Below are 48,986 nucleotides of genomic sequence, written 5' to 3' on the forward strand. Positions count from 1 at the left end.
CGCGCACCTCGGCCACGCGCGCGCCGCGTTCGCCCGGCCGCAGCGTCGGGCCGGCGGCCACCTTGGGCCAGTCGCCCGCCTCCGCGGCAACGCGGTACTGCTTCAGCGCGAGCTGCAACTGCCGGTACAGGTCCACGTCCGGCGCCTGCGCCTGCACGGCCGCCGCCAGGCCCGGCCCGACGGTCTGGCCGTCGTCCAGCAACTGCGCGAGCCGTCCGGCCTGTTCCACGGCCGTGGCCGGCATCGAGAAATTCCAGTCCCGGTACAGGCGGCGCGGGTCCACCTTGCCGTGGCGCAACTGCTGCGCCAGACGTGCCAGCATGTCGGTGAACAGCAGTTCGCGCTCGGCCACGCGCTCGACCGGCAGGCCCGCCCGCGCCTCCAGCGCTTGGGCACGCAGCGCCTCCAGCGCGAAGTCCGCCGAATCGAGGCCATGGTCGCCCGCCGAAGCCACCGCCTCGAGCAGTCCGTCCAACTGCTCCGCCCGCGTCCATGCAGGGCGGAAGTCCCGCAGCCGGTAGAACAGCAAGGTGGCATCGTCGGCGGTACGCATCGACGTGGCCAGGCGGCTCTCAATCAGGCCCGGCAAGGCGTCCACGACGCCTCCGCCCACCGCGCCCATTCCGCCCTCAGGCTCGGCGCCGAGCGCCAGGGCCAGCGGCGGACAGGCCGCTGCCGCGAGCATCAGGACGGCCCCGGCCGTTACAACTGATTTGCGCAAATCGATCCCGAGTTCAGGTAGGATGCCGCCTTTAAGTGCTTGTATGGGCTGAAGAATATTCATGATCGTGAGCTCCCGCCACCACGCCGCCGCCCGGCGCCGCCTGTTCCTGAAGGGGCTGTCCGCCCTGCCGCTGGCCCTGCCGTTCGCATCCGCTCATGCGGCCACGGACCGCCATCTGGCCTTCCGCCACACGCATACCGACGAGCACCTCGACGCCTTGTACCGCAACCGCCACGGCTACGTCGAACCCTCGCTGCAGCGCCTGAGCTGGCTGCTTCGTGATTTCCGTACCGGCGAGGCCGCCCGCATGGACCCCCGACTCTACGACATCCTGCACGCGCTGACCGTGACCTGCGGCGGGGGCACCTTCGAAATCATCTCGGGTTACCGCTCGCCCAAAACCAACAGCATGCTGCGCCGCACCGGCAGCGGCGGCGTGGCCAAGCGCAGCCTGCACATGGACGGCAAGGCGCTCGACATCCGCCTGGTCGGCTGCGACACGGCACACCTGCGCGATGCGGCCCTGGCGCTGGGCGCCGGCGGTGTCGGCTATTATCCCGAGTCGGACTTCGTGCACATCGACACCGGGCCGGTCCGCAGCTGGGGCCCGAAGTCCGCCTGAGCCTGCGAAGCCGCCTTCAGCATCTACGACCGGGCGCAATGCGCCCGGTTTCATTTCCGGCCCGTCCGCCGGCTCCGCCTTTCAGTCGAACAGCACCAGCCCCCAGACCACGGCGACGTTGATCAGGGCGATCAGCACTGCGGCGCTGCCGATGTCCTTGGCACGCTTGGCCAGCCGGTGCCGCTCCAGCGAAATGCGGTCCACCGTGGCCTCGATGGCGGAGTTCAACAGTTCGACGATCAGCACCAGCAACACGCTGCCGATCATCAGCGCGCGCTCCAGTGCGCCTTCCCCCAGCCAGACCGCCAGCGGAATCATTAGCAGCGCCAGCAGCATTTCCTGGCGGAACGCGTCCTCATGCCGATAGGCTGCGCGCAGCCCATCGAGTGAATAGTGAAAGGCATTCCATACCCTGCGCAGGCCGGTCTTACCTTTGAACGGGCTTTCCATCGATCACGTCCGAATTGAATGGGGAGGGTTGAATTGGAAGGGGAGCGCGATGATTACACGAAAACCGCCTCTTTCCGATTGCGGTGTCCCCGATTGCACAGCATGCTGGACGCCGTCACACGCCTGTAATAACGTGGGGTATTCATATCGGGCCCGCGCAGGCGCCAGGCAGGACGGCAAAGGCCCCTCTCGCACCCGGATCAGCCATGAAAAACCAGATCGAGGACTCCGGCGGCCGGCACGCGCGGGATGGCGATGCGCCAGCCATCGCCCCTCCACCCGCGGACGACGGCGGCGCACTGCGCCACGAGGCGGCCCACCAGACATCGCGCAACGGTGCGCTCGACTTCCTGCTGCGGCGCATGCGCCACCGCCGCGATTTCCCCGCGCTGTCCGAATCGGTGGCGGCGATCAACCGCATCGCCACCGACGAGGCCGAGACGATCGGCACGCTGTCGAACCTGATCCTGCGCGACTTTTCCCTGACCAACAAACTGCTGCGCCTGGTCAACTCGGCCCATTACCGGCCCGCGGCCGGGGGCCAGGTCAGCACCGTATCGCGCGCCGTGATCGTGCTCGGCTTCGATACCGTGCGCGACATGGCGATCACCATGCTGCTGTTCGAGCACCTGCAGAACGGGCCCCAGGCCAGGCAACTGCGCGAGGCGTTCCTGCACACCTACCTCGCCGGCCTGTTCGCGCGGGGGCTCGCCGCCCGGCTGCGCACGCACGACCTCGAGCAGGCTTTCATCTGCGCGACCTTCCACAACCTGGGGCGGCTGCTGTCGCAGTTCTATTTTGCGGAAGAAAGCGAGGACATCCGCCTGGCGATGAAGCAGTTCGACTGCAGCGAGGACGTCGCCGCGCAGCGGGTACTAGGCGTCAGCTTCGAGGATCTCGGCATCGGCATCGCACGCAGCTGGGGCTTTCCCGCGCTCATCCTCGACAGCATGCGCAGGCCGCCCGAAGGCGCGGTGCGCAAGCCGGCCACCGCGGCGGAGCGCCTGCGCGCGCTGTCCGCCTGCGCCAATGCATGCTGCGACGCCATCACCCGCCTGGTACCCGCCGAGCAGGACCAGGCATTGCAGGCGATTGCCGGCCGCTTCGCCGACGCGGTGCCGCTCGATGCCGACACCGTGCGCGAGCTCATGCAGGCAGCGGTCGGCGAGGCCGAGTCCTTTGCCCAGGCGATCAGGCTCGGCGCGGGCGAGACGGGACTCGGCCGCCAGCTCGCCGCCTGGGCGGCCAGGAACGGGCAGCCCGCCGGCGCACAGGCACCCGGCACTCTGCCGGCCAGCGCCCTGCTCGAACAAGGGCTCATCGGCGAATCCGGGCCGGCCGGGCAAAAGCCCGCCGACGCGCAGGCGGTGCTCAGTTCCGGCATCCAGGACATCAGCAACACGCTGGTCGAGGACTTCAAGCTCAACGACGTGCTGCGCATCATCCTCGAGACGATGTATCGCGCGATGGGCTTCAAGCACGTGCTGCTGTGCATACGCGATGCGCACGGCAACACGATGAGCGGCCGCTTCGGCTTCGGCCCCGGCGCCGCCGAACTGGCAAAGAACATCCGCTTCGGCCTCTCCGCGCAGCCCGACGACGTCTTCGGCGTCGCCGCGGCAAAGGGCGTCGACATCCTGATCTCGGACATCGACGACCCCGGGATCGCCGCCCGCGTGCCCGCCTGGTACCGGAAATCGATGCCTTCGCACACTTTCGTGCTGTTTCCGCTGATGATCAACAATCGCGCCGTGGCGCTGATCTACGCCGACAAGGACAACGCCGGCGAGATCGAGATCGGCGGCCAGGAACTGGCCCTGCTGCGCACGCTGCGCAACCAGGCGGTGCTGGCGATCAGGCAGGCGGGCTGAATCCGTCCCGCGCTCAGGCGGGATCCAGGCGCAGCACCCGCCCATCGCTTTCGTCCAGCAGCCACAAGCGGCCATCCGGCCCCTGGCGCACGTCACGGATACGCTTGCCGATGTCCAGGCGCTCTTCATGCACGACCTTGCCGCCTTCCAGCACCAAGCGTGCCAACAGCTGGAACTTCAGCGCGCCGACGAACAGGTTGCCCTTCCACTGCGGAAACGCGTCGCCGGTGTAGAAGGCCATGCCCGACGGTGCGATCGACGGCGTCCATTGCTTGAGCGGCGGCTCGACGTCGGCTCGGGCCGTGCCTTCGCCGATGCGGGTGCCGATCACGTATTCGCGCCCGAAGGTGATCACCGGCCAGCCGTAGTTGCGTCCCGGCAGCACCCGGTTCAGCTCGTCGCCGCCCTGCGGTCCATGCTCGTGCGCCCACAGCTCGCCGGTCAGCGGATCGAGCGCCGCGCCCTGCACGTTGCGGTGGCCGTAGGACCAGATCTCGGGCTGCGCCTTCGCATCGCCGTCCGCCTGCCGGACGAAGGGATTGTCGCCGGGCACGCTGCCGTCCAGGCCAATGCGCACGATCTTGCCCAGGTGGCTGTCCAGCGCCTGCGCACGGTCGCGCGAATGGAAGCGGTCGCCGAGCGTGACGAAGAGCCGCCCCTCACGGTCGAACACCAGCCGCGAACCCCAGTGGTGGTTGCCCGACGGATCTTCGTTCTGGCTGAAGATCACCGTCACGTCGTCCAGCCTCAGCGCCTCGGCATCCAGGCGCGCACGGGCGACCGCGGTACGCGCACCGGAAGCGGTCGGCTGGGCGAACGAAAACACGATCGTCCGGTCTGTTGCAAAATGCGGGCTCAAGGCCACGTCCAGCAAGCCGCCCTGCCCGCGGGCATGCACCTCCGGAACGCCTGCCAGCGGTTCCGAGACCGTGCCGTCCGCGGCCACCAGGCGCATGCGGCCGGGCCGCTCGGTCAGCAGCAGGCGCCCGTCGGGCAGGAAGGCCATGGCCCACGGCGTATCCAGGCCGCGCGCCACCTCGACCAGCCTGGCCTGGCCGGATTCGGTGCGCAGCACCACGTCCGCCGCGGCCGCAGGCCCCCACACCAACACACCGGTAGCCAGCGCCACCAACGACATCAGACCACGCAATCCTCTCATTCCCCAGCCTCCTTCCGCTCGATGCCAACATGCGCCGCAACGCGCTCCATTCGATCCGAACCCCACCGACCTCCGTCCGACTGCCCATGCCCTCATCCGTTCGCACGACTTGCCGTTTCGCCTTCCTCGCCGCGCTCGTCGCCGCCTTCTATCTCGCCCTGATGCCCGAGCCCGACATCGTCAAGGTCGTGTCGTGGCAGGACAAGATCGAGCACGCGGTACTGTTCGCCGCGCTTGCGCTGCTGGCGGTGGCAGGCTGGCCGCGACATCCGCTGCGGATCGCCGCCGGCCTGCTGCTCTATGGCGCGGCGATGGAAATCGCCCAGAGCCAGACCGGCTACCGCGTCGGCGACCCGTGGGACTGGGTGGCCGACGCGGTCGGCCTGTTCGTGCTGATCCCGGCCGCCATGCTCGGGCGCAGGACGGCCCAAAGCGCCTGACCGGGGCCCTGCCGCTGCCATGAAACGTACTTCGCCACACCTTGCCGCTCGTCAGCCTCCTGGCCAGTTGCTATCATCGCGGCCTTTCCAATCAAGCGTTTGCGTGCCCAGCGCCGACGAGCCGCGCCATGAATCCTCGCCATACCCTTGAACTCCTCGCCCCGGCCAAGACCGCCGATTTCGGCATCGAGGCCATCAACCACGGCGCGGACGCGGTGTACATCGGCGGCCCCGCCTTCGGCGCCCGCTCGGCGGCCGACAACACGGTCGAGGACATCGCGCGCCTGGTTGCGCATGCCCACCGCTACCACGCCGAGGTCTTCGTCGCCACCAACACCATCCTGTTCGACGATGAACTGGAACCGGCGCGCAGGCTGATCCGGCAGCTCTACGATGCGGGCGTGGATGCGCTGATCGTGCAGGACATGGGCCTGCTCGAACTCGACCTGCCGCCCATCCAGCTCCACGCCAGCACGCAGACCGACATCCGCGACGCCAGCAAGGCGCGCTTCCTGCAGGACGTCGGCTTCTCGCAGATCGTGCTGGCGCGCGAACTGTCGCTGGCCGAAGTGCGCAAGATCGCCGCCGCCACCTCCTGTCAGCTCGAATACTTCGTGCACGGCGCGCTATGCGTGGCCTTCTCCGGCCAGTGCTACATCAGCCACGCCCACACCGGCCGCAGCGCCAACCGCGGCGAATGCTCGCAGGCCTGCCGCCTGCCCTACGACCTCAAGGACAAGGACGGCAACACCATCGCCAGCCAGCAGCACATGCTGTCGATGAAGGACAACAACCAGAGCGCCAACCTGCGCGCGCTGGCGGCGGCCGGCGTCAGCTCGTTCAAGATCGAGGGGCGCTACAAGGACCTGTCCTACGTCAAGAACATCACCGCGCACTATCGCATGCTGCTCGACGAGATCATCGAGCACCCGGACGCGGACGGCCCGGCCTACCGCCGCGCCTCCAGCGGGCGCACCACCTTCCTGTTCACCCCGCAGGCCGACAAGACCTTCAACCGCGGCTACACCGACTACTTTGCCAACGAACGCCGGCACGGCATCGAGGCCTTCGAGTCGCCCAAGTTCGTCGGCGAGCCGATCGGCCGGGTGACGAAGATCGACACCAAGGGCCGCAGATTCTTCGACATCGAGCGCAGCGCGCCCATCCACAACGCCGATGGCCTGACCTGGTACGGCCCGAAGGGCGAACTGACCGGCCTGCGCGTCAACCGCTCCGAGCCCGACGGCGGCGGCGAAGGCATCGACCGCGTCTTTCCGTCCGAGGCGCTGCCGCCCGAGCTCGTGCCCGGCACCTCGGTGTTCCGCAACCACGACCATGTGTTCGAACGCGCGCTGGAGAAGAAATCGTCCGAGCGCCGCATCCGCATCGACGCGCACCTGGCCCTGGCCAACGGCGGCGGCTTCGCACTGACGCTCACCGACGAGGACGGCATCAGCGCCTGTGCCACGCTCGCCGCCGCCTTCGAGCCAGCGCAACATGCCGAACGCGCCCAGGCCGCGCTGCGCGAGCACATCGGCAAGCTGGGCAACACCCTCTTCACGCTCGATCACCTCGTGCTCGACCTGCCCGCGCCGCCCTTCCTGCCCTCCGGCCAGCTCAACACGCTGCGCCGCAACGCGGTCGAACGGCTGGAGGCGGCGCGGATCGCCGCCCATGCGCGCCCACCGCGCGCCGCGCCGGTCGAACCGCCGGCGCCCTATCCGCAGGACGCGCTGAGCTACCTGGCCAACGTCCTCAACGACAGGGCACGCGCCTTCTATGCCCGCCACGGCGTGCAGCTCATCGACGCGGCCTTCGAGGAAAACCAGCGCACCGACGAGGTTTCGCTGATGATCACCAAGCACTGCCTGCGCTACAGCTTCAACCTGTGCCCGAAGGAGGTGAAAGGCATCCGCCCCGAACCGATGCAACTGGTCAACGGCAACGAGACGCTGACGCTGCGCTTCGACTGCAAACGCTGCGAAATGCACGTGGTCGGCGCGATGAAGCCGCACATCGCCAGAATGCGCGACACCGTGGCGGTGCAGACGCTGAACTTCTTCCCGAACAGGCCGGCCGCCGCCCGGCCCGCACACGAGACCGCGCACGCGACCCCCTGATGTCCACGCTGCTTCCGCTCAAGACCCTCCTCAGCCATCCCCGCCTCGCCGACGGCCCGCTGGTCGTCGTCGCGCTGTGCGCGGAGTGGTGCGGCACCTGCCGCGAATTCCAGCCGCTTCTGGAACGCATCGCCGCTGCCCATCCGGACATGCTGACGGCTTGGGCGGACATCGAGGACGATGCCGAGATCGTCGGCGACATCGATCTCGACAGCTTCCCCACGCTGGCCATCTTCAGGCATGGCGAAGCGCTGCATTTCGGCCCGACGCTGCCGCTGGAGGCGGTGCTGACGCGCCTGATCGAACGCATCTCGCTCGACGGCGGAACAACGCAGCCCATCCCGGCCGAGGTCGCCGCGCTGGGGCGCTGGCTGGCGGGCTGAGGCTACGCTGCCGCTGCAGTCACGGACCGCAGCATGGCCCTCAATGGCCCAGGAAACGCCTCAAGCGCCCCATTTCTCCCTGGATCGTCGGCAATTGCGCGCGCATCACCGCAGATTCGTTGGCCAGCGCGCGGTCGTCCGCACCGCTGACCTGCATCGCCGTGAAGCTACCGCTGGAGAAAGGCAGCACCAGCTTGTAGTCCTCGCCGAGGAAGGCCAGGCGGTCCCAGTCGCCGGCCAGCAGCAGGCGCTTCGGCTGGGGTTCGAACAGGCTGTGGCCGATGGCGTAGTCGGACGGCGGGTTGGCGACGCCGAGCAAGGGCATGATCGTGGGCAGCAGATCTGCATGGCTGGTGCGGGCATCGACGCGCTGGGGCGCCCGGCCCGGCACCCACAGCAGCAGCGGCACACGCAACTGCTCGTCGACGAAAGTCGAGTTGTGGCCCCAGCGGCCCTTTTCCATGAATTCCTCGCCGTGGTCGCCGGTGATGAGCACCAGCGTATCGTCGAGCAGGCCACGGCGTTCGAGATGCGCCATCAGCTTGCCGAGCTGGCTGTCGAGGTGATGCACCGCGTTGACGTAGCGCTTGTGGATGGCGCCGATGTCGCGCTCCAGTTCCATGTCGGCATAGCTGAAATCTTCGAGATAGCCGGTCTCGATCACCGAGTCGGGCGGAAAGTTGTAGTTGGCGTGCGGCGACTCGAAGAACAGGAAGGCCATGAACGGGCGCGCGGGATCGCGCCGGTCGACAAACTCGATCAGGCGCTCGACGTTGCGGCGGTCGCGCATCCAGGTCTCGCCTTCTGCGTCCTCGACCATCTGTTCGCGCGGCACATCGACGAACACGGTCTTGTCGAACTCCGGGTAGGTGAAGCGCGCGCTGGTGAACAGCCGCATCTGGTAGTCCTGCTTGCGCAGGGTCTGGATCAGCGGGCTGCCGACGCGCGCGTCGAGCACCGGAAACCACAGATTGGCCGGCAGGCTGTAGAACTGGCTGAAGACGCCGATGCGGGTGCCGTTGCCGCCGGAGAAATGCCGGGTGAAGTGCTGCGCGCGCCCGGCCAGCGCATGCATCTGCGGCATCACGCGCGCATCGAGCGTGTCAGCGCGCCACGACTCGGCCACCAGCCAGACGACATTCAACGGCTTCGCCGGCGGTTCGATGCGCAGCTTCGCCTGCGGATAGCGCAGCGCGCCTTCGAGCCTGGCGGTGGCCACTTCGAGCCGCTGCGGGCGCTCCCAGCCCAGCTGCTTCTCGAACACCCCGCGCATCGTCAGCGGCTGGTAGAAAGGCACACGCTGGGCGTTCTCGAGCAAGGGCGTGTAGCCGTAGAAATGGCTCACGGCATAGCCCAGGCGTTCGCCGACGGTCACGGCCAGGAACAGCGGCAGCACCCACACCAGCCTTGGCGCGGGCAGCGGCCCGCGCGCCAATGCACGCGCGGCGAAGAAGATCAGCGTCTGCAGGGCGAAGATGCCGGCCGCGAGCAGCGCGACGTCACGCTCGGTCGACGCCGACGAACCGAGCGCGGCGATGCCTCCCGGCGTGGTGAGGATGTTCCACACGAAGCCGTTTAGATGGAAACCGTACAGCCGCCATACCAAGTGGTCGCCGTACAGGGCGATCTGCACGGCGCCCGCCAGCACCACCGCGAGCACCGCCGCGAGGCGAGCCGCCGCCCCCTGCCCCGGGCCGCCAGCCGCGCGCCCGGCGAGCCACGCTACGAACACGACCGGCAACAGGAACAGGAAGGCGTAGCTGCCGACGAGCGCGAGCTGGTAGACGAACAGCCCCGACGGCGCGGCGAAATCGAAAAAACGGCCCAGGTGCAGGGCAAGGACGATCCAGGTCAGGAACCAGTACAGGGCGCGCTGGCGGCGGTCGGAGACGAACACGATGGGGCTTCCTCGGGGCGAAGACGTTGGCGGGGAACACGGACGCGCCAGACTACCCGAGTGATTGTCATGAAAATGTAAAAATCCCGCTCAGCCCTCATCCACCGGCCTTCCCCGGAACATGCCCGCCGTGACACGCCTCACGTACGCCCGGGCAGGGCCGGGCTTAAGATCGGGACCAGGCGGAAAGCACGAAAAAGCGCGCCACGCTTCAAGCATCGAGACAGAGAGGTCATCATGTGCGCCCACCCTCTTACGGTCGTGAAAGGCTCAGGCCACCCATCCCACGACCCCGTGCGCCCGGACGGCGTCGAAGTCGCGGTCTGCCGCGCGATCCACGCGGGCTATCGTGTCGGATGCGAGGTCCTGCTCGGCCATGTGGCCGGCCGTGTCGTCGGCTACAACATCGGCCATTACGGCCGCTTCAGCGGCGCACGCTATCCCCTGCTGGTAAAGACGCGCTTCGGCGTCGCCAAGTGCAGCCTGCAGGAAGTCGCCGCCGCCTGATGTCCGTCAGCGCAGCTTGAGCTGCACGCTGGCCGGCAGCGGCACGGCGGTGACGTTGTTCTGCGGGCTGCCGTCGATGAGCTTGTCGCTGTAGACCAGATACACCAGCGTGTTGCGCTTGGCGTCGGCCATGCGCACGATGCGCACTTTCTTGAACAGGATCGAGGAGCGCTCGGAAAACACCTCCTCCTGCGGCTTGAGCGCCTCGGACAGGCTGATCTCACCCACCTGGCGGCAGGCGACCGACGCGTCGGAGGTATCCTCCGCCAGCCCCAGCGAACCCTTGATGCCCCCCGTGCGGGCGCGCGACACGTAGCACGACACACCTTTCACCCTGGGGTCGTCGAAGGCTTCGACCACGATCTGGTGGTTGCGCCCGATGAGCTTGAAGGCCGTATCGACGGCACCCACGGTTTCGGCGTGGACGCCGGACGGCAGCAGCAGCGCAGCGCCGATGGCGCCCAGGGCGATCTTGTTCAGTTTCATGCTTTCCCGCTTCCTTGGTGATTCGCAGGCGGCAAGTATCGCATCGGCCGCCGCGAATTACCCTGCGTCAAGGCGGCGCCCCCGCGGCCGGAGGAAAATCCGATCCTCCCCGAGCCTCGCGTCCCGCCATGTCATACGCCATCACCGTGCCGGATTCCCCACCCGCCGCAGGCCGCATCCCCGGCAGCAAGGCGATGTGGGTGGGCATCTTCTGCGAAGTCACCGAATTCGCGCTGATGTTCGCCGTGTATTTCATCGCCCGCGCCCACCATCCGGAAATCTTCCGCGCCGGCCCGGAGCGGCTGTCGCTGCTGGCCGGCACCGGCTACACGCTGATGCTGCTGACCAGCGGCTGGTGCGTGGCGCGCGCGGTGCACGCCATGCGCGCCAGCCGGCAAAGCGCCTGCCTGCGCTGGCTGATCGGCGCCTTCGTGTTCGGCCTCGGCTACCCGGTCATCAAGCTGTTCGAAATACGCTGGAACCTCGCCCACGGCCTCGACGGCGACGCGGGCGTGTTCATCGTCACCTACTACTACCTGAGCTTCAACCACCTGATCCACGTGTTCTGGGGCCTGCTCGGCATGATCTGGGTGATGCTGCGCACCGCGACCGGGTCCTATTCGGCCGAAGAATATGCCGGCCTCGAATCCTTCGCGGTGTACTGGCACACCACCGACATCATCTGGCTGATGATCTTCCCGCTGTTCTACGTGCTGCGCTGAATACGGAGACCACGACATGAGCGAAATCCGCAAGCTCGACCTGGCCTGGCTGGGGCTCGTGCTGCTGAGCGTGGGCGGCGCGGCGCTGGGTGGGCGGCCGGACGCCGGCCTGGGCGTCACCGCGCTGGTCGCGCTGGTGATGGGGATCAAGGTTCGCATCGTCTGCGACCACTATCTCGAACTGCCCACCGCCACGCGCCGCATCCGCCGCGCGATGTACGCCTTCTGCTACGGCATGCCGATCGTGGTGATCCTGACCAGCGCCTTCGGCGATACCCTGGCGCGCCTGACCGGCGCGCTGATCTGAGGCCAGGCCTCACCAGTGCGGCGGGATCTCGTCCTCCGGCCGGCCGGGCGCGCCGGGCTGGAGGGTCTTGAGCTGCTGCGCCAGCTGGCGCACCTGCCCGCGCAGCAGGTCGAGCTCCTGCTGCTGCCGCCACACGGTGCGATTCAACTCGTCGAGCTGATCCTCGGCCGACATCATCTTGGTTTCGAGGGATTCGAGGCGGTCTTCCATGGCTGTCCGTCAGGGCTTGATGCGCAATTGCGCGGAAGGCGATTCTAGCCGGCCGGCTGCCTTCCATGCCGCGCGAGCGCCCAGACGACGTGCTCGCGCACGAGGGCCGAAGGGTGGTCTGCGCGGGACTGCAGCGCGGCCAGCACCTCCGCCGTCGTCGGCGCGTTGCCCAGGGCCACGGCGATGTTGCGCAGCCAGCGCTCGTGGCCGATGCGGTGGATGGCGCTGCCCGCGGTGCGTTCGGCGAAATCCACCTCGCTCCAGGCGAACAGCGCTGCCAGGCCGGCGCTGTCCAGCCCGTGGCGCGGCGCGAAGTCCGGCTCTTTCGTCAGCCGGGCGAAACGGTTCCACGGGCACACGAGCTGGCAATCGTCGCAACCGTAGATACGGTTGCCCAGCATCGGCCGCAACGCCTCGGGAATCGCGTCCTTCAGCTCGATCGTCAGGTAGGAGATGCAGCGCCGTGCATCGACGCTGTAGGGCGCGACGATGGCGCCGGTCGGACAGGCGTCGATACAGGCGGTGCAGCGGCCGCAATGCGCATCGACCGGCGCATCGAGCGGCAAGGGCAGGTCGGTGAAGATCTCGCCGAGGAAAAAGTACGACCCCGCGCCGCGATCGAGCAGCAAGGTGTGCTTGCCGCGCCAGCCCAGGCCGTTGCGGCTGGCCAGCTCGACCTCCAGTACCGGCGCGGAGTCGGTGAACACGCGAAAGGCGTGGGGAGTCTCGGCCGCGATGCGCTCGGCCAGCTTCTGCAGGCGGTTGCGCAGCACCTTGTGGTAATCGCGCCCCAGGGCGTAGCGCGACACGTAGGCGCGCGCGCCATCGGCCAGGTTGGCCTCGGCGCCGGCCGCGTCGGGCCAGTAGTCGAGCCGTGCGCTGATCACGCGCAAGGTGCCCGGCACCAGTTCCGCCGGCCGCGCGCGCTTCATGCCGTGGCGCAACATATAATCCATCTCGCCGTGAAAACCGGCCTCCAGCCAGGCGGCGAGCCCGGGCTCGGCGCCGCCGAGGTCGACGCCGGCAACACCGATGGCCCCGAAGCCCAGCTCGGCAGCCCACTGGCGAATGCGCGCGAGCAGCGCCGCCCCATCGACGAGGGCATCCGCCTCGCCCGCCAAGCCGTTTGCCATCATCAACATGCCGCCATCAACGAGAGGATTCCATGATCGAGTTGCTCAACGCCGCCGATGATAACGGCGCCCGCCTGCGTGCGCACTTGCCGTCCGAAGCGGACACCGAAGCCATCGGCGCTGCCCTGGCCGGCGCCCTGCGTCCGGGGCTGAAGATCTGGCTGCAGGGCAACCTCGGCATGGGCAAGACCACGCTGACCCGCGGGCTGCTGCGTGCGCTCGGTCACGAAGGCAAGGTGAAAAGCCCCACTTACACCTTGATTGAACCTTACGTCGTTTCTAGATTAAACTTATATCACTTTGATTTTTATCGCTTCAATTCGCCTGAAGAGTACCTCGACGCGGGGCTGGACGAATACTTCGCCAATCAGGGCGTGTGCATCGTGGAATGGCCGGACAAGGCCCTTCCCTATTTGCCGTTGCCCGATGTCGAAATCCGGCTCGATGCGAGGGACACAGGGCGGTTTGCAGAGATCGACGGAACGACGGATGCGGGGCGGACATGCGTGATCGAACTGGTAAGAGCATTGCGGGGCGCGCACCCGGCGCCGAACCCGGACTGAACGCGGGCGGCATCGGCCGCCGCGGCCTGCTGAAGTTCGCCGGCGCCACCCTGGCGCTGATGGTCAGCCCGGTCGGTTTCGCGGCACAGGCGAGCCTGCTCGCGGTGCGCGTCTGGCCCTCGCAGGAATACACCCGCATCACCCTCGAAGGCTCCGGCACCCTGCGCTACAACCACATGCTGGTACAAGGCCCGGACCGCCTCGTCGTCGACCTCGAAGGCGTGCAGTTGAACAGCGTGCTGCAGTCCCTGCCCTCCAAGGTGCTGGACTCCGACCCCTACATCCGCCTGATCCGCGCCGGGCAGAACCGCCCCGGCGTGGTGCGCGTGGTGGTCGAACTCAAGGCGCCGATCAACCCGCAGGTATTCACGCTGGCGCCGGTCGGCGACTACGGCCACCGCCTGGTGCTCGACCTGCACCCCACCGAAGAGCACGACCCGCTGCTGGCGCTGATCATGAAGGATTCGCCGCTGGACGCCGCCGCTGGCGACACCGCGCAAAGCAGCGCCCAGGCCAGCACCGCCAACACCCGCCCGGCCCCCGAGGAACGCAGCACGGCCCGCCGCGCCGAGCCGAACGTCAAGCGCCTGTTCACGGTCGTGCTCGACCCCGGCCACGGCGGCGAAGACCCCGGCGCTATCGGCCGCGCAGGCAGCTACGAGAAGAACGTCACCCTGTCCATCGCGCGCCGCCTCAAGCGCAAGATCGACGCCGAGTCCAACATGCGCGCCGTGCTCACCCGCGACGGCGACTATTTCGTCCCGCTCGGGCAGCGCGTCACGCGTGCGCGCCGCGTGCGCGCCGACCTGTTCGTGTCCATCCACGCCGACGCCTTCGTCAAGCCCGAGGCCAACGGCAGCTCGGTGTACGTGCTGTCCGAACGCGGTGCCACCAGCACCGCGGCGCGCTGGCTGGCACAAAAGGAAAACGATGCCGACCTGGTCGGCGGCGTGAACCTCGCGCGCCAGGACGGCCACATCGCCCGCACCCTGCTCGATCTGTCGCAGACCGCGACGATCAACGACAGCCTCAAGCTCGGCCGCGCCATGCTCGGCGAGATCGGCGGCATCAATCGCCTGCACAAGTCCGACGTCGAACAGGCCGGCTTCGCGGTGCTGAAAGCACCCGACATTCCCTCCGTGCTCGTCGAGACCGCCTTCATCAGCAACCCGCAGGAAGAGCGCCGGCTCAACGACGAGGCCTACCAGGACAAGATGGCCAACGCCTTGCTGCGCGGCATCAAGCGCTATTTCGAGGCCAATCCGCCCGCCGGCCCGGCCCGCGTCGCGCAACTGGGCTGAGCACCGCCGCGCCGGCAGGGCCGAGGCGGGGCACGGCCCGCCGCCCGCAAGGCCACCCTTTGCCGTTATAATTGCGGCTTTTTTCAGGCGCTTATGCGGGTTTTTCGCGGAATTCCCGAGCATGCCGATGCCGCCACGGTGCTCACCATCGGCAACTTCGATGGCGTCCATCTCGGCCACCAGGCTCTGCTCAAGCTGCTCACCGGCAAGGCGCGTTCGCTCGGCCTGCCGGCGGTCGTGCTCACCTTCGAACCGCATCCGCGCGAATATTTCAGCCCCGCCGACGCCCCCGCGCGCCTTGCCTCGCTGCGTGAAAAGCTGCTGCTGCTCGACGCCGCCGGCGTCGACCGCACCCACGTCTGCCGCTTCGACGCCCGCTTCGCCACCCAGCCGGCCCAGGCCTTCATCGACGACACGCTGGTGCGCGGACTGAACGTGCGCCACCTGTTCATCGGCGACGACTTCTGCTTCGGCGCCCGCCGCCAGGGCGACTTCGCCATGCTGCAGGCAGCGGGCACGCAGCATGGCTTCACCGTCGAATCCATGCCCACCCTCAGCGTGGCGGGCGAACGCGTGTCCAGTTCGGCGGTGCGCGATGCCCTCGCCGCGGACGACCTGGCGCACGCCGCGCGCCTGCTGGGCCGCCCCTACAGCATCGCCGGGCGCGTCAGCCACGGCGACAAGATCGGCCGCCAGATCGGCTTCCCGACCGCGAACATCCAGATGAAGCACCGCCACCCGGCGCTCACCGGCGTCTATGCGGTCAGCGTCGAAGGGCTGGCGGCGCAGCGCATCGCGGGCGTGGCCAACATCGGCGTGCGCCCGACCGCCACGTCGAACGGCCGCGCACGGCTGGAAGCCCACCTCTTCGACTGGACGCAGAGCTGCTACGGCGCCCACATCCGCGTTCATTTCCTGCACAAGCTGCGCGCCGAACGGAAGTTCGAATCCTTCGACGCACTGCGCGCCCAGATCGCGCTCGACGCCGACACCGCGCGCCAATGGTTTGCCGACAACCCCGACCGTCTCCAAGCCTGAGCCGCAGCCCCCCAAAAGACCCCACGAGACCGACGTTTCCACCATGGCCGACTACCGCAAGACGCTCAACCTGCCCGACACTCCCTTCCCGATGCGTGGCGACCTGCCCAAGCGCGAGCCCGGCTGGATTGCCGACTGGCAACAGCGCAAGCTCTACCAGCGCATCCGCAAGGCCAGTGCCGGCCGGCCAAAGTTCGTGCTGCACGACGGTCCGCCCTACGCCAACGGCAACCTGCACATCGGCCACGCGCTGAACAAGATCCTCAAGGACATCATCGTGCGCTCGAAGACGCTCGCCGGCTTCGACGCGCCCTATGTGCCGGGCTGGGACTGTCACGGCCTGCCGATCGAGCACAAGATCGAAGTCACCCACGGCAAGAACCTGCCCGCCGGCAAGGTGCGCGAACTGTGCCGCGCCTACGCCGCCGAGCAAGTCGAGATCCAGAAGAAGGAATTCATCCGCCTCGGCGTGCTGGGCGACTGGGACGATCCCTACCTGACGATGAACTTCGCCAACGAAGCCAACGAGATCCGCGCGCTGGCCGAGATGACGAAGAACGGCTACGTGTTCAAGGGCCTCAAGCCGGTCAACTGGTGCTTCGACTGCGGTTCGGCGCTGGCCGAGGCCGAAGTCGAATACGCCGACAAGCAATCGCCCGCCATCGACGTCGCCTTTCCGGCGGCCGATGCCGGCAGGCTGGCTGCCGCCTTCGGCCTGGCGAAGCTCGACAAGCCCGCCGCGGCGGTGATCTGGACCACCACGCCGTGGACCATTCCCGCCAACCAGGCGCTCAACGCCCATCCCGAACTCGACTACGTCCTCGTCGACGTCGGCGACCGCCTGCTGGTGCTCGCGAAGGACCTGGCCGAATCCGCCCTCCAGCGCTACCAGCGCGAAGGCGCCGTGATCGCCACCGCCAAGGGCGCGGCGCTCGACCGCATCGAGTTCCGCCACCCCTTCTACGACCGCGTCTCGCCGGTGTATCTGGCCGACTACGTCGGCGTCGATGCCGGCACCGGCATCGTGCATTCGGCGCCCGCCCATGGCGTGGACGACTTCAACGCCTGGCGCGCCTACGGCCGCAGCAACGAGGACATCCTGTCCATCGTCATGGGCGGCGGCGAGTACGTGCCCGACCTGCCCTTCTTCGGCGGCATGAACATCTGGAAGGCCGGCGCCGCCATCATCGACAAGCTGTCCGAGGCCGACGCGCTGCTGGCCAACGGCAAGATCACGCACAGCTACATGCACTGCTGGCGCCACAAGACGCCGCTGGTCTACCGCGCCACCGCGCAATGGTTCGTCGGCATGGACCGGGCCGCGACCGACGGCTCCACGCTGCGCGAGCGCGCGCTGCGCGCCGTCGAGGCCACCAAGTTCTACCCCGGCTGGGGCCAGGCCCGCCTGCACGCGATGATCGCCAACCGGCCCGACTGGTGCATCTCGCGCCAGCGCAACTGGGGCGTGCCGATTCCCTTCTTCCTGCACAAGGAAACCGGCGAACTGCACCCGCGCACCATCGAACTGATGGAAGAGGTCGCCAGGCGCGTGGAACAGGAAGGCATCGAAGCCTGGTTCAGGCTCGACGCGTCCGAACTGCTCGGCGCCGAGGCCGCCCAGTACGACAAGATCAGCGACACGCTCGACGTCTGGTTCGACTCCGGCACCACGCACAAGCACGTGCTGCGCGGCTCGCACGACGACGGCCACCCCGAAGGCCCGCGCGCCGACATGTATCTCGAAGGCTCGGACCAGCACCGCGGCTGGTTCCACTCCTCGCTGCTGACCGGCTGCGCCATCGACGGCCACGCGCCCTATCGCAGCCTGCTGACTCACGGCTTCGCGGTCGACGGCCAGGGCCGCAAGATGAGCAAGTCGCTGGGCAACGTCGTCGTGCCGCAGGAAGTCACCGGCAAGCTCGGCGCCGAAGTCCTGCGCCTGTGGGTGGCCTCGACCGACTATTCCGGCGAACTGTCGATCTCCAAGGAAATCCTCGACCGCGTCATCGAAGTCTATCGCCGCATCCGGAACACGCTGCGCTTCCTGCTCGCCAACACCGCCGACTTCGACATCGCCACCCAGGCCGTTCCGCTCGACGAGTGGATGGACATCGACCGCTACGCGCTCGCCTTCACCCGCCGCCTCGCGCAGCAGGCCGAGGCCGACTACGCGAAGATGGAATTCCACCGCATCGTGCAGGCGCTGCAGGTGTTCTGCGCCGAAGACCTCGGCGCCTTCTACCTCGACATCCTCAAGGACCGCCTGTACACCACCGCCGTGGACAGCCTGCCGCGCCGCGCCGCGCAGACCGCGCTGTGGCATGTCACGCAGACCCTGCTGAAGCTCATGGCGCCGATCCTGTCCTTCACCGCCGAAGAAGCCTGGGCCATCCTCAACCCGCCCAAGAACGGCGAAGACGCCGACAGCGTCATGCTGCACACCTTCCACGCCCTGCCCGCGCAGGAAGGCGAAGCCGGCCTGGTCGCCCGCTGGGAAACGATCCGCGCGGTGCGCGCCGACAGCCTCAAGGTCATCGAGGCACTGCGCACCGAAGGCAAGGTCGGTTCGTCGCTGCAGGCCGAACTCGCCCTGGCGCTGACCGCCGACAAGTTTGCCGCCATGGCCAGCCTCGGCGACGACCTGCGCTTCGTCACCATGACCTCGGCCGCCACGCTGGGCGAAGCCGCCACCGTCGAGGATGAACGCATCGTCGCCACGCCGAGCGCGGCGCAGAAGTGCGAACGCTGCTGGCATTACGTGGAATCGGTCGGCAGCCACGCCGAGCACCCCACGTTGTGCACGCGCTGCATCGGCAACCTGTTCGGCGACGGCGAAACCCGCAGCCATGCCTGACATCCTGCCCGCCATGCCGAAGACCTCTCCTCGCCCGGGGCTTGCCGCCATGCTGCCCTGGGTCGCGCTGGCCGCTGCCGTCGCCGTGCTCGATCAGTTCAGCAAGCAATGGGTGCTGGGCAGCCTGCACCACGGCCAGATCGTCCCGGTCACCGGCTTCTTCGACCTGGTGCTGGTGTTCAACCCCGGCGCGGCCTTCAGTTTTCTGGCCGACCACGGCGGCTGGCAGCGCTGGTTCTTCACCGGGCTGGCCACGGTCATCTGCGGCTGGCTGCTGGCGGAGACCTGGCGCCACCGCCACGAACGCCTGCTGCCCACCGCCTTCACGATGATCATTGGCGGCGCCGTCGGCAACGTCTACGATCGCCTCGTGCACGGTGCCGTCGTGGACTTCCTGCATTTCCACTACGCGGGCTATAGTTGGCCCGCGTTCAACCTGGCCGACTCGGCCATTACCGTCGGCGTGGTGCTGATGCTGTGGGGGCAATACCGCCACGGCCGCCAGCCGACCCCGGAGAAGCCATCTTGAACCAGATCGTCGAAGCCAACAGCCTGGTCACGCTGCACTACCGCATCTCGCTGCCCGGCGGCCAGCCGCTGATCAGCACCTTCAACGCCACGCCGGCCACGCTGCAGCTCGGCGCCGGCGAAATGCTGCCGGCGATGGAGCAACTGATGGTCGGCCTCGTGCCCGGCACCCGCCACGTGTTCGAACTCGAAGCCGAACAAGCCTTTGGCCCCCATCGCACCGAACTGATCGAACGCGTCAAGCGCGAACACATGCCCGACGAAGAGATCGAAGCCATGAGCATCATGGAATTCACCGCGCCCGACGGCTCGCGCTATTCCGGCCTGGTGCGCGAAATCGACGAACAGTCCGCGCTGATCGACTTCAACCATCCGCTCGCCGGCAAATCCATCCACTTCGAGGTGGAAGTGATCGGCGTGTCGTAGTACTGCCCCTCCCCCGACAGAGACGAAACATGAGCGACAAGGAAATCCTGCTGGCCAACCCGCGCGGCTTCTGTGCCGGGGTCGAACGCGCGATCGAGATCGTCGAACGCGCGCTGCAGCGCTACGGCGCCCCGATCTACGTGCGCCACGAAGTGGTGCACAACAAGTTCGTGGTCGACGACCTGCGCAACAAGGGTGCCGTTTTCGTCGAGGAACTGGACGAAGTCCCCACCGGCAACACCGTCATCTTTTCGGCCCACGGCGTATCGCAGGCGGTGCGCCAGGAAGCGGAACAGCGCGGCCTGCGCGTGTTCGACGCCACCTGCCCGCTGGTCACCAAGGTCCACATCGAAGTCGGCCGCATGCGCGAGCAAGGCCGCGAAATCATCATGATCGGCCACAAGGGCCACCCCGAGGTCGAAGGCACCATGGGCCAGGTCCAGACCGGCATCCACCTCGTCGAAACCCCCGCCGACGTCGCCACCCTGCAGGTGGCCGACCCCGACCTGCTGGCCTATGTCACGCAGACCACGCTGTCGGTGGATGACGCCGCCGCCATCGTCACCGCGCTGCGCGAGCGTTTCCCGAACATCGTCGGCCCGAAGAAGGACGACATCTGCTATGCCACGCAAAACCGCCAGGACGCCGTCAAGTTCATGACGCCGCACGCGGACGTGGTCTTCGTCGTCGGCTCGAAGAACAGTTCCAACTCCAACCGCCTGCGCGAAGTCGCCCAACTGCGCGGCGTACCGGCCTATCTCATCGACAACGCGGCCAGCATCGACCCCGCCTGGGTCGAAGGCAAGCGCCGCATCGGCGTCACCGCCGGCGCCTCTGCCCCCGAAGTGCTCGTCGCCGAAGTCATCGCGCGGCTGAAGGAACTGAGCGGCAGCCAGGTGCGCAATCTCGACGGCGTACCCGAAAAAGTCACCTTCCCGCTGCCCAGGGAACTGCAGAACCGGGAAACGGCCGAACCCAGGCAGTAAACCCTCGCCTTCAGAAACTCATCCCAGGCAATTTCAGGCCGGGCTCCTCGCCAAGCACAGCCTGCGCTTGACGCAACATTTCTGCGCTGAAATAGCGCAGTTGAGCCGGATCGAACTCCAGTGCCGGCAACCAGGACTGGATCATCTGCGCGATCAGCACCGCCTGGGCACGGTCACGGACCTTCTTGACCGGCTCCCGGTCAGGCCGCTCCGAAAGCCATGCCTTGTGCAAAGCAAAGGCGCGCGGATCTGGCACGCGCATCATTACCGGCCGGCCATCGGCCGCCACCGCGATGACATCGTGCTTGGGCGCATTGACCAACCAATGCAGATTCGGCACTTCCACGGCAACAAGATCTTCCTGACCGAAGCTTACCTGCTCCGTTTCCCGGATATCGCGCTCGGGGATCACCAGATCGACCATGAACCCCTTGTCGTTAGCCGCCCGGAAGGGCGTATCGCGCAAAGGCGCAAAGCTCGGATCCACCTTTCTGAGCAAGCCGAGCAGGCCATGCCCGTCCAGCTTGCGGGCAACGAGGGAAAGCTGCCGGCGGGGATCGTACAGCAGGTCAACATCGCCTGAAGCCAGCAGCTCCATACGGCAATGGACTCCGGCCATCGCCTCAAAGCCATGGATTGCATGCGTGCCGACGACACAAAAATCGTGCGCCGTCCGCGCCGCAGCCAGCCCAAGCAGGATATCGCCCACGACGTTCGGCAAGCGCCCCAGCCGCAGCGCCCGGTTGAGTCGTGCCTGTTCCTTCATCCGAGCGGCAAGCGATGCCAGACGTGCTTCGGCCCTCACTTTGCCTTCCTGAAACGCAGCAAACCTTGCTTCGGTTTCGGCATTGCGCAGGCCAAGCGATTTGCCATTACCAAACGCATCGTGAAGACGCACCAGATACTGCCGCCCCTTGGATGAAATCCAACGCATCCCATAGCGGTAGGCCCGTGCATGATGCAGTGCATCCAGCCACGCACGATAGATCTGATCCGACTCGACCATGAAAAGACGCTGCTGATGGTCCAGAGCCTGCATGGTAGTTTTCCTGTAAAAACAAGAAAGTTAAATCTAACAGGAAAACCCTTTTTATATCAATTACAAAATGAATCCCATCATCCTCGGACACTGAACCAAATGCTTCCTCGGAACACGCGCACAAAGCCCCCTACATGGCTCATCTCTCAGAGCTGAAGCCGATCAGCGCCCCGCCGTCTCATCCAGCGTAGCCAGCACCAGTTGGCGCGCGATCGCATCGAGCGCGGCATCCAGTTCAGCGGGAGACAGAGGCGGCCGCGACGGGTCGTACAGGAAGGGCATCATCCGCCGCGCCGTTGGGTGGCCGCGATTGGCGGCGCGGGCAATGCAATCGATGCCGTGCTTTTCGTCCACCGTCGCCCCCTGCCCTGCGATCAGGCAGCGCCCGAGCCGGAGCAGCGGGCTGCTTGTCGGCCGGAGCTGTCTTTCTCCTCCGCGCCCCCCGGATTGGCGATGAGTCACGCCACAAGAATGGCACCACTTGGCCACATGCCACCCGCTGGCGAACTTCTCCAACTCATTGCTGCCCCTCCGATCACCGATTCGCCCCTCACCTCACCCGCAGCCACCGCGTGGGCAGCGTGGCGAGCAGCATGCCCAGCACGGCCACGCCCAGCGCAAGCATCTGCATGCCGTTGAGCGTTTCATCCAGCACCAGCACGCCGACCGCAGCGGCAGAAATCGGCAGCATCACGGTGAATACCCCGCCCTGCGCGGCGGGGATGACCTTCAGGCCGGTCATCCACAGCCATACCGTCCACATGCAGGCGGCCAGTGCGTAGAACAGCAGCAGCACCCACACGCCGGGGCTGACCGCGCCGAAGTCGAAACGCAGCGCAAAGTAGAGGCCGAACGGGGTGGATAGTGCGAAGCCCCACAGATTGATCAGCGCGGTGATGCGCTTGGCACTCAGCTTGCCGGTGAGCTTCTTGCCGATCACCGAATAGGCGGCTTCGCAGACCACGGCCGCCAGTAGCAGGGCCTTGCCCAGCAGGGCGCGGCCGCCGCTTCCGTCATCGGCGCCGCCCGCGACGCTGGCGCTACCCTCGCCGCCGTGGCCGGCCATCGCCAGCAGGGCGATGCCCAGCACTGCGCAGCCAATGGCGCCCCAGGTGCGCGGGCTGATGCGCTCGTGCAGAAAGCCCCAGCTCAGCAGCGCGATCACGGCGGGGATGGCGGCCATCACTACCCCGGCGGTCAGGGCGTTGGTGAGGCTGACGCCGGTGATCATGCAAAGGGTGAACAGAAAGTTGCCGAGAAAGGATTCCAGGAACAGCAGGCGGCGGGTCTGCCCGCTCATCACTTCCTCTTCCGGCGGGCGCTTCAGCCAGCCCAGCATGGCGACCCCGCCGATGCCAAAGCGCAGCCAGGCCAGCAGCAGTACCGGAAAGGTGGCCGCCAGCGGCTTGCTCAGCGCCACATAGGAGCCGACGAGCGCCATGCTGGATGCCAGGCAGAGCATGGCGACGGGGCGAGAGATGGTGATCGAGGACATGGGGATGAAGCCGGCGGCACCGCCACGGCGCGCACCGGGATGGCGCACGCCGGGCAGGCAAAGGCTGCATTCTGCCATCGCGGCCGGGTTCGATGAGAGCCGCCGCGACAGCGCCGCGGGCTTGCCCGCCTTTCGTCCGTCGGCCGTTGTGGCGCATCATGGCGGGCGGAAAGTCTTGGCGGGAACGAGGTCTTCGATGGCAGGCAGACAGGATGTGGCGCGCTTCACCGCCAATTACCGCGACGAAACCGACAGCGCGGCCTTGTACCGGGCGATGGCGGAGGCGGAACCCCAGGCGGAAATCGCCGAGGTCTATCGGCGGCTGGCGCGGGTCGAGGAAACCCATGCGGAATTCTGGCGGCGGCGCATCGAACAGGCCGGCGGCCGGGCGCCGCAGGGCATCGGCTGGCGCACCCGGGTGCTGATCTGGGCGAGCCGGCGTTTCGGCGCGCAGAGCGTGCTGCCGCTGGTGGCCGACGACGAGGCGCGCAACCGCACGATGTACGACAGGCAGCAGGAGGCCGCCGGCACCTCGCTGCCGGCGCAGGAGCGCTCCCACGCGCGCATGCTGTCGCTGCTGGCCAGCCGCTCGAGCCGGGGCTGGAACGGCGCCGTCTACTCGCGCCTGGAAGGCCGCCACGGCGCGGGCGCCGCCAACAACCTGCGCGCCATGGTGCTCGGCGCCAACGACGGGCTGGTGTCGACCTTCTGCCTGGTGATGGGCGTGGCCGGTTCCGCCGCCAGCGCGCAGACCCTGCTCACCGCCGCGCTGGCCGGCATGCTGGCGGGTGCCTGCTCGATGGCGATGGGTGAATGGATCTCGGTGCAGAGCGCGCGCGAACTGCAGGAAAGGCAGATCGCCAGCGAGGCCGAGGAACTGGCCGAAGTGCCCGCCGAAGAGCAGGAAGAGCTGACGCTGATCTACCAGGCCAAGGGTTTCAGCACCGAGGAAGCGCGCCAGATCGCCGCACGGGTGATCGGCGACAAGGATTCGGCGCTCGACACCCTGGTGCGCGAGGAACTGGGCATCAACCCGGACGACCTCGGCGGCTCGCCGAGCGCCGCTGCGATCTCGTCCTTTGCAGTGTTTATCGTCGGCGCGCTGATCCCGGCGCTGCCGATGTTCCTGGTGGCCAACGACAAGCTCGTGCTCGCCAGCCTGCTGGCCTCGGCCACCGGCCTGTTCGCGCTGGGCGCGGCCATCGCGGTGTTCACCGGCAAGCACCCGTTGTTCTCCGGCCTGCGCCAGTTGGCGATCGGCCTGGGCGCAGCCGGCGTCACCTACGGCATCGGGCACCTGTTCGGCGTCGCGGTGGGCGGCTGAGCGCGGCGCCGCGCCAGCACCTCGGCACCGGCGCATGGACGCGCCACGGCCTCACCTCGGCTGGAACATGATGATGCTCATGCCCGCCAGCGCGACCAGCACGCCCGCCACGTCCCAATACGTCGGCCGCACGCCATCCACGGCCCACAGCCAGGCGATGGCGACGCCGATATACACGCCGCCATAGGCCGCATAGACACGCCCCGCGGCAGTCTCATGCAAGGTAAGAAGCCAGGCGAAGGCGGCCAGGCTCAGCGCGGCGGGCAGCAGCAGCCAGGCCGGCTTTCCGCCCTTCAGCCACAGGTAGGGCAAGTAGCAGCCGATGATCTCGGCCAGCGCGGTTGCGACGTACAACGCGAATGTTTTCACCGTGGCATGTTCCTGTTTGCGGGGCACCGGAGGGTAAAGCCGGGCTGCGCATCCGGCAAGCCCGGGCCGGGCGCCCGCAGCGCTCAGAAGTAGTAGCCGATATTGGCGTAGAAGACCTTCTTCCAGCGATCGTCGCCGCCGGCCGCGGCGCCGTTGGTGTAGTCGCCGGTATAAGGGTCGTTCTTGCCCCAGCGCATCTCCGTATAGATGTACAGCGGACCGGCGCTGAAATGCGCGCCCGCGATCACGCGCTGCGAATCCTTGAAGCCGGACTTGTCCTTGGTAAACACGCTGTAGTTCAGGTAGGGCGTGATGCCGCTGACCGGGCCGTAGCTGCCGGGCAAGGCGTAGCTGACTTCGCCCGAGTAGAAGTTGCCTTTCGCCGCGACATTGAACGAGCCGTCGTAGGCGCCGAAGGTGATGGTGTCGTTGCCGGTCGCCGACGGGTTGCGCGGCGTCATCTTCTGCCGGCCCGCTTCGGCCAGCACGCGCAAGGCGCCGTAGCTGCCGCCATAGTGCAGTGCATAGGCCTTGCGGCGGCCGTCACGGCCGGTGTCGTAGTTGTGCAGCGTCGAGTGCAAGGCCGAAATGCCCAGCTCCGAGTTCGCCTCCTCGCCATGCTGCAGCGTGTAGGCCAGCCGGCCGACCACCATGTTGCGTTCGTCGTTGCTGCTGCCGCCTGTCACCGAGTAGTCGGCGCGCACCACGTTGACCGAGTAGCGGTTGGCGTCCCGCGAGGTGCCGCTCCAGTTGCCGCCGTCGGTGGGGTAGAAGCCCAGTTGCACGCCCAGCGGGCCGGCGGTGTGCTGCAGCTTGATGCCGAGGTTGTGCACGTCTTCCAGGCCGATGGCGTTGACCATGGTCTGGTAGAAGGTGCTGCTGACGTAGGGCAGCACGCCGAAGGGGATCTGGTTGATGCCGGCGACGGCGCGGGTGTCGTCGCCGAGCTTGTAGCCAACCCAGGCCCATTCGGGGAAGTTGATGCGCCCGATCCTGCTGGTGTAGTCGTAGGGATAGGCGCTGCCGTAGAAGCGGTACTGCGCCGAACCGTAGAAGGTGGGCGAGTCGTAGTTGAGGGTGATGCGGAAGGTGTCGAAGCTGAGCTTGCTGATGTCGTCCTCGTAGTCGAAGCTGTAGTCGTAGCGGGCGCGCAGCGCGCCGCCGATCGAGAACTTGCCTTCGGCCGCCGTGGTCTCGTCGGCCGCCTGCGCCGAAACTCCGGCCGCCGCGAGCAGGACGCCCGCAAATGCCGCGGCACCGATGGCCGACAGGCGGGCCGGCGCACGCGCCGTCCTCATTGCAGTCTTTTCGTTCATGGTTTCTCCTCCTTGTGTGTCGATCGACAGGGTTGATGCAACTGCCATTCCGGCGCGCAGGAGTCCCCCGCCCGGCCCCGCATGGGGCCGGGCGCTGCGGTGCAGACGGCCGGAATGCTTGTGAAATGGATGTGCCGGGCCGGGAGCCGGGCCAGGAATTAGCCCCGGGCCGGCAGCTTCGGGCGCTAGGCGCTTTCTCCCGCCTTCTCGGCAAGCGCTGCCGGAGTCTTGCTGCGCGTTGCCAGCCAGCACAGGATCGAGCCCGCGCAGACCATCGATGCGCCCTGCCAGAACGCGATCGAAAGCGGCGCACTCAGCAGCACGGCGGCCAGCGCGGCGGAAAGGACCGGGATGAAATAGGACGCGCCGGCAAGAATCGTGACGTTGCCGTGCAGGATGCCGACGTTCCAGGCGGCGTAGCCGAAGCCCATCGCCGAGGCGGCCAGCACGAGGTAGATGATCGAGCGCAGGTTGAATTCCATCTCCCCGCCGCCGATGAGCAGGTATTTGGCCCACAGCACCACCGCGACGAGGATGAAGAACAGCGTCACGCAGTTGTGCCCTTGCGCGATGCGGGCGGTCACGGTGCAGTAGGCGGCCCAGATCACCGCGCCCGAGAACGCCAGCCCGTAGCTCAGCGGGTTGTCCTGGACGTTGGCAATCATGCTGGCGATGTCCAGCCCCTGGTCTCCCCCCAATACCCAGCAGATTCCCGCCATCGACAGCACGAAGCCCGGCACGACCAGGAAGTTCGCCTTCTGCTTGTTGAACAGGATCGCCGACATCAGCGTGAAGGTCGGCCACAGGTAGTTGACCATGCCGACTTCGATGGCCTGCCGGCCGGTGTTCGCATAGCCGATGGACAGCGCGAGGCACAGCTCATAGGAAACGAACAGCAGGCTTCCCCACAGCAGATATTTCGGCGGCACCTTGCTCAGCCGGTTGAAACCGACGCTGAAGACCAGGAACACCGAAGCGACGGTATAGATCAGCGCCGCGCCGCCGGTCGCGCCGAAGCTTTCGCTGACGCCGCGGATCAGGCCCACGATCGAGGCCCACAACAGAATCGCGATGAAGCCGATGAGCGTTGCCTTGTTCTTGTTCATGCTGCCTTGTCCATGATCGGGAGTGTGACGAATTCGGCCCGGTGAAAACCACGGCCCTCGGGCCCTCAGGCCGCCGGAGCGTCGGAGCGTAAAAAAGCTGGGGATTATGAAGCAGACTGCCCCGCCCGGACGCGGCCGGCCGACGCCTACCATCGCCGGCCATCGCTGGGCGGGGCACGACCGGCGTCAGCCGGCGCCTGGCACGTCGATCCAGATGGTCTTCAGCTCGGTGTATTGATCATGCGCCCACACCGACTTGTCGCGACCGCCGAAACCCGACTCCTTGTAACCGCCGAACGGCGTGGTGATGTCACCTTCGCCGAAGCAGTTCACGGTCACCACGCCCGCGCGGATCGCGCGCGAGATGCGGATCGCGTTGTTCAGGCTGCTGGTGTAGACCGAGGCCGCCAGACCATAGACCGAGTCGTTGGCCAGCGCGATCGCCTCATCGACGTCGCGGAAGGTCGTGACCGACAGGATCGGGCCGAAGATTTCCTCGACGAACAGCAGGCTGTCCGGCCCGACGCCGTCCACCACCGTCGGCTCGACGAAGTTGCCCTCGCGGGTGCTGCCGCCGAAGACCACGCGCAGCTTCTCTGCCGCCGCCTGGTCGAGGTAGAAACAGACCTTGTCGAAGTGCGATTTGCTGACGAGCGAACCCAGCCGGTGCTCCGGATCGAGCGGGTTGCCCATCTTCCACTCCTTGACCGCGACCGCCATGCGTTCGAGCAGCGCGTCCTTGATGTCGGCATGGACGATCAGGCGCGACGATGCCGAGCAGTTCTCGCCCATGTTCCAGAACGCGCCGGCGACCACCTGCTGCGCGACCACATCGAGATCCTCGACGTCCTTCAGCACCACGGCAGGGTTCTTGCCGCCGCACTCCAGCACCACGCGCTTCAGGTTCGACTCGGCCGCGTACTGCAGGAACAGCCGGCCGGTATCGGTCGAGCCGGTGAAGCTGACCATGGTGACGTCGTTGTGCTTGCCCAGCGGCTCGCCGACTTCGCGGCCGCCGCCCGGCAGCACGTTGAACACACCTGCGGGCACGCCCGCCTGGTGGGCAAGCTCGGCCACGCGCAGCGCGGTCAAGGTGGTTTCCTTGGCCGGCTTGACCACGATCGAGCAGCCGGCGGCCAGCGACGGGCCGATCTTCCACGCCAGCATCAGCAGCGGAAAGTTCCACGGCAGCACCAGACCGACCACGCCGATGGGCTCGCGCACCACCAGCGCAAGCGTGTTCGAACCCACGGGCGCAGTGTTGTCGTAGATCTTGTCGATCAGCTCGGCGTGCCAGCGGATGGTGTAGATCGCTTCCGGCACGTCGGCAGTCTGGCATTCCCGCACCGGCTTGCCGCTGTCCAGGCTCTCCATCACCGCCAGTTCGTGGGCATGCTCCTCCAGCAGGTCGGCGAAGCGCACCAGCACCGACTTGCGCCGGGACGGCGACAGGTGCTGCCAGCGCCCGTCGTCGAAAGCGGCCTTGGCGTTGGCCACCGCGAAATCGACGTCCTGCGCATTGCAGGCGGTGATTTCGGCCAGGACTTCGCCGGTGGCCGGGTTGGTGGTGATGAAGGTCTTGCCCGACTGCGAGTCGCGGAAGCTTCCATCGATGAAGGCCTGCGTCGGGAAGCGGATGCGCTTGGCGATCGCGGCGTATTCGGTGGCAGTCAGCAGATCGGCCATCAGACTTTCCCTCCGACGATGTCGGCAACTTCGCGCTTCAGTTCGGCGACGACCGCCTTCAGCGCCTGCTTCTCGTTGTCGTCGAGGCCTTGCAGCGGCGCACGCACGCCGCCCGGGCGCAGGCCGGCCAGTTCGCAACCGTACTTGATCGACTGCACGAACTTGCCGAGTTCGAGGAAATCCATCAGCGGCAGCATCGCCGACATGATGCGGCGGCCCTTGTCGAAGTTCTTCTCGACCACGCATGCCTCGTAGAGGGCGACGTGCTCGCGCGGCACGAAGTTGGAACCGGCACACACCCAGCTGCGCGCGCCCCAGGCGAAGAATTCCAGCGCCTGGTCGTCCCAGCCGCAAGAAATGTCGATGCTGGGGAATTCGCGCGCCAGCATGTGCAGCTGGCCGGCCTGGCCCGAGCTTTCCTTGATCGCGACGAAGTTCTTCGACGCCGCCGTGACGGTGCGGAAATACTCGCGGCCCATCGAAACGCCCATGCGGCCCGGGTAGTTGTAGAGCATGATCGGCAGGCCCGCGGCCTTGTCGATCGCCAGCGCATGCGCGGCATTCTCCGCCTCGGTGGGCAGCGCGTAGGGGGGCGAGCCGACCAGGATCGCATCGGCGCCGATTTCCTTCGCCGACGCAGCGTAGCCGACCGACTCCTCGGTGCGCACCGCGCCGGTGCCGATGATCAGCGGCACGCGCGTGCCGATCACTTGCTTGGCGTAGGTGGCGAGGTCGATGCGCTCCTGCACCGAGTGCGCATAGTACTCACCGGTCGAGCCGCCGATGATGATGCCGTGCACGCCACCTTCGATCAGCGATTCCAGCACCTCGGCGAACGCGGTCTTGTCGATCTGGCCGTCTGCCGTCAGCGGGGTGATGGCCGGGGTGTAGATACCTTCGAATTTCATGATGGTTCTCCATTGGTGTGGGAAGGGTGTTCCCGGTGAAAAGCGTGCCGCCGCTCCGGCAGCGACACGCGAATGAGGTTGAAAGGGGTTCAGGGAAAATCCGGGATTCAGCGCTTCAGCGAAGCGGCGTCTTCCAGGCTCATGCCGCGGGTTTCCGGCGCCAGCCACACCGACACGGCCAGGCCGACGACGGACACCGCGGCGGCGGCGTACATGGTGTTGCCGATGCCGATGCTCACCAGCGAGATCGGGACCAGCCAGGTGCCGATGGCCGCACCGATACGCGAGATCGACGCGCCGATGCCCACGCCGGCAGCCCGGATGTCGGTCGGGAAGATCTCGTTCGGATACACCAGTTGCAGCACCTGCGCGCCGCCGATGAACAAGGCGTAGAGGCCGAAGAAGCTCAGCACCACCCATTCCGCGCTGTTCGAGAAGCTGCCCAGTCCCAGCAGCGCCAGCGCCGACAGCAGGAAGCTCCAGATCAGCAGCGGGCGGCGGCCGATGATGTTCACCAGCGGCGTGGCGACGATGCAACCCACCACAAACAGCAGCGTGATCGCGATCGAACCATAGGCCGCCCAGTCGCCGGTCAGGTTCAGCGCTGCCAGCACCTTCGGCACGAAGGCATACACGGCGAACACCGGAATCACCGAGCAGGCCCAGAACACGCCGACGAACAGCAGGCGCTTGCCGTAGCCGGACTGGATCAGCGTACCGAGCGAGACCTTCTTGTCGGCAGGCGCTTCCGGCATGTTGGCCAGCGAGAACGTCGGGCCGTAGACCTTCTTGATGACACGATCGGCCTCGACGCTGCGCCCCTTGCTGAGCAGCCAGCGTGCCGACTCCGGCGTCCCCAGGCGCACCAGGAACAGCATCACGCCGAGCACCGCCGGGCTGGCCAGCACCCAGTGCCAGGCTTCCGGACCTGCCGCACTCAGGATGGCGTTGCCGACGATGTAGGCCAGCGCCGCACCGGCGAACCAGAGAATCGTCAGCGCCGCCAGCCGGGGGCCACGGTTCTTGCTGGGCAGGAACTCCACCAGCAGCGAACTGGCCACCGGGTATTCGATGCCCACGCCGACGCCGATGAGGAAGCGCAGCATGAAGATGGCGACGGCGGAATCCACCCACAGATGCGCCAGCGAGCACAGCGTAAACAGGATGGGCGGGACGAAATACAGTTTCTGCCGTCCCAGCTTGTCGGTGAGCCAGCCGCCGAAGAAGCCCGCGAAGAAAATGCCGATCAGTGCCGAGGCCGCGATCATGCCTTCCCAGAAACTGTCCAGGCTCAATTCGGCCGACAACTGCATCAGGGCGACACCGATGATGCTGAGGATGTAGCCGTCCATCACCCAGCCGCCGCCCGAACGAACGGTCAGTAATTGGTGGAAACCATTGATGGGAACATCCTCGATGGAAACGGCGCGGCCTGTTCCCTTTGAATAAGCTTGATTCATCTTGCCTCCTGCATCCTTGTTTGGGTATCAATCAAATCCGGCGGTTCATTTCCTTTTCCGGACGATCGCCTGACGTCCCATTCGGGGAAATTGCCCTGCGGATGGACGAGCGCCACCCGGCGCCATCTGCAGGCCGCCAATCGAGCGCCGCGCCATCGGTAATGGCGCGCGCGGATCACTTCAGGCGATTACATTTCCTTGCCGGCTTTCATCTGCCCCCACCAGAGGGTGGCATTCACGCCGATCGACAGGAATGGTTCGGGGGGCACCTTGTTCGGCCCGGAGGTGTCCAGCAGGAAATCGATCTGTTCATTGCGCTGGCCGGCGATCCAGTCGGCCAGCAGCGTTCCGGTCACGGTGCCGCGGGTGACGCCCAGGCCGTTGCAGCACAGCACGCCATACACATTGGGCGCAAGCTGGCCGAAAAAGCCCTTGTGGTTCTGCGACAGCGCCAGCGAGCCGCTCCAGGTGTATTCGAAATCGACGTCCGGCAGCATCGGGAAGCGCCGCTCGAAAGAAAGGCGATGATTGCGGACGAAACGCTCCAGGCAATGCAGCTTCGGCTGCTGATTCGGGTTGAAGCTGAAGCTGTTGCGCATCAGGATGCGGTTGTCGGGCGTGCGGCGCACCGTGCTGCCGAACGGATCGGCGGGAATCACGCCCCAGAACGGCTTGCCGCCCAATTGCGCCTGCTCGGCCGCGGTCAGCGGCCGGGTCAGGCTGGCGTACAGGAACATCGGCAGCATCGTCCGCTGCAGGAAGCCGAAGCGCATGCCGAAGGCGTTGTTGGCCAGCACCAGCTTGTCTGCCGTGATGCGGCCGTTGCGATGCCCCAGCACCACCTTGTCGCCGTATTCGAAATCGGTGATGGGGGTATTCTCGTACAGCGTGACATTGGACGGCAGGCTGTCGGCCAGCCCTTTCACCAGCGCCGAGGGCTGGATCAGGATCGTACCGGGCGTGAATAGCGCCTTGCGGTAGAACGAGGTGCCGATGTGATCCGGCAGATCCTTGCCTTCAATCACTTCGTAGGGCTGGCCGAGCTTGTCCAGCCCGCTGCGATAGGCATCGAGCACGGCCACGCCGCGATCCTCGATGGCGCCCTGGTATTTCCCGCAGGCGTGCATCTGGCAATCGATGCCGTGCTGCTCCACCAGCGAGCGCAGAATGGACTGCCCCAGCAGATTGAGCTTGAGCGTGCTCTGTGCAATATTGATGTCGCCGATGTAATCCTTGGCGCCGATGTCGTGCGGCAAGTCGATCGCGAATCCGGCATTTCGTCCCGAAGTGCCGAAACCCACTTCCTGGGCCTCGATCAGCACGACTTCCTCATCCGGGAAATTCAAGGCCAATTGCCGCGCCGCCGCCAGGCCGGTGAATCCGGCACCGATCACCGCCCAGCGGGTCTTCTTTTCACCGGAATGACTTTCCTTTGCCCGGCGAGGCGCGCTGGTGTGATACCAACCGCAGGCGGCATCGTCTGCAGGAAGCGTGGTCACTCTTGTCATTTCATGGTCTCCGCCTTATCTTCCGATCAATTTATTTTTTGCAGAGTCTAGAGACGCAGCCATTTCTGGACAAACGACCTTTTTTCCGGACTATCGATAACCTCATGTTATGAACAAACGCACAGCGCCCGGCCAGTTGCTGCTCAAGATGCCCTCCCTGCGGGCAGTCAGATGTTTCGTCGTCGCAGCCCGCCACCAGAGCTTCACCCGCGCCGCCGAAACGCTGTGCGTCACCCAGGCCGCGATCAGCCGCCAGATCAAAGAACTCGAAGAACATCTGGGTACGGCGCTGTTCACGCGCACCGGGCGTTCGGTCGAACTGACCGCGGCCGGCTCCACCTTCTTCGATGCCGCGCAACTGTCCTTCATCAACATCGCCCAGGCCGCGATACGCATCCGGCAAGGCCACGGCAGCAGCACCCGGCGCACCCTGAGCATGTGCTGCTCAACGGCCTTCTCGGCGCTGTGGATGGCGCACCGGCTGCCCAACTTCTTCAGCGCCAATCCGGACATCGACCTCGACTTGGTGTCGACCCAGAACTTCCTGTCCATGGCCCCCGGCATCCAGCCGGACGTTTTCATCACCAAGCTTTCATCGATACGGGACGGCTACATCAGCAAGCCGCTGTTCCACGACCGGATCTATCCGGTCTGCGCGCCCGCCTACCTGGAGGCGCATCCGGAAATACGGACCATCGAGGAATTGATGCAGGGCGTCTTGCTCGACCTGACTCCCTATGAGCGCACGGGGATCTCCGAGCACGTCGACTGGGGCGTATGGCTGGCCATCCACCACCTGGACATCGAAGACCGCCTCCGCAGCGGCCGGCACTACTTCAGCGCCAACGACTACAACCTGCTGATCCAGATGGCGCTCAACGGCCAAGGCATCTCCCTGGGCTGGGACCACCTAGTGGCGCCCCTGATCCAGCAGGGCCGGCTGGTCCGGCCGGTCGAACACGAAGTGGAACTGGAAGAGACACGCCATTACCTCGCCTACCGCGAGGACAAGGCCGACGACGAGGCATTGGGCCGCTTCCGCGACTGGTTCCTGGGCGAATGCGGCCCGGCGGCGGGATGATTCCTGGAGACTGAATCTGGAAAGAAAGGGCTTCGGGGCTGTCGGCCCCGGCGAACGCGGGGTCAGATTTGACATGGAAGGCAAGCAAGCTGATCAACGGTCCGTATCGTAGGCACGGACAATATGCGCCAGATGAATATTTCCGATTTATGCACTTTGCGCATAAAAACGGGATATGCGCTTCAAGAATAAAGTCAGAATCCCCGGGCGAAATAGGCTCTCGGCAACATCCAGCGTCCCGGCTGGCCAGGAAGTTCTACAAAGCCGAAGTGCCGGTAGAACGCCGCCGCCGCGGGCGACTTGGCATCGACGATGATGACCGCCACCGCGAGCGTCTGGCTGGCGGCGACGACGCGCTTGCATGCATCGACCAGCAGGATGGAACCCAGGCCCTTCCCCTGCGCCGCTTCACTCACCGCAAGCCGGCCGAGCAGGGCCGCAGGAACGGGATAACGCGGCAGCTTTTTTCGCAGGGAATCGGGCAACTGTTCGGCAGCGACACTGGCAGCGCTGAGGGAGTAGAACCCTGCGACCTCACTGGCCTGGTCGGCCGGCGTTGCCACAAACACCCGCCCCACCCCACGCTTGATGTCCTGCCTGGCATGACGATGGAGATATTGATCCAGCGCCGCCTCCCCACACCGGAAACTGGCGGTGTCGGCCTCGTTGTCCAGCGGACGAATGCGGTACTCCACTCAGCGCACCTGGTTCGCGTGGCGGGCAAACGCCCGCTGCAAGGCCGGAGCGGGCTGAGCCGGGGCATCCAGGGCGGCCAGGAAGGCCGCAAAATCCTTCTGCGACAGGGTAATGGCTTCGTGCCGCTGCACCGCAGAGCGGGCTTGGTCGACGGCGTGCCGGAGCACGAACTCCGACACGCTCATGTTCTCGTAGGCCGCTGCCTTGTCGAGCAGGTGACGGACCTCCTGATCGCAGCGGATGTGCAGACGTGTGTCCTTGGTAAGGGAGCTCATGGGACTCTCCTCAGAAATAACGCACTCATTGTGCGCCATTTGTACGCACCGCTCAAACTTGGGCAGATATCGTGGGGCAAGGGCCTGGACGACGGTCGGGCGTCTGCCGCATTCGGCCCCGTCGAACGCGGGGCCAGATCGGATTCTGGCGGAGGCGGTGAGATTCGAACTCACGAGGGGCGTAAACCCCTGACGGTTTTCAAGACCGTTGCATTCAACCGCTCTGCCACGCCTCCGCAAGAGGGCGCGATTATAGCACCGGGCAGCCGTTCCGTCGGGCAGGCCCGGGGTCGCTGCAGAAGCGCCGGCATCGAAGGCCGACGGGCCGGCGCTGGCCCCGGGCCGCTGCCGCCCGTCGCCCCGGCATCCCGCGCGCTCTTCGGGCGGCCGGGCGGCGGTTTCACGCGGCGTTCTGCCCCTCGATGCGCATGTCGAGCCGCTCGAGCAGGCTGCGGTCGCGGCCGGTGCCGGGGTTGGGGGTGGTCAACAGGTGGTCGCCGTAGAAGATCGAGTTGGCGCCGGCCATCAGGCACATCGCCTGCAGCGCCTCGTCCATTTCCTCGCGCCCGGCCGACAGGCGGACGTAGCTGCGCGGCATGGTGATGCGCGCCACGGCGATGGTGCGGACGAACTCGAAAGGGTCGATCGGCTCGACGTCGGCCAGCGGCGTGCCGGGGATGGGCACCAGGTTGTTGATCGGCACCGATTCGGGCGGCGGTTCGAGGTTGGCGAGCTGGGCGATGAGGGCCGCGCGGTGGGCGCGCGTCTCGCCCATGCCGACGATGCCGCCGCTGCACACGTTGATGCCGGCCCCGCGCACGTTGCCGAGAGTGTCGAGGCGGTCCTGGTAGGTGCGGGTGCCGATCACCTTGCCGTAGTATTCCGGCGCGGTGTCGAGGTTGTGGTTGTAGTAGTCGAGGCCGGCATCCTTCAGCGAATGGGCCTGGTCCGCGTTCAGCATGCCCAGCGTCATGCAGGTTTCCATCCCGAGCGCCTTCACTTCGCGCACCATCGTGGTCACCCGCTCCATGTCGCGCGCCTTGGGCGAGCGCCACGCGGCGCCCATGCAGAAGCGGCTGGCGCCCTGGGCCTTGGCGGCGCGCGCGGCCTCGATCACCTCGTCGACCGGCATCAGCTTTTCGGCCTTCAGGCCGGTATCGAAGTGGGCCGACTGCGAGCAGTAGCCGCAGTCCTCGGCGCAGCCGCCGGTCTTGATCGACAGCAGGGTCGAAAGCTGGATCTCGCTCGGATCGAAATGCTGGCGATGAACCTGCTGGGCGCGGAACACCAGTTCCATGAAAGGCAGCGCGAACAGGGCTTCGATCTCTTCGACGCGCCAGGCGCCGGTGGCCGCCGGGGCGGGCTGGGGCGCGGTACGGCGCAGGGCGTCGGGCGACACGGTGGCGACAGTGTTCATGGGTTCTCCTTGAGGACGGAATCGGAATCGAACAATCGGTGCAACGCAGGCACGTTCAGGTAGGGTGCGATGGCTTCGGGCGACGGTGCCGGCAGGCGCGGCACCAGGCCCAGGCAAGGCGCACTGCCCAGGCCGACGGCCAGCGCATCGAGCGTGGCGGAAGCCTGGGCCATCGCCGGATCGATGGTGTTGGCCACCCAGCCGCACAAGCGCAGCCCACGCGCGCGGATGGCTTCGGCGGTCAGCAGCGCATGGTTGATCGCGCCCAGGCGCAGGCCGACCACCATCAGCACCGGCAAATCCAGGTCGCGCGCCAGGTCGGCGCTGTCCCAGCCTCCGGCGTCGTCGAAGGGCACGCGAAAACCGCCCACGCCTTCGACCACCACCCTGTCGCAACGCGCCGCCGCAGCCCGGATGGCCGCCAGTATACGGCCACGGTCGATGCTGCGGCCTTCAAGCGCGGCGGCGACGTGCGGCGCGCAGGCGGCCTCGAACTGGAACGGTGCGATCTCGTCGGCGCTCAGCGCCACGTTGCTCGCGGCACGCAGCGCATGGACGTCTTCGTTGATGCGTTCGCCGTCGATCACGCTGATGCCGGCGGCGACCGGCTTCAGCCCGGCGACGCGCAGCCCGGTCTTGCCCAGCAGGCCGACGACGGCGGCGGCGATGGTGGTCTTGCCGATCTCGGTGTCGGTGCCGGTGATGAAACAGGCATGGGCCATTACGGCTCCTCCGGTAATTCGATGAAAGCGCTGCAGTCCGGACGATGGCGCCGGGCCTGGCTCATGGCCTTTTCCATCCAGCCTTTCAGCGCGCTCATCGGCTCTTGCACAGCACTGCGTAGACCACCTGGTAGGTGGCCGGCAGGCCCTCGGCCGTGCGCAAACCCTCGTAGGCGGCGGCCAGGGCGCGGATGCGCGCCGGACCGGTGAGCCCGCCTGGACGGCCGGGGTTGAGGTTGTGCGCGCCGAGCTCCTTGAGCGAACGGGTCAGCGCGCGCAGGTCGGGAAAATGCAAGGTCTGCGCCCGGCGTTCGAGCGCCAGCACTTGCAGGCCGCTGCCCGCGCACAAGGCCTCGTAGTCGCCGAAGGCGCGGAAGCGGTTGACGTGGGTGAAGCCGTCCACTGCCTGCCAGCTGCTGCGCAGTTCTCCCAGAGTGCCAGCGCACAGGCTGCTGAAGGCCAGTACCCCGCCCGGCTGCAGCACCCGCTGCGCTTCGCCCAGCACGGCGGCGAAGTCGCCGCACCACTGCACCGCGAGGTTGGAATAGATCAGGTCGAGACTGCCGTCGCGCAGCGGCAGGGCTTCGGCATCGCCGGCGATGAAATGCCGCGCTCCGCCCCGGGGCCGGGCATGGCGCAGCATGCCTTCGGCCAGGTCCAGGGCCATGCCGGCACCGAAGCGCTCCGCCAGCAGCCGGGTGAAGTGCCCGGTGCCGCAGCCCAGATCGAGCCAGCGGGCGGACGCCAGGGACGGCAGGCGCACCAGCAACCGCGCACCGACTTCGCGCTGCAGCGAGGCGACGGCGTCGTAGCTGCCTGCCGCACGGGAGAAGGAAGCGGCCACCTGGCGCTTGTCCGGGGTAGCGGGCGCGTGCTCAGGCATTGCCGGCCTCGCCGATGAACGCCAGGATCGCCGCCACCACCTCGCGGGGCCGCTCCAGCGGGAAGGCGTGGCTTGCGTCCTCGATCAGCCCGACCTCGATGCCCGGCTGTAATGCCAGCAGCTCGCCGGCCACCTCGGCCGGCACCAGGGCATCGGCACCGCCAAGCAGATGCAGTTGCGGCCCGGCGAAAGCCTGCAGTGCGCCGCGCCCATCGCAATTGCCAAGCACCGCCAGCCCGGCCAGCAGCACCTGCGGCGCGGTGCAAGGCAGCGCGGCCTGCAGTTGCCGCGCCAAGCCGCGGGCCTCGGCCGAACCCTGGCTGCAGAGCAGACTGAAACGCTTGAGGGTGGCGGCAGGATCGGCGCGGCAGCCATCGACGAAGGCATCGAAGCTCGCCTCGTCCATGCCGTGTGGCCAGCCGGCGCCCGCCACGAAGCGGGGATTGCTGGCCAGGGTCAGCAGGCCACGGCAGCGTTCGCCGCGCAGCGCCGCCAGTTCGCCGGCAAGCAGGCCGCCGAGCGACCAGCCGCCCAGCCAGGCCTGCGGCGGCAGGCGCGCGTCCAGTTCCAGCAGCCAGCCGCGCACATCGCCGCTGGCCAGTTCAGGCAGCGGCGCGATGTCCACCCGCAGCATCGGATCGAGCCCGCGCAGCGCTTCGGCCAATCCCTCCAGCGGCAGGCTGCCCAGGCCCCAGCCCGGCAGCAGGATCAGATGCTCACGCATGGCGGTCCACCTCGGGCCGGCATGCGGCCAGTGCGTCGCACAAGCGCTCGACGTCGCTCAGCGTATGTGCCGCGCTCAGCGTGATGCGCAGCCGCGCGGTATTGGCCGGCACGGTGGGCGGGCGGATGGCCGGCACCCACAGGCCTGCCGCGTCGAGCGCCGCGGCCAGCGCCAGCGCGGCGGCGTTGTCGCCGACGATCAGCGGCTGGATGGGCGTGGCGGAGTCGGCCAGTCGCCAGCCGCAGCCGGGCCTGCGCGCGATGACATCGGACAGCCGGGCGCGCAGCGCGGCGGTCAGCGCGGCCAGCTTTTCGCGCCGCGCCGCGCCCTCCCCGCCGCTGATCAGCGCCAGGCTGACGCCCAGCGCATGCGCCAGCGCGGGCGGCATCGCCGTGGTGTAGATGTAGCTGCGCCCGCCCTGCAGCAGCGCGTCGACGACCAGCGGATGGGCAGCGACGAAGGCCCCTGCCACACCCGCGGCCTTGCCCAGCGTGCCCATGTAGATCAGGCGCTCGCTGCGCAGGCCGCAATGCGCCAGCGCGCCCTCGCCGTTCGCGCCGAGCACGCCGAAGCCATGGGCGTCGTCGACGATCAGCCAGGCGTCGTGGCGCTCGGCCAGCGCCAGCAGTTCGGCCAGCGGCGCGATGTCGCCGTCCATGCTGAACACCGCGTCGGTGACGATGAGCCGGATCGGCTGCTCGCAGTCGCGCAGCATGGCGTCGAGCAGGTCGAGGCGGCCGTGCGGATAGCGCCGCATGCGGGCGGCGGCGAGCAGGCTGCCGTCGACCAGCGAGGCGTGGTTGAGCTTGTCGGCGAAGATCGCCGCCTGCTCGGCGCCGAGCGTGGTCAGCAAGGCCAGGTTGGCCATGAAGCCGCTGCAGAACAGCAGCGCCCCCGCATCCGGCACCCAGGGCGACAGCAGCCGCGCCAGTTCGCCTTCGAGCAAGGCATGGGCCTGGCTGTGCCCGGTGACGAGGTGCGACGCCCCGCTGCCCGCGCCCCAGCGCCGCGCGCCGTCGGCCAGCGCGGCTGCGATGTCCGGATGGCTGGCAAGGCCGAGGTAGTCGTTGCTGCCGAAGTTCAGCAGCTCGCGCACGCCGCCCCGGCCGTCGTCGACGGTCTGCAGCGGCGCGCAGGGCGATGCGGCGACGCGGCGGCGGCGCAGCAGGGCCGCGGCCTCGCGCTCAAGCCGTCGCCGGGTCAGATGCGCCAGCAGCATCGCTACTCCGGGTGGGGATGCTCTCAGCCAATACATCTGCCAGCACCTCGTCGAGCGTCGCCCGCACGCGCGCCGCCAGCCATGCGGCCAGTTCGTCGTCGAGCACATAGGGCGGCATCAGGTAAACGGTGCGGCCGATCGGGCGGATCAGCAGTTCGTGGCGGCGTCCGGCGAGGTGGAAGCGTTCGGCGAAGCGCTCGCCGGCCAGTTCTTCGCGCACGTCGAAGGCCCAGATCATGCCGCGCTGGCGCAGGTGCTCGATGCGCTCGTCACCGGCCAGCGGCGCCAGCGCAGCAGTGAGCGCGGCAGCACTGGCCCGGTTACGTGCCAGTACGTCGTCCTGCGCGAAGCGGTCGAGCACCGCCAGCGCCGCGCGGCAGGCGAGCGCATTGCCGGTGTAGGAATGCGAATGCAGGAAGCCGCGCGCCACCTCGTCGTCGAGGAAGGCCTCGTAGATGTCGTCGCGGCTCAAGACCAGCGACAGCGGCAGATAGCCGCCGCTGATGCCTTTCGACAGGCAGATGAAGTCCGGCCACAGCGGCGCTTCGCCCTCGGCCGCCTGCTCGAAGGCGAAGAAGCTGCCGCTGCGGCCGCAGCCAACAGCAATTTCGTCGACGATCAGATGGATGCCGTAGCGGTCGCACAGCGCGTGCAGGCCGCGCAGGTAGGCCGGGTCGTGCATCGCCATGCCGGCGGCGCACTGCACCAGCGGTTCGACAATGAAGGCGGCGATGTGCTCGTGGCGGGCCTCGAACAGCGCGCGCACTTCGTCCAGCGCACGCGCGGCCACGTCCGCCGCGGTTTCGCCCGGAGCGGCCTGGCGGGCGTCGGGCGAGGCAACGATGTGGGCCTGCCGCAGCAGCGGTGCATAGGCGTCGCGAAACACCGCGACGTCGGTCACCGCCAGCGCGCCGATGGTCTCGCCGTGGTAGCCGTGGCGCACGCAGACGAATTCCCGCTTGGCTTCGCGGCCCCGGTTGCGCCAGCAATGAAAGCTCATCTTCAGCGCGATCTCGACCGCCGAAGCGCCGTCGCTGGCGTAGAAGGCGTGGCCGAGCACGCCGCCGGTCAGCGCCGACAGGCGCTCGGCCAGTTCCACCGCCGGCGCATGGGTGCAGCCGGCCAGCATCACGTGCGGCAAGGTGTCGAGCTGTTCGCGCAGCGCCGCGTTGATGCGCGCGTCGGCATGGCCGAAGAGGTTCACCCACCACGAGCTGTTGGCGTCGAAGTAGCGCCCGCCGGCGTAGTCGTACAGCCACGGCCCCTGGCCCCGGGCAATCGGCAGCGGCGGCACGGCCTGCATGCGCTGCATCTGGGTGCAGGGATGCCACACTTGCGCGATGCTGCGCCGCTGCCAGGCGGCCTGCTCGCCGCGCGCGGAATCAGTACTGCCGGAAGAGCCGGGTAAAGGAGGCGCCATGCCTTCAGTGTCCATAATTATGAATCACGGAGCGCGATTGTTTCAGTTGCGCGCCGAAATGAAAAGCCTTCAGACGCACTCGAACAAGGCCACCGACTCCACGTGCGAGGTCTGCGGGAACATGTTGGCGATACCCGCGCCGCGCAATACGTAGCCTTTCTCATGCACCAGCACCGCCGCGTCCCGCGCCAGCGTGGCCGGGTTGCACGACACATAGACGATGCGCGGCGGCCGCTGCAGCGGGCTGATCGCCTTGACCACGGCGATCGCGCCTTCGCGCGGCGGATCGATCAGCAGCTTGTCGAGCGGCCCGAGCGCGGCCAGGCTGTCTTCGGTGGCTTCGAACAGGTTCGCGGCGTGGAATTCGCAGCGCGCCGCCAGGCCGTTGGCGGCCGCATTGGCCAGGGCGCGCTCGACCAGCGCCTCGCTGCCTTCGACGCCCACCATGCTTGCGCCGCGCCGCGCGATCGGCAGGCTGAAGTTGCCCAGGCCGCAGAACAGGTCGGCGATGCGTTCGCCGGGCCGGGGTTCGAGCAATTGCATGGCGCGTCGGATCAGCAGCCGGTTGATATGCACGTTGACCTGGGTGAAGTCGGTGGGCCGAAAATCCATCCGCACATCGAACTCGGGCAAGGTATAGGCCAGACCGGGGCCGCCCTGCGGATGCAGCGGCGCGGCAGTGTCCGGACCGCCGGGCTGCGTCCAGGCCTGGATGCCGTGGGCGTCGGCGAAAGCGGCCAGCGCACGCCGGTCGCCTACGCTGAACGGCAGCAGGTGGCGGAACACGAAGGCAGTCGCGGTATCGCTGACGGCGATCTCGATCTGCGGCACGCGGTCTGCGATCGACAGCCCGGCGATCAGCCCGTGCAGTTCCGGCACTAGCGCGGATATCGCCGGCGGCAGCACCGGACAGGCGTGCATGTCGGCGATGTAGCTCGAGCGCTTCTGGTGGAAGCCGATCAGCACCCCGCCCTTGCTCGGCACCACGCGCACGCTCAGGCGCGCGCGGTAGCGGTAGCCCCAGGCCGGGCCGTGGATGGCCGGATGGATGATCTGCGGCTCGACCTTGCCGATGTGCCACAGCGCGTCCTCGAGGATGCGCTGCTTGGCCGCGGCCTGCGCCGACGAGTCGAGATGCTGCATCGAACAGCCGCCACAGGTGCCGAAATGCGCGCAGCGCGGTGCGACCCGCTGCGCGCTCGCCTTCAGCACCCGCGCCGTCTCCGCCTGGGCGTAGCGCGGCCGCTCGCGCAGCACGGTGTACTCCACCCGCTCGCCCGGCAGCGCGCCTTCGATGAAGACGGCTTTGCCGTCGACATGGGCGATGCCGCGGCCTTCGTGATCCAGCGATTCGATGACTGCTGCCGACATGGGGATTCCGCCGAGAAAAGTGGCGCGATTCTACCGCGTCCGTCCACCTGCTTCTTGCGTCTTCTCTGCGCCCTGTCGCGGCCACCTTCCACCGGCGCCAGCGTCCGGCTCCGCTCGGGCCTATAATCCGCGCCATGAATTCACCCGCTCATCCGCCCACTCGCCTGCCTTCCCTCGAAACCCTGCTCGGCGGCCTGTCGGCGCGCGAGTTCCTCGCCGAATACTGGCAGAAGAAGCCCCTGCTGATCCGCCAGGCCGTCCCCGGTTTCAAGGGCGTGCTGGAGCGCGACGAACTGTTCGAGCTCGCCTGCGACCCCGACGTCGAATCGCGCTACATCCGCCTGCCCGCCGACGGGCTCGAAGGCGAATGGACGCTGGAGCACGGCCCGCAGAGCCGCGGCCGCCTGCGCGGCAAGAAGCAGCCCTGGACGGTGCTGGTGCAGGGCCTGAACCTGTGGGTGCCCAACGGCGACCGCCTGCTGCACTGCTTCGATTTCATCCCGCAGGCGCGGCTCGACGACCTGATGGTGAGCTACGCCGTCGATGGCGGCGGCGTCGGCCCGCACTTCGACAACTACGACGTGTTCCTGCTGCAGGGCACGGGCAAGCGCCGCTGGCAGATTTCCGACCAGGCCGACCGCACGCTGGTCGACGGCGCGCCGCTGCGCATCCTGAAGCACTTCCAGCCAACCGAGGATTGGGTGCTGGAACCCGGCGACATGCTCTACCTGCCGCCACACTGGGCGCACAACGGCATTGCCGTCGGCGAATGCACGACCTACTCCATCGGCTTCCGCTCGCCCACCGCGCAGGAACTCGGCACCGAATTCCTCGGCTGGCTGCAGGAGCGCATCGGGCTCGACGGCCTCTACGCCGACCCGGACCTCGAACTGCAGGCGAACTCGGCCGAAATCGGCAGCCGCATGGTCGACCAGATCGAACGCATGCTGTCGGGCATCCGCTGGAGCCGGGCGGACATCGAAGCCTTCGTCGGCGACTACCTGACCGAACCGAAGGCACACGTGTTCTTCGAACCGCCCGCGGAGAGCCTGGGCCGCAAGGCCTTCGAACGCGCGCTGCGCAAGCACGGCTTCGCGCTGGACGCCCGCAGCCTGCTGCTGTTCTCGGCGGCGGGCTTCCACCTGAACGGCGAGCCGCTCGAACTCGCCCCAGGACTGCACGACATCGCCGCCCGCCTCGCACACCACCGGGCCCTGCCGGCCGGTGATTTTGCCGATTGCCCGGCCGGGTTGCTGGACATGCTGCATGACTGGTACGAGAGCGGCTTCGGGGGGCCCGCGGCGGGCTGAAGCCGAAAAATACGCTCACATTTTGCGGCGCACCATCCGCGCAGGTTTTCCGCTGTGTGCATGCTAGACTTGACGCGCTTCAAGTTCCAACAGCCGTACTCGTGCCACTCGCCGCCAGACGTCCGGTGGCACTCAACTCGAAAAAGGAAAAAGCAATGAAACAATCCCTTCTCGTCGCCGCCCTCGTTGCCCTCGCCGTGTCCGCTTGCAGCAAGCAGGAAGAAGCTCCGGCTCCGGCGCCCGCCTCTGTGCAGGAACAAGCCCAGGAAGCGGCTCAGCAGGCCGTGGAAGCAGCGAAGGAGAGCGCAGAAGCCGCCAAGGAAAGCGCTGCCGAAGCCGTCGAAGCCACGAAGGAAGGCGCCTCTGCCGCCGTCGAGGCCGCCAAGGAAAACGCCGCAGCCGCGGTTGAAGCCGCTAAGGAAGGCGCGGAAGCCGTCAAGGAAGGTGCATCCGACGCCGTCGATGCCGCCAAGGCTGCTGCCGAAGCCGCCGTCGAAAGCGCCAAGGAAGCAAACAAGGAATAAGCCTGCCGCCTTGGCAGGTCGCAACCGGGCCCGCGCACACTCTGCCGCCACGCGCATACCCCCCCGGGGGCGCGTGGCACCCGCAGGGGGCCCGACAGCAAAAAAGCCGGCATCACAGCCGGCTTTTTTCATGAAGCCGCGCGCCGCGGTACGTCCGCGGCACGCAGGATGCATCAACGCAGTTCGTTATGCAGCAGGCCGAGGATGCGCTTGGCGGTCTCGGAGGTGTCCGCGCCGCCCTCGCGGGTCAGCACCGTGACCTGCGAATCGCTGCCCTGCCCCTGCACGTGCAGCCGGTATTCGCTGCCGCCCTGTGCCGGCTTGTCGTCGCTGCGCCAGAAGGCCAGCTTCGACATGAAGCCCTTTTCCGGCGTCTTGTTGTCGGCCTCAGGGTCGACATAGCGCACGAAGTACAGCCCCTGGGCGCGGTCACGGTCTTCGACGGTGAAGCCGATGCGATCGAGCGCAAGCCCGACACGGCGCCACGCGCGGTCGAAGGATTCTTCCATGACCAGGCGAGCCTGCCCATCGGTGCCGGCCGTGATGCGCGCGCGTTCCGCAGTCGGCGCGGCGGCCAGCGCGGCTTCGGCGCGTGTTTCTTCGACGCCGAGGTGAACCATCAGGCGGCGCAGCATTTCCGCTTCGAGCTCGGGGTCTGCAGGGCGCGGCTGCCAGACCGTCGAGTCCTTGGCCTCGTTCGGATAGATTTCCATCATGCCGCGGTGGCTGATGTAGATCTCGACCGTGCCGTCATCCTTGCCCTGCTCCAGGCGGGTGCGGAACTTGTCGCGCTCGGGCGTGGAGAACAGGCCGTCGAGCACCTTGCCGATCGCGGAGCGCAGGAAATCCTGCGGGATTTTGGCGCGGTCCTCGGCCCAGTCGGTTTCCATGACGCCGATGTCCGGGCTGTCGATGTTGAGGATGAATCCGAGCTCGAGCCAGAAATCCTTGATCTGCGGCCAGAGATCGTCCGGTTTCCCGGCGACGACCAGCCAGCGCTGGCTGCCGGCGCGCTCGATGTGCATGGTATCCGGCGCCGCGAGGACTTCCGGGCCGCTCGCCGCGACCGGTTGGCTGCCGCGGTCTGCAGAGTACGCGGAATAGGTCGCCACGCCGCGCGGCGTGACGTCGGGCACGGCGAAGCGGTCGTCGCGCGTGGGCACGGTGAGGTCCGGCGGAATCTCGAGCGGCCGCTGCATCTGCTTCGCGCCCTTGTAGTCGATGCGCTTGGATTCGAGCAGCGAGGTCGAGCAGCCGGCAAGTACGACGGACAGCGCGATGAGGGAGGCGGAGGTGCGCATGGAGCGATTCATGAAGTTCCTGCAGAGAAAGGTTCGGATCAGACCTGGATGCCGGCCTTGCGCATCGCCTTCAGCACGCGCTCGTGGCTGGATTCGGACAACTGGGTGAGCGGCAGACGGATACCGTAGCCGATCAGCCCCATGCGGGCCACGGCCCACTTGACCGGAATCGGATTGGCTTCGCAGAACAGGTCGCGGTGGAGACCGGTCAGCAAGGCATTCGTTTCGCGCAGCTTGCGCATGTCGCCCGCGGCCGCGGCCGCGCACAGTTCGTGCATCGCGCGCGGCGCGACGTTGGCCGTCACGGAGATGACGCCGTGCCCGCCGAGCATCAGGAAGGCCACCGACGACATGTCGTCGCCGCTGTACAGGGCGAAGCCCTCGGGCGCGCGCTCGACCAGGTCGCAGGCGCGGTCCAGGCTGCCGGTCGCATCCTTGATGCCGACGATGTTCGGTACTTCGGCCAGGCGCAGCGTGGTGTCGTTGGCGAGGTCGGCGACCGTGCGGCCGGGCACGTTGTAGAGGATCAGCGGCAGTTCGACCGACTCCGCGATGGTGCGGAAATGCCGGTAGAGGCCTTCCTGGGTCGGACGGTTGTAATACGGCACGACCGACAGGTGGGCCGCCGCGCCCGCCTGCTTGGCGAACTGGGCGAGCTCGACCGCCTCGACGGTGGAGTTGGCCCCGGTGCCGGCGATGACGGGCACGCGGCCGGCCGCGTGCTCGACGGAGGCGCGGATGAGCTCGCAGTGCTCCTCGACATCGACGGTGGGCGACTCGCCGGTGGTGCCGACGACGACGATGCCGTCGGTGCCCTCGGCGATATGCCAGTCGATGAGGCTGCGCAGACGGGGATAATCGAGGCTCCCGTCGTCGAGCATGGGCGTGACGATTGCGACAAGCGATCCGGTAATCATGGCCTTGGGCAGAACGTTAAAAGCCGGATTCTAACCGATCGTCGCCCCGCGGCTAGCACGGCACGCATTTTCGCGCGCACGCTCGGCAGGCGAGAATGTTTGCGGATATTGCAGGCTCACAGATCGGCCAGCGACTTGATGTGCGCGACGACCGAGCGCGCCAGCGACGAAAGCGAGTATCCGCCTTCGAGCAGGGACACGATGCGCTTGTGGCCGCAGTCGTTGGCCACCGCCTTGATCTGCTCGGTCGCCCAGACGTAGTCGGCCTCGAGCAGCCCCATCGACCCCATGTCGTCCTCGTAGTGCGCGTCGAAACCAGCGGAGATGAAGATCATCTGAGGATTGTGCGCGCGCAGCGCGGGGATGACGACGTCGCCGAATACCTGGCGGAAACCGTCTCCACGGGTGCCGGCGGGCAGCGGCACGTTGCACATGTGGGCGGGCGGATCGTCGGCGCCGCAATATGGATAGAAGGGGTGCTGGAAGATGCCCGCCATCATCACGCGCGGATCGTCGCGGAAGATGTCCTCGGTGCCATTGCCGTGATGGACGTCGAAGTCCACGATCGCGACCCGCTCCAGCCCGTGGGCGTCGAGCGCGTGGCGCGCGGCAATGGCAACGTTGTTCATGAAACAAAAGCCCATCGCCTTGGCGCGCTCCGCATGGTGGCCGGGCGGGCGCACGGCACAGAATGCGTTCTCGATCTCGCCCGCCATCACCAGGTCGGTCGCCATCACGCCCGCGCCGGCGGAGCGCAGCGCGGCCTTCATCGTGCCGGGGCTCATCGCGGTGTCGGGGTCGAGGTGGCGGATGCCGTGTTCGGGCACGCTGTCGAGCAGTTCGTCGAGGTAGTTCTCCGGATGGGCGCGGATGATCTGCTCGCGGGTGGCGACAGGCGCATCATAAAAGGAGATATACATGTCCAGCCCGGCCGCGATCAGACGGTCGTTGATCGCGGAGAGGCGGTCGGGGCATTCGGGGTGCATCGACCCCATGTCGTGCAGCCAGCAGTCGCGATGCGTGATGAATGCCGTGGTCGTCATACTCTCCCCTCTCTCCTGCATTGAATATTCGAAGCGGCCGGCCCTCGGTCGGGGGCCGCTTCCATTTTTCGTCGAATCAGCACGGCACGACTGCGCTGGACGATGCTCTTTGTCGCCTATTATCACCGCTTCGCAGCCAATTTCACAGTGCCTCCGACATGCCCGCAGAGACGCCAGACACCGCTATCAAGCGCCTGCTCGAAGCAGCGAACCAGATCATTCTCGGCAAGGAACACGAGCTCCGCCTCGCCCTCGCCTGCCTGGTCGCACGCGGTCATCTGCTGATCGAGGACATGCCCGGAGTGGGGAAAACCACGCTCGCCCACACCCTCGCCCAGCTGATGGGCCTGCAGCTCCAACGCATCCAGTTCACCAGCGACCTGCTGCCGGCCGACATCCTTGGCGCATCCGTATTCGAGCGCGAGTCCAACGCCTTCCGCTTCCACCCCGGCCCCGTGTTCGCGCAAGTGGTGCTGGCCGACGAGATCAACCGCGCCACGCCCAAGACGCAGAGCGCGCTGCTGGAGGCGATGGAAGAACGCCAGGTCACCGCCGATGGCCACACCTTCGACCTGCCGGAACCCTTCTTCGTCATCGCCACCCAGAACCCCACGCACCAGATCGGCACCTTTCCGCTGCCCGAAAGCCAGCTCGACCGCTTCCTGCTGCGGATCAGGCTCGGCTATCCGGACCCGATGGCGGAGCGCGCCCTGCTGATGGGCGAGGACCGGCGCAGCGTGCTCGAACGGCGTGCGCCGGTGATCGGACCGGACGATCTGGCCGGACTCCAGCGCCGTGCGCAAGGCCTGCACGTCGCCGACCGCCTGATCGACTACGTGCAGGCCTTGCTCTCCGCCACCCGCCACGATGCCGAACTCGCCGCCGGACTCAGCCCGCGCGCCGGCCTCGGGCTGCTGTCGGCCGCGCGCGCCTGGGCGCTGATCCACGGCCGCGACCATGTGTTGCCGGAGGATGTGCAGGCCCTCTTCCCGCACGTCGCCGCGCACCGCCTGCACCTCGCCGGTGACGCACGCCCCGTCCCGGCCGCCACGCTGACGCGCCTGGTCCACGCGGTGGAGCTGGCCTGAACATGAACGCGCCCGCGGCTGCGCCGGCACGTCGCCCGCCGTTCCACCCGCCACGCC

49 protein-coding genes and 1 tRNA gene are annotated in these 48,986 nt (G+C 67.3%); 20 read left to right on the top strand and 30 right to left on the bottom strand.

Going from position 1 to position 48,986, the window contains the following annotated elements:
* A partial coding sequence (locus C666_RS07770; protein WP_004336336.1) for a L,D-transpeptidase scaffold domain-containing protein occupies nt 1-685 on the bottom strand: 685 nt, incomplete at its 3' end.
* A gap of 97 nt (nt 686-782) precedes the next feature.
* Between C666_RS07770 and mepK the strand changes: the two genes are divergently transcribed.
* Nucleotides 783-1,346, top strand: coding sequence for a peptidoglycan L,D-endopeptidase MepK (gene mepK / locus C666_RS07775; protein ID WP_004336338.1), 564 nt, complete (start codon nt 783-785; stop codon nt 1,344-1,346).
* An 81-nt stretch (nt 1,347-1,427) separates the two neighbouring features.
* Here the strand turns inward: mepK and C666_RS07780 are convergent, their stop codons facing one another.
* Nucleotides 1,428-1,796 (bottom strand): diacylglycerol kinase, encoded by a 369-nt coding sequence (locus C666_RS07780; protein WP_004336340.1) that lies wholly within the window; start codon nt 1,794-1,796, stop codon nt 1,428-1,430.
* Between the two features lie 206 nt (nt 1,797-2,002).
* Between C666_RS07780 and C666_RS07785 the strand changes: the two genes are divergently transcribed.
* Nucleotides 2,003-3,667 (top strand): HDOD domain-containing protein, encoded by a 1,665-nt coding sequence (locus tag C666_RS07785; RefSeq protein WP_004336342.1) that lies wholly within the window; start codon nt 2,003-2,005, stop codon nt 3,665-3,667.
* 13 nt (nt 3,668-3,680) lie between these two features.
* Here the strand turns inward: C666_RS07785 and C666_RS07790 are convergent, their stop codons facing one another.
* On the bottom strand, nt 3,681-4,805 hold the full coding sequence (locus C666_RS07790) for a PQQ-dependent sugar dehydrogenase (RefSeq protein WP_004336344.1): 1,125 nt from the start codon (nt 4,803-4,805) through the stop codon (nt 3,681-3,683).
* 107 nt (nt 4,806-4,912) lie between these two features.
* Here C666_RS07790 and C666_RS07795 point away from each other — a divergent pair, with 107 nt between their 5' ends.
* The 3 genes from C666_RS07795 to C666_RS07805 all read left to right on the top strand — a co-directional run bounded on the left by C666_RS07795 (nt 4,913) and on the right by C666_RS07805 (nt 7,769).
* Entirely contained in the window at nt 4,913-5,266 is a 354-nt protein-coding gene (locus C666_RS07795; protein ID WP_004336346.1) for a VanZ family protein, read from the top strand.
* Nucleotides 5,267-5,394: 128 nt separating this feature from the next.
* The gene (locus C666_RS07800) at nt 5,395-7,386 is read left to right on the top strand and encodes a peptidase U32 family protein (protein WP_004336348.1); all 1,992 of its coding nucleotides are present in this window, start codon (nt 5,395-5,397) and stop codon (nt 7,384-7,386) included.
* On the top strand, nt 7,386-7,769 hold the full coding sequence (locus C666_RS07805; RefSeq protein ID WP_004336350.1) for a thioredoxin family protein: 384 nt from the start codon (nt 7,386-7,388) through the stop codon (nt 7,767-7,769). Before C666_RS07800 ends, C666_RS07805 begins: the two co-directional genes overlap by 1 nt.
* 40 nt (nt 7,770-7,809) lie before the next feature.
* Here C666_RS07805 and C666_RS07810 read toward each other — a convergent pair whose 3' ends face one another.
* Nucleotides 7,810-9,666 (bottom strand): sulfatase-like hydrolase/transferase, encoded by a 1,857-nt coding sequence (locus tag C666_RS07810; RefSeq protein ID WP_004336352.1) that lies wholly within the window; start codon nt 9,664-9,666, stop codon nt 7,810-7,812.
* Between the two features lie 237 nt (nt 9,667-9,903).
* Here C666_RS07810 and C666_RS07815 point away from each other — a divergent pair, with 237 nt between their 5' ends.
* Nucleotides 9,904-10,173 (top strand): hypothetical protein, encoded by a 270-nt coding sequence (locus tag C666_RS07815; RefSeq protein WP_028791978.1) that lies wholly within the window; start codon nt 9,904-9,906, stop codon nt 10,171-10,173.
* A 6-nt stretch (nt 10,174-10,179) separates the two neighbouring features.
* On the opposite strand, the gene C666_RS07820 is transcribed toward C666_RS07815, so the two are convergent.
* Entirely contained in the window at nt 10,180-10,659 is a 480-nt protein-coding gene (locus tag C666_RS07820; protein WP_004336356.1) for a CreA family protein, read from the bottom strand.
* Between the two features lie 194 nt (nt 10,660-10,853).
* On the opposite strand from C666_RS07820, the gene C666_RS07825 reads away from it, so the two are divergent.
* Both C666_RS07825 and C666_RS07830 read left to right on the top strand, forming a co-directional pair.
* The gene (locus C666_RS07825) at nt 10,854-11,381 is read left to right on the top strand and encodes a cytochrome c oxidase subunit 3 family protein (RefSeq protein ID WP_038000164.1); all 528 of its coding nucleotides are present in this window, start codon (nt 10,854-10,856) and stop codon (nt 11,379-11,381) included.
* Nucleotides 11,382-11,397: 16 nt separating this feature from the next.
* A complete protein-coding gene (locus tag C666_RS07830) occupies nt 11,398-11,688 on the top strand; it encodes a hypothetical protein (protein WP_004336359.1) in 291 nt (96 codons plus the stop codon).
* 9 nt (nt 11,689-11,697) lie between these two features.
* Here C666_RS07830 and C666_RS07835 read toward each other — a convergent pair whose 3' ends face one another.
* Together C666_RS07835 and queG are read right to left on the bottom strand one after the other, a co-directional pair.
* Nucleotides 11,698-11,898, bottom strand: coding sequence for a SlyX family protein (locus C666_RS07835; protein ID WP_004336361.1), 201 nt, complete (start codon nt 11,896-11,898; stop codon nt 11,698-11,700).
* A 44-nt stretch (nt 11,899-11,942) separates the two neighbouring features.
* Nucleotides 11,943-13,040, bottom strand: a complete 1,098-nt coding sequence (gene queG, locus C666_RS07840) for a tRNA epoxyqueuosine(34) reductase QueG (RefSeq protein WP_004336363.1) — start codon at nt 13,038-13,040, stop codon at nt 11,943-11,945.
* 23 nt (nt 13,041-13,063) lie between these two features.
* Between queG and tsaE the strand changes: the two genes are divergently transcribed.
* The 7 genes from tsaE (at nt 13,064) to ispH (ending at nt 20,727) form a co-directional block, all read left to right on the top strand.
* Entirely contained in the window at nt 13,064-13,594 is a 531-nt protein-coding gene (gene tsaE / locus C666_RS07845; protein WP_004336365.1) for a tRNA (adenosine(37)-N6)-threonylcarbamoyltransferase complex ATPase subunit type 1 TsaE, read from the top strand.
* The gene (locus C666_RS07850) at nt 13,534-14,895 is read left to right on the top strand and encodes an N-acetylmuramoyl-L-alanine amidase (RefSeq protein WP_028791979.1); all 1,362 of its coding nucleotides are present in this window, start codon (nt 13,534-13,536) and stop codon (nt 14,893-14,895) included. The genes tsaE and C666_RS07850 overlap by 61 nt, the downstream gene beginning before the upstream one ends.
* A 93-nt stretch (nt 14,896-14,988) precedes the next feature.
* Nucleotides 14,989-15,933 carry a bifunctional riboflavin kinase/FAD synthetase gene (locus C666_RS07855; protein ID WP_004336369.1) on the top strand — a complete coding sequence of 315 codons (945 nt, stop codon included), beginning with the start codon at nt 14,989-14,991 and terminating at the stop codon, nt 15,931-15,933.
* A 43-nt stretch (nt 15,934-15,976) separates the two neighbouring features.
* Nucleotides 15,977-18,787, top strand: coding sequence for an isoleucine--tRNA ligase (ileS, locus tag C666_RS07860; RefSeq protein ID WP_004336371.1), 2,811 nt, complete (start codon nt 15,977-15,979; stop codon nt 18,785-18,787).
* Nucleotides 18,780-19,316: a signal peptidase II gene (lspA, locus tag C666_RS07865; protein ID WP_004336374.1), complete on the top strand. Its 537-nt coding sequence runs from the start codon at nt 18,780-18,782 to the stop codon at nt 19,314-19,316. The genes ileS and lspA overlap by 8 nt, the downstream gene beginning before the upstream one ends.
* On the top strand, nt 19,313-19,741 hold the full coding sequence (locus tag C666_RS07870) for an FKBP-type peptidyl-prolyl cis-trans isomerase (protein ID WP_004336375.1): 429 nt from the start codon (nt 19,313-19,315) through the stop codon (nt 19,739-19,741). Before lspA ends, C666_RS07870 begins: the two co-directional genes overlap by 4 nt.
* A gap of 29 nt (nt 19,742-19,770) precedes the next feature.
* Nucleotides 19,771-20,727 (top strand): 4-hydroxy-3-methylbut-2-enyl diphosphate reductase, encoded by a 957-nt coding sequence (ispH, locus tag C666_RS07875; protein WP_004336376.1) that lies wholly within the window; start codon nt 19,771-19,773, stop codon nt 20,725-20,727.
* Between the two features lie 10 nt (nt 20,728-20,737).
* On the opposite strand, the gene C666_RS07880 is transcribed toward ispH, so the two are convergent.
* The 3 genes from C666_RS07880 to C666_RS07890 form a co-directional block, all read right to left on the bottom strand.
* A complete protein-coding gene (locus C666_RS07880) occupies nt 20,738-21,766 on the bottom strand; it encodes a GSU2403 family nucleotidyltransferase fold protein (protein WP_004336377.1) in 1,029 nt (342 codons plus the stop codon).
* Between the two features lie 162 nt (nt 21,767-21,928).
* Nucleotides 21,929-22,120, bottom strand: a complete 192-nt coding sequence (locus C666_RS07885; RefSeq protein WP_004336378.1) for a hypothetical protein — start codon at nt 22,118-22,120, stop codon at nt 21,929-21,931.
* Between the two features lie 196 nt (nt 22,121-22,316).
* A complete protein-coding gene (locus C666_RS07890) occupies nt 22,317-23,261 on the bottom strand; it encodes a DMT family transporter (RefSeq protein ID WP_028791980.1) in 945 nt (314 codons plus the stop codon).
* A gap of 196 nt (nt 23,262-23,457) precedes the next feature.
* Between C666_RS07890 and C666_RS07895 the strand changes: the two genes are divergently transcribed.
* Entirely contained in the window at nt 23,458-24,585 is a 1,128-nt protein-coding gene (locus C666_RS07895) for a VIT1/CCC1 transporter family protein (protein ID WP_004336380.1), read from the top strand.
* Nucleotides 24,586-24,636: 51 nt separating this feature from the next.
* Here the strand turns inward: C666_RS07895 and C666_RS07900 are convergent, their stop codons facing one another.
* The 7 genes from C666_RS07900 to C666_RS07930 form a co-directional block, all read right to left on the bottom strand.
* Nucleotides 24,637-24,954: a YnfA family protein gene (locus C666_RS07900; protein ID WP_004336381.1), complete on the bottom strand. Its 318-nt coding sequence runs from the start codon at nt 24,952-24,954 to the stop codon at nt 24,637-24,639.
* Between the two features lie 83 nt (nt 24,955-25,037).
* Nucleotides 25,038-26,270 carry a putative porin gene (locus C666_RS07905; protein ID WP_004336382.1) on the bottom strand — a complete coding sequence of 411 codons (1,233 nt, stop codon included), beginning with the start codon at nt 26,268-26,270 and terminating at the stop codon, nt 25,038-25,040.
* A gap of 185 nt (nt 26,271-26,455) precedes the next feature.
* A complete protein-coding gene (gene yddG, locus C666_RS07910; RefSeq protein WP_004336383.1) occupies nt 26,456-27,376 on the bottom strand; it encodes an aromatic amino acid DMT transporter YddG in 921 nt (306 codons plus the stop codon).
* A gap of 186 nt (nt 27,377-27,562) precedes the next feature.
* Nucleotides 27,563-29,062 carry an aldehyde dehydrogenase gene (locus C666_RS07915; protein ID WP_004336384.1) on the bottom strand — a complete coding sequence of 500 codons (1,500 nt, stop codon included), beginning with the start codon at nt 29,060-29,062 and terminating at the stop codon, nt 27,563-27,565.
* A complete protein-coding gene (locus tag C666_RS07920; protein WP_004336385.1) occupies nt 29,062-29,970 on the bottom strand; it encodes a dihydrodipicolinate synthase family protein in 909 nt (302 codons plus the stop codon). The genes C666_RS07915 and C666_RS07920 overlap by 1 nt, the downstream gene beginning before the upstream one ends.
* A gap of 107 nt (nt 29,971-30,077) precedes the next feature.
* Nucleotides 30,078-31,430: an MFS transporter gene (locus C666_RS07925; protein WP_051019886.1), complete on the bottom strand. Its 1,353-nt coding sequence runs from the start codon at nt 31,428-31,430 to the stop codon at nt 30,078-30,080.
* Nucleotides 31,431-31,618: 188 nt separating this feature from the next.
* Nucleotides 31,619-32,938: an NAD(P)/FAD-dependent oxidoreductase gene (locus C666_RS07930; RefSeq protein ID WP_004336389.1), complete on the bottom strand. Its 1,320-nt coding sequence runs from the start codon at nt 32,936-32,938 to the stop codon at nt 31,619-31,621.
* A 109-nt stretch (nt 32,939-33,047) separates the two neighbouring features.
* On the opposite strand from C666_RS07930, the gene C666_RS07935 reads away from it, so the two are divergent.
* Nucleotides 33,048-34,019, top strand: coding sequence for a LysR substrate-binding domain-containing protein (locus C666_RS07935; protein ID WP_004336390.1), 972 nt, complete (start codon nt 33,048-33,050; stop codon nt 34,017-34,019).
* Nucleotides 34,020-34,213: 194 nt separating this feature from the next.
* Here the strand turns inward: C666_RS07935 and C666_RS07940 are convergent, their stop codons facing one another.
* From C666_RS07940 to rlmD, 10 genes are all read right to left on the bottom strand, one after another.
* Nucleotides 34,214-34,714 (bottom strand): GNAT family N-acetyltransferase, encoded by a 501-nt coding sequence (locus tag C666_RS07940; RefSeq protein WP_004336391.1) that lies wholly within the window; start codon nt 34,712-34,714, stop codon nt 34,214-34,216.
* Entirely contained in the window at nt 34,715-34,990 is a 276-nt protein-coding gene (locus C666_RS07945) for a type II toxin-antitoxin system TacA family antitoxin (protein ID WP_004336392.1), read from the bottom strand.
* Between the two features lie 146 nt (nt 34,991-35,136).
* A tRNA-Ser gene (locus C666_RS07950) sits at nt 35,137-35,226 on the bottom strand.
* A 164-nt stretch (nt 35,227-35,390) separates the two neighbouring features.
* The gene (bioB, locus tag C666_RS07955; protein WP_004336393.1) at nt 35,391-36,407 is read right to left on the bottom strand and encodes a biotin synthase BioB; all 1,017 of its coding nucleotides are present in this window, start codon (nt 36,405-36,407) and stop codon (nt 35,391-35,393) included.
* Nucleotides 36,404-37,129, bottom strand: coding sequence for a dethiobiotin synthase (gene bioD, locus C666_RS07960; RefSeq protein ID WP_004336394.1), 726 nt, complete (start codon nt 37,127-37,129; stop codon nt 36,404-36,406). The genes bioB and bioD overlap by 4 nt, the downstream gene beginning before the upstream one ends.
* 94 nt (nt 37,130-37,223) lie before the next feature.
* Nucleotides 37,224-38,012: a malonyl-ACP O-methyltransferase BioC gene (gene bioC / locus C666_RS07965; RefSeq protein WP_004336395.1), complete on the bottom strand. Its 789-nt coding sequence runs from the start codon at nt 38,010-38,012 to the stop codon at nt 37,224-37,226.
* A complete protein-coding gene (locus C666_RS07970; protein ID WP_004336397.1) occupies nt 38,005-38,736 on the bottom strand; it encodes an alpha/beta fold hydrolase in 732 nt (243 codons plus the stop codon). The genes bioC and C666_RS07970 overlap by 8 nt, the downstream gene beginning before the upstream one ends.
* Nucleotides 38,729-39,955, bottom strand: coding sequence for an 8-amino-7-oxononanoate synthase (gene bioF, locus C666_RS07975; protein ID WP_004336400.1), 1,227 nt, complete (start codon nt 39,953-39,955; stop codon nt 38,729-38,731). Before bioF ends, C666_RS07970 begins: the two co-directional genes overlap by 8 nt.
* The gene (bioA, locus tag C666_RS07980) at nt 39,921-41,375 is read right to left on the bottom strand and encodes an adenosylmethionine--8-amino-7-oxononanoate transaminase (RefSeq protein ID WP_004336402.1); all 1,455 of its coding nucleotides are present in this window, start codon (nt 41,373-41,375) and stop codon (nt 39,921-39,923) included. Before bioA ends, bioF begins: the two co-directional genes overlap by 35 nt.
* Before the next feature lie 69 nt (nt 41,376-41,444).
* Nucleotides 41,445-42,746 carry a 23S rRNA (uracil(1939)-C(5))-methyltransferase RlmD gene (gene rlmD, locus C666_RS07985; RefSeq protein WP_004336403.1) on the bottom strand — a complete coding sequence of 434 codons (1,302 nt, stop codon included), beginning with the start codon at nt 42,744-42,746 and terminating at the stop codon, nt 41,445-41,447.
* Between the two features lie 134 nt (nt 42,747-42,880).
* Between rlmD and C666_RS07990 the strand changes: the two genes are divergently transcribed.
* Nucleotides 42,881-44,056 (top strand): cupin domain-containing protein, encoded by a 1,176-nt coding sequence (locus tag C666_RS07990; protein WP_004336406.1) that lies wholly within the window; start codon nt 42,881-42,883, stop codon nt 44,054-44,056.
* A 125-nt stretch (nt 44,057-44,181) separates the two neighbouring features.
* Nucleotides 44,182-44,580, top strand: coding sequence for a hypothetical protein (locus C666_RS07995; protein WP_245603885.1), 399 nt, complete (start codon nt 44,182-44,184; stop codon nt 44,578-44,580).
* Nucleotides 44,581-44,753: 173 nt separating this feature from the next.
* Here C666_RS07995 and bamC read toward each other — a convergent pair whose 3' ends face one another.
* The 3 genes from bamC to C666_RS08010 all read right to left on the bottom strand — a co-directional run bounded on the left by bamC (nt 44,754) and on the right by C666_RS08010 (nt 47,841).
* Entirely contained in the window at nt 44,754-45,893 is a 1,140-nt protein-coding gene (gene bamC, locus C666_RS08000) for an NlpB/DapX family lipoprotein (protein WP_004336409.1), read from the bottom strand.
* A gap of 26 nt (nt 45,894-45,919) precedes the next feature.
* Nucleotides 45,920-46,798 carry a 4-hydroxy-tetrahydrodipicolinate synthase gene (gene dapA, locus C666_RS08005; protein WP_004336411.1) on the bottom strand — a complete coding sequence of 293 codons (879 nt, stop codon included), beginning with the start codon at nt 46,796-46,798 and terminating at the stop codon, nt 45,920-45,922.
* Nucleotides 46,799-46,914: 116 nt separating this feature from the next.
* Nucleotides 46,915-47,841 (bottom strand): histone deacetylase family protein, encoded by a 927-nt coding sequence (locus C666_RS08010; RefSeq protein ID WP_004336413.1) that lies wholly within the window; start codon nt 47,839-47,841, stop codon nt 46,915-46,917.
* A gap of 158 nt (nt 47,842-47,999) precedes the next feature.
* Between C666_RS08010 and C666_RS08015 the strand changes: the two genes are divergently transcribed.
* Complete coding sequence (locus C666_RS08015; protein ID WP_004336415.1) at nt 48,000-48,929, top strand: AAA family ATPase; 930 nt, start codon at nt 48,000-48,002, stop codon at nt 48,927-48,929.
* Nucleotides 48,930-48,986 lie beyond the last annotated feature (57 nt).

The sequence above is a fragment of the Thauera linaloolentis 47Lol = DSM 12138 genome, assembly GCF_000310205.1.
In the GTDB taxonomy this organism is placed as follows: domain Bacteria; phylum Pseudomonadota; class Gammaproteobacteria; order Burkholderiales; family Rhodocyclaceae; genus Thauera; species Thauera linaloolentis.

Excerpts from the sequence above, each read along its gene's own strand:
- mepK (WP_004336338.1), top strand. The coding sequence starts at position 783 with ATGATCGTGAGCTCCCGCCACCACGCCGCCGCCCGGCGCCGCCTGTTC.
- C666_RS07780 (WP_004336340.1), bottom strand. The coding sequence starts at position 1,796 with ATGGAAAGCCCGTTCAAAGGTAAGACCGGCCTGCGCAGGGTATGGAAT.
- C666_RS07785 (WP_004336342.1), top strand. The coding sequence starts at position 2,003 with ATGAAAAACCAGATCGAGGACTCCGGCGGCCGGCACGCGCGGGATGGC.
- C666_RS07790 (WP_004336344.1), bottom strand. The coding sequence starts at position 4,805 with ATGTCGTTGGTGGCGCTGGCTACCGGTGTGTTGGTGTGGGGGCCTGCG.
- C666_RS07795 (WP_004336346.1), top strand. The coding sequence starts at position 4,913 with ATGCCCTCATCCGTTCGCACGACTTGCCGTTTCGCCTTCCTCGCCGCG.
- C666_RS07800 (WP_004336348.1), top strand. The coding sequence starts at position 5,395 with ATGAATCCTCGCCATACCCTTGAACTCCTCGCCCCGGCCAAGACCGCC.
- C666_RS07805 (WP_004336350.1), top strand. The coding sequence starts at position 7,386 with ATGTCCACGCTGCTTCCGCTCAAGACCCTCCTCAGCCATCCCCGCCTC.
- C666_RS07815 (WP_028791978.1), top strand. The coding sequence starts at position 9,904 with ATGTGCGCCCACCCTCTTACGGTCGTGAAAGGCTCAGGCCACCCATCC.
- C666_RS07820 (WP_004336356.1), bottom strand. The coding sequence starts at position 10,659 with ATGAAACTGAACAAGATCGCCCTGGGCGCCATCGGCGCTGCGCTGCTG.
- C666_RS07825 (WP_038000164.1), top strand. The coding sequence starts at position 10,854 with ATGTGGGTGGGCATCTTCTGCGAAGTCACCGAATTCGCGCTGATGTTC.
- C666_RS07830 (WP_004336359.1), top strand. The coding sequence starts at position 11,398 with ATGAGCGAAATCCGCAAGCTCGACCTGGCCTGGCTGGGGCTCGTGCTG.
- C666_RS07835 (WP_004336361.1), bottom strand. The coding sequence starts at position 11,898 with ATGGAAGACCGCCTCGAATCCCTCGAAACCAAGATGATGTCGGCCGAG.
- queG (WP_004336363.1), bottom strand. The coding sequence starts at position 13,040 with ATGTTGATGATGGCAAACGGCTTGGCGGGCGAGGCGGATGCCCTCGTC.
- tsaE (WP_004336365.1), top strand. The coding sequence starts at position 13,064 with ATGATCGAGTTGCTCAACGCCGCCGATGATAACGGCGCCCGCCTGCGT.
- C666_RS07850 (WP_028791979.1), top strand. The coding sequence starts at position 13,534 with ATGCGTGATCGAACTGGTAAGAGCATTGCGGGGCGCGCACCCGGCGCC.
- C666_RS07855 (WP_004336369.1), top strand. The coding sequence starts at position 14,989 with ATGCGGGTTTTTCGCGGAATTCCCGAGCATGCCGATGCCGCCACGGTG.
- ileS (WP_004336371.1), top strand. The coding sequence starts at position 15,977 with ATGGCCGACTACCGCAAGACGCTCAACCTGCCCGACACTCCCTTCCCG.
- lspA (WP_004336374.1), top strand. The coding sequence starts at position 18,780 with ATGCCTGACATCCTGCCCGCCATGCCGAAGACCTCTCCTCGCCCGGGG.
- ispH (WP_004336376.1), top strand. The coding sequence starts at position 19,771 with ATGAGCGACAAGGAAATCCTGCTGGCCAACCCGCGCGGCTTCTGTGCC.
- C666_RS07880 (WP_004336377.1), bottom strand. The coding sequence starts at position 21,766 with ATGCAGGCTCTGGACCATCAGCAGCGTCTTTTCATGGTCGAGTCGGAT.
- C666_RS07890 (WP_028791980.1), bottom strand. The coding sequence starts at position 23,261 with ATGTCCTCGATCACCATCTCTCGCCCCGTCGCCATGCTCTGCCTGGCA.
- C666_RS07895 (WP_004336380.1), top strand. The coding sequence starts at position 23,458 with ATGGCAGGCAGACAGGATGTGGCGCGCTTCACCGCCAATTACCGCGAC.
- C666_RS07905 (WP_004336382.1), bottom strand. The coding sequence starts at position 26,270 with ATGAACGAAAAGACTGCAATGAGGACGGCGCGTGCGCCGGCCCGCCTG.
- yddG (WP_004336383.1), bottom strand. The coding sequence starts at position 27,376 with ATGAACAAGAACAAGGCAACGCTCATCGGCTTCATCGCGATTCTGTTG.
- C666_RS07915 (WP_004336384.1), bottom strand. The coding sequence starts at position 29,062 with ATGGCCGATCTGCTGACTGCCACCGAATACGCCGCGATCGCCAAGCGC.
- C666_RS07920 (WP_004336385.1), bottom strand. The coding sequence starts at position 29,970 with ATGAAATTCGAAGGTATCTACACCCCGGCCATCACCCCGCTGACGGCA.
- C666_RS07925 (WP_051019886.1), bottom strand. The coding sequence starts at position 31,430 with ATGAATCAAGCTTATTCAAAGGGAACAGGCCGCGCCGTTTCCATCGAG.
- C666_RS07930 (WP_004336389.1), bottom strand. The coding sequence starts at position 32,938 with ATGACAAGAGTGACCACGCTTCCTGCAGACGATGCCGCCTGCGGTTGG.
- C666_RS07935 (WP_004336390.1), top strand. The coding sequence starts at position 33,048 with ATGAACAAACGCACAGCGCCCGGCCAGTTGCTGCTCAAGATGCCCTCC.
- C666_RS07945 (WP_004336392.1), bottom strand. The coding sequence starts at position 34,990 with ATGAGCTCCCTTACCAAGGACACACGTCTGCACATCCGCTGCGATCAG.
- bioB (WP_004336393.1), bottom strand. The coding sequence starts at position 36,407 with ATGAACACTGTCGCCACCGTGTCGCCCGACGCCCTGCGCCGTACCGCG.
- bioD (WP_004336394.1), bottom strand. The coding sequence starts at position 37,129 with ATGGCCCATGCCTGTTTCATCACCGGCACCGACACCGAGATCGGCAAG.
- bioC (WP_004336395.1), bottom strand. The coding sequence starts at position 38,012 with ATGCCTGAGCACGCGCCCGCTACCCCGGACAAGCGCCAGGTGGCCGCT.
- C666_RS07970 (WP_004336397.1), bottom strand. The coding sequence starts at position 38,736 with ATGCGTGAGCATCTGATCCTGCTGCCGGGCTGGGGCCTGGGCAGCCTG.
- bioF (WP_004336400.1), bottom strand. The coding sequence starts at position 39,955 with ATGCTGCTGGCGCATCTGACCCGGCGACGGCTTGAGCGCGAGGCCGCG.
- bioA (WP_004336402.1), bottom strand. The coding sequence starts at position 41,375 with ATGGCGCCTCCTTTACCCGGCTCTTCCGGCAGTACTGATTCCGCGCGC.
- rlmD (WP_004336403.1), bottom strand. The coding sequence starts at position 42,746 with ATGTCGGCAGCAGTCATCGAATCGCTGGATCACGAAGGCCGCGGCATC.
- C666_RS07990 (WP_004336406.1), top strand. The coding sequence starts at position 42,881 with ATGAATTCACCCGCTCATCCGCCCACTCGCCTGCCTTCCCTCGAAACC.
- bamC (WP_004336409.1), bottom strand. The coding sequence starts at position 45,893 with ATGAATCGCTCCATGCGCACCTCCGCCTCCCTCATCGCGCTGTCCGTC.
- dapA (WP_004336411.1), bottom strand. The coding sequence starts at position 46,798 with ATGATTACCGGATCGCTTGTCGCAATCGTCACGCCCATGCTCGACGAC.
- C666_RS08010 (WP_004336413.1), bottom strand. The coding sequence starts at position 47,841 with ATGACGACCACGGCATTCATCACGCATCGCGACTGCTGGCTGCACGAC.
- C666_RS08015 (WP_004336415.1), top strand. The coding sequence starts at position 48,000 with ATGCCCGCAGAGACGCCAGACACCGCTATCAAGCGCCTGCTCGAAGCA.